General features: G+C 65.3%; 47 protein-coding genes and 1 pseudogene (1 of these 48 running past the window's edge). 18 read left to right on the forward strand and 30 right to left on the reverse strand.

The features are described from left to right. Positions 1-69 carry the 5' portion of a translation initiation factor IF-3 gene (gene infC, locus FJ471_RS02435; RefSeq protein ID WP_010912915.1) on the reverse strand. 468 nt of this gene lie to the left of the window's left edge, so the window shows 69 of its 537 coding nt (coding positions 1-69); the start codon lies at positions 67-69; the stop codon falls past the left edge of the window. Positions 70-284: 215 nt separating this feature from the next. Between infC and FJ471_RS02440 the strand changes: the two genes are divergently transcribed. The 4 genes from FJ471_RS02440 (at position 285) to FJ471_RS02455 (ending at position 3,675) form a co-directional block, all read left to right on the forward strand. Further along, positions 285-1,058, forward strand: coding sequence for an alpha/beta hydrolase (locus FJ471_RS02440; protein ID WP_140801576.1), 774 nt, complete (start codon positions 285-287; stop codon positions 1,056-1,058). Then, positions 1,058-2,200: a benzoate/H(+) symporter BenE family transporter gene (locus FJ471_RS02445; protein ID WP_140801577.1), complete on the forward strand. Its 1,143-nt coding sequence runs from the start codon at positions 1,058-1,060 to the stop codon at positions 2,198-2,200. The genes FJ471_RS02440 and FJ471_RS02445 overlap by 1 nt, the downstream gene beginning before the upstream one ends. Positions 2,201-2,316: 116 nt before the next feature. After that, positions 2,317-2,796, forward strand: coding sequence for a DUF2852 domain-containing protein (locus FJ471_RS02450; RefSeq protein ID WP_140801578.1), 480 nt, complete (start codon positions 2,317-2,319; stop codon positions 2,794-2,796). Positions 2,797-2,916: 120 nt separating this feature from the next. Next, positions 2,917-3,675: a M48 family metallopeptidase gene (locus FJ471_RS02455; protein ID WP_140801579.1), complete on the forward strand. Its 759-nt coding sequence runs from the start codon at positions 2,917-2,919 to the stop codon at positions 3,673-3,675. Positions 3,676-3,978: 303 nt separating this feature from the next. Here the strand turns inward: FJ471_RS02455 and FJ471_RS02460 are convergent, their stop codons facing one another. After that, complete coding sequence (locus FJ471_RS02460) at positions 3,979-4,194, reverse strand: hypothetical protein (protein WP_140801580.1); 216 nt, start codon at positions 4,192-4,194, stop codon at positions 3,979-3,981. Positions 4,195-4,304: 110 nt separating this feature from the next. Between FJ471_RS02460 and FJ471_RS02465 the strand changes: the two genes are divergently transcribed. From FJ471_RS02465 to FJ471_RS02485, 5 genes are all read left to right on the forward strand, one after another. Next, positions 4,305-4,964 carry a phosphoribosylanthranilate isomerase gene (locus FJ471_RS02465; protein ID WP_140801623.1) on the forward strand — a complete coding sequence of 220 codons (660 nt, stop codon included), beginning with the start codon at positions 4,305-4,307 and terminating at the stop codon, positions 4,962-4,964. Positions 4,965-5,053: 89 nt separating this feature from the next. Then, positions 5,054-6,304 (forward strand): tryptophan synthase subunit beta, encoded by a 1,251-nt coding sequence (gene trpB / locus FJ471_RS02470; RefSeq protein WP_140801581.1) that lies wholly within the window; start codon positions 5,054-5,056, stop codon positions 6,302-6,304. A 2-nt stretch (positions 6,305-6,306) separates the two neighbouring features. Further along, on the forward strand, positions 6,307-7,146 hold the full coding sequence (gene trpA / locus FJ471_RS02475; protein WP_140801582.1) for a tryptophan synthase subunit alpha: 840 nt from the start codon (positions 6,307-6,309) through the stop codon (positions 7,144-7,146). Between the two features lie 95 nt (positions 7,147-7,241). Then, positions 7,242-8,168, forward strand: a complete 927-nt coding sequence (accD, locus tag FJ471_RS02480; protein WP_140801583.1) for an acetyl-CoA carboxylase, carboxyltransferase subunit beta — start codon at positions 7,242-7,244, stop codon at positions 8,166-8,168. A 255-nt stretch (positions 8,169-8,423) separates the two neighbouring features. Beyond that, positions 8,424-9,749 (forward strand): folylpolyglutamate synthase/dihydrofolate synthase family protein, encoded by a 1,326-nt coding sequence (locus FJ471_RS02485; RefSeq protein ID WP_140801584.1) that lies wholly within the window; start codon positions 8,424-8,426, stop codon positions 9,747-9,749. A 6-nt stretch (positions 9,750-9,755) separates the two neighbouring features. On the opposite strand, the gene FJ471_RS02490 is transcribed toward FJ471_RS02485, so the two are convergent. Next, on the reverse strand, positions 9,756-10,421 hold the full coding sequence (locus tag FJ471_RS02490; protein ID WP_140801585.1) for a GntR family transcriptional regulator: 666 nt from the start codon (positions 10,419-10,421) through the stop codon (positions 9,756-9,758). A 328-nt stretch (positions 10,422-10,749) separates the two neighbouring features. Here FJ471_RS02490 and FJ471_RS02495 point away from each other — a divergent pair, with 328 nt between their 5' ends. From FJ471_RS02495 to FJ471_RS02510, 4 genes are all read left to right on the forward strand, one after another. After that, positions 10,750-12,024 (forward strand): aspartate aminotransferase family protein, encoded by a 1,275-nt coding sequence (locus FJ471_RS02495; RefSeq protein ID WP_181179103.1) that lies wholly within the window; start codon positions 10,750-10,752, stop codon positions 12,022-12,024. Between the two features lie 72 nt (positions 12,025-12,096). Next, positions 12,097-13,056 (forward strand): TRAP transporter substrate-binding protein, encoded by a 960-nt coding sequence (locus FJ471_RS02500; protein ID WP_181179105.1) that lies wholly within the window; start codon positions 12,097-12,099, stop codon positions 13,054-13,056. Between the two features lie 53 nt (positions 13,057-13,109). Continuing rightward, positions 13,110-13,640 carry a TRAP transporter small permease gene (locus FJ471_RS02505; protein ID WP_140801588.1) on the forward strand — a complete coding sequence of 177 codons (531 nt, stop codon included), beginning with the start codon at positions 13,110-13,112 and terminating at the stop codon, positions 13,638-13,640. Beyond that, positions 13,637-14,917 carry a TRAP transporter large permease gene (locus FJ471_RS02510; RefSeq protein WP_140801589.1) on the forward strand — a complete coding sequence of 427 codons (1,281 nt, stop codon included), beginning with the start codon at positions 13,637-13,639 and terminating at the stop codon, positions 14,915-14,917. Before FJ471_RS02505 ends, FJ471_RS02510 begins: the two co-directional genes overlap by 4 nt. A 14-nt stretch (positions 14,918-14,931) precedes the next feature. Here the strand turns inward: FJ471_RS02510 and FJ471_RS02515 are convergent, their stop codons facing one another. The 14 genes from FJ471_RS02515 to FJ471_RS02585 all read right to left on the reverse strand — a co-directional run bounded on the left by FJ471_RS02515 (position 14,932) and on the right by FJ471_RS02585 (position 33,762). Further along, on the reverse strand, positions 14,932-15,696 hold the full coding sequence (locus tag FJ471_RS02515) for a sulfite exporter TauE/SafE family protein (RefSeq protein WP_140801590.1): 765 nt from the start codon (positions 15,694-15,696) through the stop codon (positions 14,932-14,934). Positions 15,697-15,751: 55 nt separating this feature from the next. Continuing rightward, positions 15,752-16,033 carry a cupin domain-containing protein gene (locus FJ471_RS02520; protein ID WP_140801591.1) on the reverse strand — a complete coding sequence of 94 codons (282 nt, stop codon included), beginning with the start codon at positions 16,031-16,033 and terminating at the stop codon, positions 15,752-15,754. Positions 16,034-16,162: 129 nt separating this feature from the next. Next, on the reverse strand, positions 16,163-16,486 hold the full coding sequence (gene trxA, locus FJ471_RS02525; protein ID WP_112097238.1) for a thioredoxin: 324 nt from the start codon (positions 16,484-16,486) through the stop codon (positions 16,163-16,165). Positions 16,487-16,560: 74 nt separating this feature from the next. Next, positions 16,561-20,073, reverse strand: a complete 3,513-nt coding sequence (addA, locus tag FJ471_RS02530; protein ID WP_140801592.1) for a double-strand break repair helicase AddA — start codon at positions 20,071-20,073, stop codon at positions 16,561-16,563. Further along, on the reverse strand, positions 20,070-23,189 hold the full coding sequence (addB, locus tag FJ471_RS02535; protein WP_140801593.1) for a double-strand break repair protein AddB: 3,120 nt from the start codon (positions 23,187-23,189) through the stop codon (positions 20,070-20,072). Before addB ends, addA begins: the two co-directional genes overlap by 4 nt. Next, positions 23,186-23,923, reverse strand: coding sequence for a nucleotidyltransferase family protein (locus tag FJ471_RS02540; RefSeq protein WP_140801594.1), 738 nt, complete (start codon positions 23,921-23,923; stop codon positions 23,186-23,188). Before FJ471_RS02540 ends, addB begins: the two co-directional genes overlap by 4 nt. Next, on the reverse strand, positions 23,920-25,431 hold the full coding sequence (gene tsaE / locus FJ471_RS02545; protein ID WP_140801595.1) for a tRNA (adenosine(37)-N6)-threonylcarbamoyltransferase complex ATPase subunit type 1 TsaE: 1,512 nt from the start codon (positions 25,429-25,431) through the stop codon (positions 23,920-23,922). The genes FJ471_RS02540 and tsaE overlap by 4 nt, the downstream gene beginning before the upstream one ends. A gap of 10 nt (positions 25,432-25,441) precedes the next feature. Further along, a complete protein-coding gene (locus FJ471_RS02550; protein ID WP_140801596.1) occupies positions 25,442-28,021 on the reverse strand; it encodes a PAS domain-containing sensor histidine kinase in 2,580 nt (859 codons plus the stop codon). Between the two features lie 190 nt (positions 28,022-28,211). Beyond that, positions 28,212-29,612, reverse strand: coding sequence for an adenosylhomocysteinase (gene ahcY, locus FJ471_RS02555; RefSeq protein WP_140801597.1), 1,401 nt, complete (start codon positions 29,610-29,612; stop codon positions 28,212-28,214). A 167-nt stretch (positions 29,613-29,779) separates the two neighbouring features. Next, positions 29,780-30,076, reverse strand: coding sequence for an HPr family phosphocarrier protein (locus tag FJ471_RS02560; RefSeq protein WP_140801598.1), 297 nt, complete (start codon positions 30,074-30,076; stop codon positions 29,780-29,782). Then, positions 30,073-30,474 carry a PTS sugar transporter subunit IIA gene (locus FJ471_RS02565; protein ID WP_040986851.1) on the reverse strand — a complete coding sequence of 134 codons (402 nt, stop codon included), beginning with the start codon at positions 30,472-30,474 and terminating at the stop codon, positions 30,073-30,075. Before FJ471_RS02565 ends, FJ471_RS02560 begins: the two co-directional genes overlap by 4 nt. A gap of 164 nt (positions 30,475-30,638) precedes the next feature. Next, on the reverse strand, positions 30,639-31,100 hold the full coding sequence (locus tag FJ471_RS02575; RefSeq protein WP_140801599.1) for an HPr kinase/phosphorylase: 462 nt from the start codon (positions 31,098-31,100) through the stop codon (positions 30,639-30,641). 14 nt (positions 31,101-31,114) lie between these two features. Beyond that, entirely contained in the window at positions 31,115-32,899 is a 1,785-nt protein-coding gene (locus tag FJ471_RS02580) for a sensor histidine kinase (protein ID WP_140801600.1), read from the reverse strand. Between the two features lie 161 nt (positions 32,900-33,060). Then, entirely contained in the window at positions 33,061-33,762 is a 702-nt protein-coding gene (locus tag FJ471_RS02585; RefSeq protein ID WP_126063331.1) for a response regulator transcription factor, read from the reverse strand. A gap of 341 nt (positions 33,763-34,103) precedes the next feature. Between FJ471_RS02585 and FJ471_RS02590 the strand changes: the two genes are divergently transcribed. The 4 genes from FJ471_RS02590 to FJ471_RS02605 all read left to right on the forward strand — a co-directional run bounded on the left by FJ471_RS02590 (position 34,104) and on the right by FJ471_RS02605 (position 37,521). Beyond that, the gene (locus FJ471_RS02590; protein ID WP_140801601.1) at positions 34,104-35,714 is read left to right on the forward strand and encodes a phosphoenolpyruvate carboxykinase; all 1,611 of its coding nucleotides are present in this window, start codon (positions 34,104-34,106) and stop codon (positions 35,712-35,714) included. An 83-nt stretch (positions 35,715-35,797) separates the two neighbouring features. After that, positions 35,798-36,235 carry an alternative ribosome rescue aminoacyl-tRNA hydrolase ArfB gene (gene arfB, locus FJ471_RS02595; protein ID WP_140801602.1) on the forward strand — a complete coding sequence of 146 codons (438 nt, stop codon included), beginning with the start codon at positions 35,798-35,800 and terminating at the stop codon, positions 36,233-36,235. Positions 36,236-36,313: 78 nt separating this feature from the next. Next, the gene (lysM, locus tag FJ471_RS02600) at positions 36,314-36,790 is read left to right on the forward strand and encodes a peptidoglycan-binding protein LysM (protein ID WP_140801603.1); all 477 of its coding nucleotides are present in this window, start codon (positions 36,314-36,316) and stop codon (positions 36,788-36,790) included. Between the two features lie 113 nt (positions 36,791-36,903). After that, positions 36,904-37,521 (forward strand): alpha-ketoglutarate-dependent dioxygenase AlkB, encoded by a 618-nt coding sequence (locus FJ471_RS02605; protein WP_140801604.1) that lies wholly within the window; start codon positions 36,904-36,906, stop codon positions 37,519-37,521. On the opposite strand, the gene FJ471_RS02610 is transcribed toward FJ471_RS02605, so the two are convergent. The 13 genes from FJ471_RS02610 to hisB form a co-directional block, all read right to left on the reverse strand. Next, positions 37,484-39,046: a hypothetical protein gene (locus tag FJ471_RS02610; RefSeq protein ID WP_140801605.1), complete on the reverse strand. Its 1,563-nt coding sequence runs from the start codon at positions 39,044-39,046 to the stop codon at positions 37,484-37,486. The genes FJ471_RS02605 and FJ471_RS02610 overlap by 38 nt on opposite strands. Further along, entirely contained in the window at positions 39,043-39,474 is a 432-nt protein-coding gene (locus FJ471_RS02615) for a GtrA family protein (protein ID WP_140801606.1), read from the reverse strand. The genes FJ471_RS02610 and FJ471_RS02615 overlap by 4 nt, the downstream gene beginning before the upstream one ends. Continuing rightward, on the reverse strand, positions 39,452-40,144 hold the full coding sequence (locus tag FJ471_RS02620) for a class I SAM-dependent methyltransferase (RefSeq protein ID WP_140801607.1): 693 nt from the start codon (positions 40,142-40,144) through the stop codon (positions 39,452-39,454). Before FJ471_RS02620 ends, FJ471_RS02615 begins: the two co-directional genes overlap by 23 nt. Further along, positions 40,144-41,181, reverse strand: coding sequence for a glycosyltransferase family 2 protein (locus FJ471_RS02625; RefSeq protein ID WP_246684574.1), 1,038 nt, complete (start codon positions 41,179-41,181; stop codon positions 40,144-40,146). Before FJ471_RS02625 ends, FJ471_RS02620 begins: the two co-directional genes overlap by 1 nt. A gap of 176 nt (positions 41,182-41,357) precedes the next feature. After that, entirely contained in the window at positions 41,358-42,317 is a 960-nt protein-coding gene (gene coaA / locus FJ471_RS02630; protein WP_140801608.1) for a type I pantothenate kinase, read from the reverse strand. A gap of 37 nt (positions 42,318-42,354) precedes the next feature. Then, positions 42,355-42,678: a phosphoribosyl-ATP diphosphatase gene (locus FJ471_RS02635; protein ID WP_140801625.1), complete on the reverse strand. Its 324-nt coding sequence runs from the start codon at positions 42,676-42,678 to the stop codon at positions 42,355-42,357. Between the two features lie 9 nt (positions 42,679-42,687). Further along, on the reverse strand, positions 42,688-43,482 hold the full coding sequence (hisF, locus tag FJ471_RS02640; RefSeq protein ID WP_181179114.1) for an imidazole glycerol phosphate synthase subunit HisF: 795 nt from the start codon (positions 43,480-43,482) through the stop codon (positions 42,688-42,690). After that, the gene (locus tag FJ471_RS02645; RefSeq protein WP_140801610.1) at positions 43,479-44,318 is read right to left on the reverse strand and encodes an arginase family protein; all 840 of its coding nucleotides are present in this window, start codon (positions 44,316-44,318) and stop codon (positions 43,479-43,481) included. The genes hisF and FJ471_RS02645 overlap by 4 nt, the downstream gene beginning before the upstream one ends. After that, complete coding sequence (gene hisA / locus FJ471_RS02650; protein ID WP_140801611.1) at positions 44,318-45,061, reverse strand: 1-(5-phosphoribosyl)-5-[(5-phosphoribosylamino)methylideneamino]imidazole-4-carboxamide isomerase; 744 nt, start codon at positions 45,059-45,061, stop codon at positions 44,318-44,320. Before hisA ends, FJ471_RS02645 begins: the two co-directional genes overlap by 1 nt. 3 nt (positions 45,062-45,064) lie before the next feature. After that, entirely contained in the window at positions 45,065-45,355 is a 291-nt protein-coding gene (locus FJ471_RS02655; RefSeq protein ID WP_140801612.1) for a DUF1330 domain-containing protein, read from the reverse strand. 1 nt (position 45,356) lies between these two features. Further along, positions 45,357-46,007: an imidazole glycerol phosphate synthase subunit HisH gene (hisH, locus tag FJ471_RS02660; RefSeq protein WP_140801613.1), complete on the reverse strand. Its 651-nt coding sequence runs from the start codon at positions 46,005-46,007 to the stop codon at positions 45,357-45,359. Position 46,008: 1 nt separating this feature from the next. After that, positions 46,009-46,485 (reverse strand): DUF2628 domain-containing protein, encoded by a 477-nt coding sequence (locus FJ471_RS02665; protein ID WP_140801614.1) that lies wholly within the window; start codon positions 46,483-46,485, stop codon positions 46,009-46,011. 4 nt (positions 46,486-46,489) lie between these two features. Continuing rightward, entirely contained in the window at positions 46,490-47,086 is a 597-nt protein-coding gene (gene hisB / locus FJ471_RS02670; protein WP_140801615.1) for an imidazoleglycerol-phosphate dehydratase HisB, read from the reverse strand. 216 nt (positions 47,087-47,302) lie between these two features. On the opposite strand from hisB, the pseudogene FJ471_RS02675 reads away from it, so the two are divergent. After that, positions 47,303-47,483: pseudogene (locus FJ471_RS02675) on the forward strand (hypothetical protein); the annotation flags it as partial.

Below are 47,483 nucleotides of genomic sequence, written 5' to 3' on the forward strand. Positions count from 1 at the left end.
AACCCGGATGTCTCGGTTGGAGCGCGGCCCGTCCTTGGTGGGTGCCGCTGCTTTGAAAGGTCTGCGAATGGTCGTGGTCTCCTCGGCCGTTTCGTTCAGGGTTTCTGTAGAGTCAAAATAGGTGGACGCGCCTATGTGGTGAGCGCGGGGCGTGAGTCAATAGCATAGCCGCGTCGCAAAATCACCTGCCGCCTGGCAATTGTCTGCACCAAGCAAAGAAACGCCGCGAGCACTTTTCGTTGAACCCCGGCCTGTGCCAAAAGACCGGCCGAAAGGACAAGCTCATGGCCGCCAGCGCTCCGGTTTTCATCGATGTGGACGGATCGAGCATCGCCGTCAGGCAGGCGCCCGGCGCGGCGCCCGGCGTGGTCTGGCTTGGCGGCTACAAGTCCGACATGCTGGGCACGAAGGCCGAGACGCTTGCCGCCTGGGCCGCTCGCGAGGGCCACGCCTATCTGCGCCACGACTATTCCGGCCATGGCGAGTCGGGCGGCGAATTCGCCAACGGCACGATCTCCAGATGGCTGGCCGAGAGCCTCGCCGTCTTTCGCCGGTTCGGCCAGGGCAATCAGATACTGGTCGGCTCCTCGATGGGAGCGTGGATCGCGCTGCGCATGGCGCAGGAACTGCGCAAGGCGGGCGACGATCGCGTCGCCGGCCTGGTGCTGCTCGCCCCGGCGCCGGACTTCACCGTGGAATTGATCGAGCCGGTGCTGACCGACGCGCAGCGGCAGGATCTCAAGCAAAAAGGCTTCTTCGCCGAGCCGTCCGACTATTCGGACGAGCCTTATATCTACACGCGCGCGCTGATCGAGGACGGCCGGGCCAACCGGGTGATGACCGGGCCGATCGACACGCATTGTCCGGTGCATATCCTGCAGGGCCTGGCCGATCCGGACGTGCCGTCCGGCCATGCCTTGAAGCTCGCATCCATGCTGCCGGCCGACGATGTGACGCTGTCGCTGATCCCGGACGGCGACCATCGCCTGTCCCGTCCCGAGGATCTCGACCTGCTCGAGCGGGCCGTCGGCGACATGGTCAAGCGGGCGGCCGGGTAATGCGCATCTCCATCCCGATATCCGCCTTCGTCGCCGCGATCGTCGGCTTCGGCGGCACGCTGGCCCTCGTCATCGCCGCCGCCAACGCGGTCGGCGCCACCCAGATCGAGACCGCGAGCGGCGTCACGGCGATCTGCCTGGCCATGGTCGTCGAATGCCTGTGGCTCTCCTGGCGCACGAAGATGCCGGTCATCACCGCCTGGTCGACGCCTGGCCTGGCGCTGATCGCGGCTTCCAGCGGCTTCACGATGCCGGAGGCGGTCGGCGCCTTCATGGTCACCGGCGTCCTTTTGGTCGCCACCGGCCTGTTCGGGCCGCTGACCCGGCTGATCGCGAAGATCCCGGCCTCGGTCGCGTCCGGCATGCTGGCCGGCATCCTGGTCAGCTTCGCCGTCAATGCGGTGAAGGCCATTCCCGCCGACCCCTGGCTGATCCTGCCCTTGATCGCCACCTTCTTCGTCATCCGCCTGTTCAATCCGGCTTTATCGGTGCTGGTGGTGCTGATCGCCGGCGGCCTCGCCGCGGTCCTCACCGGCCGCGTCGGCAGCCTGCCGGCGCCGGAATTGTCGACATTGACGTTCATTGCGCCGCAATTCACCGCCTCGGCGACCATTGGCCTTGCCCTGCCCCTCTATCTGGTCACCATGGCCTCGCAGAACCTTTCCGGCCTCGCGGTGCTGCGCGCCGCGGGCTATCATCCGGAGCCAGGTCCGCTGATCGGCGTCACCGGTCTGTTTTCGCTGCTCTCGGCGCCGTTCGGCGCCGCCACCACCAATCTTGCGGCGATCTCGGCTGCAATCTGCACCGGCCCCGATGTCCATCCCGACCCGGCCGAGCGCTGGAAGACCGGGCCGTTCTACTCGCTCGCCTATCTCATCTTCGCGATCTTCGGCGCCTCGCTCGTGGCGATCTTCGCGGTCCTGCCGCAAAGCCTGATCGTGCTGGTCGCGGGGCTCGCCTTGACGGCGCCCCTGGCCAACGCGCTGTCGATCGCGCTGAAGGACGAGGCCGAACGCATGCCGGCCACCGTCACCTTCGCCGTCACGGCTTCGGGGCTCACGCTCTTCGGCGTCGGCGCGGCATTTTGGGGGCTGGTTGCCGGAATGGCAGTGCTTTTCTTGGAAAAACTCAAAAAGCGATAATCATTTCAGATGCTTCGCCGGTTTTGGCCGAACTTGCCTTGAATCGCCTATTTCGCCTTCCCATTTCGATTCCACGCAGCCGGTTTGGCTGTTTCCAACGGAAGGATTTGGAGAAAATGAACACAAGTGCATTGATCCGTCCGGCCTGGACGCCGGCCACCATCGCGCTGATGGTCATCGGCTTCATGGTGTTCTGGCCGCTCGGCTTCGCCATGCTCGCCTACATCATCTGGGGCGACCGGCTCGATGGCTTCAAGCGCGACGTCAACCGCGCCACGGACGGCATCTTCGCCGGCTGCCGTCGCGGCTCCGACAAGGCGGCCCGCTGGGGCCACGGCTCGGCCCGCACCGGCAACGTCGCCTTCGACGACTGGCGCGAGAAGGAGCTCGAGCGCCTGGCCGAGGAGCGTCGCAAGCTCGACGAGATGCTGAGCGAGTTCGACGATTACGCTCGCGAGCTGCGCCGCGCCAAGGACCAGGACGAGTTCGACCGCTTCATGGCGAACCGCAACAAGTCGACCGCGCCGACCACCACCGGCTCGACCGACAAGCCCGCTCCCAACCGCGGCAAGGGCACGAACCTGCTCGACGACTAAGATCCGGCGACCGGTCTTAGGATGATAAAACGGCGTCGCGCGAGCGGCGCCGTTTCTTTTTTGTTCTCTTTGTAGCTTCCCTCCACTGGCCGTTTTTTTCGAATCGCGTATCGTCCAGCCATGACCCTCGGCTTCTTTCGCAATCTGACCAAGCCAAAGCCCACGCCAGTGGTGGAGCGCGAACATTGCGTCGCCGGCCGCACGCTGCCGCTGAAAATCGTCGAAAGCGCCAGGGCCCGGCGGCTCACGCTGCGCATCGATTCCGGCGGCCAGGGCCTGCGCGTCACCGTGCCGCCCGGCCTGCGCCGCGGCGAGGTGGAGAAATTCCTCGACCGCCACCAGGACTGGCTGGAGCAGCGTCTGGCCAAGGTGCCGACGAGGCCGCAGGTGCGTCCCGGCATCAGGATCCCGATCCGCGGCGTGCCGCACCGCATCGTGCATGAGCCCTCCAAGCGCGGCACCGTCGCCGTCTCGCGCGACGAGCGCGGTCCGCTTCTGATCGTCCATGGCGAGCGCATCCATCTGCCGCGCCGCATCGCCGACCACCTCAAGCGCGAGGCCAAGAAGGAGATCGAGAAGCTGGTGGTCAAGCACACCGAGGCGATCGGCAAGCGCGCCAAGGCCATAAGGTACAAGGATACCTCCAGCCGCTGGGGGTCATGCACCTCGGAGGGCAATCTCTCCTTCTCCTGGCGCATCATGATGGCGCCGCCGGCGGTGATAAACTACCTGGTGGCGCATGAGGTGGCGCATCTCAAGGAGATGAACCACGGCCCGAAGTTTTGGAAACTGTGCGAGAAGCTTTGTCCCGACACCGACCGCTGCAAGGACTGGCTGAAGCGCAACGGCGGCGCGCTGCAGGCGATCGTGTTTGAGTAGAGGCGATGGTTGTGCGGGGCCACTGGCCCGCAAACGGTGGAGATTGGCCGAGCCACTCGAGCTTCGTCACTCTAGGGCGAAGCAAGGAGCGAAGCGACACGGCGCAGACCCTAGAATCCATGCCGTGACGTGCGAGCGCCGCAGCGATGCAAAAGACGCTATATCATTGAACGAAAAAGAGGATATCCTCCTACGTCGCGCCCTTCGACCGATGTAACGGCATGGATCCTAGGGTCTGCGCCGCTTCGCGTCGCTCCGCCCTAGGATGACGAAGTTACGGCTGGCGCCCTAGGAACCTCCTCCTCAATCATCATTCGCCGCGTTCAACTCCTCGGGCCGTAGCCCTTCCTCGGTATGCGGCCACGGCAGAAAGTTCCCGTCAAACGCATCGCTGCCGAAATACTCCAGCGCCCGATGCGCCTCGGCGCCGTTGAAGGCGGCCTTGTCCATCAGATGCGTGATCACCTCGCGCGCCTGCGCGATCTTCTGCCTGAGTTCGGCAACGGTCCGGTCGGCCATGCTTGTCGTGCTCCCGCCTGTGGTTCCTATATGAAGGTAGTGTTTTCCGCAGAGCCGGCAACAGCATGCTTTTTCTCGACTCTTTTCCCGTTTCGTGCCAATCCCGCGCCATGACGCTCGACATCAAGATCTGCGGATTGAAGACCGACGCCGCGATGGCCGCTGCCCTTGCCGGCGGCGCCAGCCATGTCGGATTTATTTTCTTCGCCAAGAGCCCGCGCTATGTCGAGCCCGCCGAGGCCGGGCGCCTGCGCGAAGCGGCGCGCGGCAAGGCCAAGGCGGTCGCCGTCACCGTCGATGCCGATGATGCGTTTCTGGACGAGATCGTCGCCAGGATGCAGCCGGACATGCTGCAGCTGCATGGTTCGGAGACGCCCGAGCGCGTGGCGGAGCTCAAGGCCCGTTACGGCCTCCCGGTCATGAAGGTGTTTTCCGTCAGCGAGGCTGCCGATATCGAGCGCATAAAGCCGTTCGTCGGCATCGCCGATCGTTTCATGTTCGACGCCAAGCCGCCGAAGGGATCGCAGCTTCCAGGCGGCAACGGCGTCGCCTTCGACTGGCGCATCCTTGCCGGCCTTGACGCCGGCGTCGATTACATGCTTTCCGGTGGGCTCAACGCCGCCAATATCGGTGATGCCCTGAGACTGGCCAATCCGCCCGGAATAGACGTTTCGTCGGCCGTGGAAAGCGCTCCGGGCGTCAAGGATCCGGCGCTGATCGAGCAGTTTTTCCGGGCCGTCAGGGCCGCGCGCGATGACCGCGCCGCCTGAGCAGGTTCAAACCCGAGCATGTCCCGGAAAAGTGGGAACCGGTTTTCCGACAAGGACATGCTCAGAAGCAAAGAGTCAGGAGATCGGCGATGAACAAGCCGGCAATGCCCAATTCCTTCCGCACCGGGCCCGACGAACAGGGCATGTTCGGCATTTTCGGCGGCCGCTTTGTCGCCGAGACGCTGATGCCGCTGATCCTCGATCTGGAAGACGAGTGGAACAAGGCCAAGAACGATCCCGAGTTCAAGGCCGAGCTGCAGAACCTGTCGACCCATTATGCCGGGCGGCCCTCAAAACTCTATTTCGCCGAGGGCCTGACGAAGCATCTTCGTGAGGTTTCCTCGGCGAAGGGCCTCGGGGGCGGCGCCAAGGTCTATTTCAAGCGCGAGGACCTCAACCACACCGGCTCGCACAAGATCAACAACTGCCTCGGCCAGATCCTGCTCGCCAAGCGCATGGGCAAGAAGCGCATCATCGCCGAGACCGGCGCCGGCCAGCATGGCGTGGCCTCTGCCACGGTCGCGGCGCGCTTCGGCTATCCCTGCGTTGTCTACATGGGCGCCACCGACGTTGCGCGCCAGAGCCCGAACGTGTTCCGCATGAAGCTGCTCGGCGCCGAGGTGCGGCCGGTCACCGCCGGCCACGGCACGCTGAAGGACGCCATGAACGAGGCGCTGCGTGACTGGGTCACCAATGTCGAGGATACCTATTACCTGATCGGCACCGCCGCCGGCCCGCATCCCTATCCGGAGCTGGTGCGCGACTTCCAATCGGTGATCGGCACGGAAGCCCGCGCCCAGATTTTGGAGCAGGAAGGCCGGCTGCCTGATGTCATCATCGCCGCCGTCGGCGGCGGCTCCAACGCCATCGGCCTCTTCCATCCCTTCCTCGACGACAAGGATGTGCGCATCATCGGCATCGAAGCCGGCGGGCGCGGCCTCGACGGCATCGAGCATTGCGCCTCGATGAGCGCCGGCAGGCCCGGCGTGCTGCACGGCAACCGCACCTATCTGCTGCAGAACTCGGACGGCCAGATCCTCGACGGTCATTCGATCTCGGCCGGCCTGGATTATCCCGGCGTCGGTCCCGAGCATTCCTGGCTGCGCGATTCCGGCCGCGTCCAATATGAGCCGATCCTCGACGACGAGGCGCTGGAAGCCTTCCAGCTCACCACCCGGGTCGAGGGCATCATCCCGGCGCTGGAATCGGCGCATGCCATCGCCCATGCGATGAAGATCGTGCCGAAGATGGACAAGGACCAGATCGTCATCGTCAATCTGTCCGGCCGCGGCGACAAGGACGTGCATACGGTGGCCAACATGCTGGGCATGGAGATCTGACAATGACCACCCGCATCGACCGCCGCATGGCGAAGCTCAAATCCGAGGGCCGCCCGGCTCTCGTCACCTACATCATGGGCGGCGATCCCGACTACGACACCGCCTTGGCTATCATGAAGGGGCTGCCCCTCGCGGGCTCGGACATCATCGAGCTTGGCATGCCCTTCTCCGATCCGATGGCCGACGGTCCGGCGATCCAGGCGGCGGGTCTTCGGGCGCTGAAGGGCGGCCAGACGCTGGCCAGGACGCTGAAGATGGCAGCGGAATTCCGCGCCGGCGATAATGACACGCCGATCGTGCTGATGGGCTACTACAATCCGATCTACATCTACGGCGTCGACCGCTTCCTGGTAGATGCCAAGGCGAGCGGCATCGACGGCCTGATCGTCGTCGACCTGCCGCCGGAGATGGATGAGGAGCTTTGCATTCCGGCGCTGAAGGCCGGCGTCAACTTCATCCGCCTGGCGACGCCGACCACCGACGACAAGCGCCTCCCCAAGGTTTTGGAAAACACCTCCGGCTTCGTCTACTACGTCTCGATGACCGGCATCACCGGCTCGGCGCTCGCCGACACCGCCAAGGTCTCGGCGGCGGTCACGCGCATCAAGGGCCACACCGCGCTGCCGGTTTGCGTCGGCTTCGGCGTCAAGACCGCCGAGCAGGCGCGTGTCATCGGCGCCTCGGCCGACGGCGTTGTCGTGGGCACGGCGATCGTCAACGCGATCGCCAACGTGCTGGGACCCAAGGGCGAGAAAACAGCCGATCCGGCGGAAGCCGTGGCCACCCTGGTCAGCGGTCTTGCCCAGGGCGTCCGCTCGGCCCGCCTCGCCGCCGCCGAATAGCCGCACTATTTGTTTCCTCAGCAGTTCGGGCCGGAAATCCGCCACAGATTTTTCCTGAATTGCTCGAAGTCTCTTCCAGGACAGGAGCCGAAGCCATGAACTGGATCACCAATTACGTCCGCCCGAAGATCAATTCGATGCTCGGCCGGCGCGCCGACATGCCGGAAAACCTCTGGATCAAGGATCCCGAGACCGGCGAGATGATCTTCCACAAGGATCTCGAATCCAACCAGTTCGTCATCCCGGCTTCCGGCCACCACATGAAGATCTCGGCCAAGGAGCGGCTGAAATACTTCTTCGACGACGGCAAATACGAGGTGCTGGAAAACCCCAAGGTCGTCCTGGACCCGCTGAAATTCCGCGACGAGAAGCGCTATACCGACCGCCTGAAGGAGGCGAAGGCCAAGACCAGCCTCGAGGATGCGATCCTCAACGGCGCCGGCACCATCGACGGGCTGCCGGTCATCGTCACCGTGCAGGACTTCGCCTTCATGGGCGGCTCGCTCGGCATGGCCGCCGGCGAGGCCATCGTGCATGCCTTTGAGGTCGCGCTGCAGCGCAAGCGGCCGCTGATCCTGTTCGCCGCCTCCGGCGGCGCCCGAATGCAGGAAGGCATCCTGTCGCTGATGCAGTTGCCGCGCACCACGGTCGGCGTCGACCGGCTGAAGGAAGCCGGCCTGCCCTATATCGTCGTGCTCACCAACCCGACCACCGGCGGCGTCACCGCCTCCTACGCCATGCTGGGCGATGTCCAGATCGCCGAGCCCGGCGCCCTGATCGGCTTTGCCGGCCCGCGCGTCATCGAGCAGACCATCCGCGAAAAACTGCCCGACGGTTTTCAGCGGGCCGAATATCTGATGGAGCACGGCATGGTCGACATGGTCGTGTCGCGGCTGGAGATGCGCCAGACCATCGCGCGGCTGTTGAAGATACTGCTCAAGATGCCGGAGGCCGAGAAGCCGCTGGAGCCGGAGATCCTGCCGCCGGCGGTGGTCAACGCCGAGGCGCGGCCGCAAGCCTGAGGCGAGATCGGCCCTGACGCGATATAGACCTGCGCGACATCCTTCGCCGCGAACCGCGATTTGCGTCGCCTGTTGCGTGCTGTAGCCTCTGATTTGCGCATGACCGTTCCGAGACCGATTCCCGGTCTCTGGGTTAGGCGCTAAAGCAATTCCAGGAAAAGTGTGAAACGGTTTTCCGTCCGGAATTGCGTAAACAAAAAAAGAGAGAGCGGTTCAGAATTTCCATGAAACGATGAACTGCTCTAGGATTCCGCCATGACAACGCTTTCCGCCGAACGCGAAATCGAACACCTGATGACGCTGCATCCGAAAGGCTTCGACCTTTCGCTGGACCGCGTCACGCGGCTTCTCGAACGCCTCGGCAATCCGCAGGACCGGTTGCCGCCAGTCATCCACATCGCCGGTACCAATGGCAAGGGCTCCTGCGCCGCCTTCTCGCGCGCGCTGCTGGAGGCGGCCGGCCACCTCGTCCATGTCCACACCTCGCCGCACTTGGTGAACTGGCACGAACGCTACCGGCTGGCGGCCGAAGGCGGCGGCAAGCTGGTGGAGGACGATGTTTTCGCTGAGGCCATCGCGCGTGTCGCGGAAGTCAATGGCGGCCAGAAGATCACCGTCTTCGAGATACTCACCGCCGTCACCTTCATCCTGTTTTCGGAGCACCCGGCGGAAGCGGCGATCATCGAGGTCGGCCTCGGCGGCCGCTTCGACGCCACCAACGTCATCAAGCGACCGGCCGTTTCGGTGATCATGCCGATCTCGATGGATCACGAAGCCTATCTCGGCGACCGCGTCGAGCTCATCGCCGCCGAAAAGGCCGGCATCATGAAGCGCGGCTGCCCGGTGGTGATCGGCGCCCAGGAAAGCGACACCGCGCTTCAGGTGCTGATCGAGACAGCCGAGCGGCTGGACTGCCCGACCGTGGTCTATGGCCAGGATTTCCTCGCTTTCGAGGAGAACGGCCGCATGGTCTATCAGGACGAGGACGGGCTGATGGACCTACCGTCGCCGCGCCTGCCCGGGCGCCATCAATACGCCAACGCCGCGGCGGCGATCGCCGCAGTCAAGGCTGCCGGCTTCGAGATCGGCCACCGCGCCGCCGAGCGGGCGATGACCCATGTCGCCTGGCCGGCACGAATGCAGAAGCTGACGCAGGGCAAGCTGGTCGACCTAGCGCCGAAGGGCGCCGAGATCTGGCTGGACGGCGGCCACAATCCCGGCGCCGGCATCGTCATCGCCGAGGCGCTCGCCGAGCAGGAGGAGAAGAATCCAAGGCCGCTGGTGCTGATCTCCGGCATGATCAACACCAAGGACCAGACCGGCTATTTCAGCGCCTTCAAGGGTTTGGCCCGCCATGTCTACACCGTGCCGGTGACCAACAGCGAAGCCGGCGTGCCGAATGACGAGCTGGCATTGCGTGCCGAAGAGGCCGGCCTGTCGGCCGAGCCGGTCAGCTCCGTCGCCAGCGCGCTGATGCTGTTGCGCGACTCCTGGGACGGCCCGGCGCCGCGCATCCTGATCGGCGGCTCGCTCTATTTCGCCGGCGCCGTGCTGGCCGAGAACGGCACGCCGCCGACCTGAGGGGACTCAGCGGCTCGCCGAGGCCATGCTCGACACAAGTTCCTCGGCGTCGGCATCGGCATGGCGGATGGCCAGCTGGAATGCCGTGTCGGCGTCGCCGCCGACGATCGCGGCGACCAGGGGTTCGTGCAGGGTCGGTATGTCGTGGAGATTGTTGTAGAACCGATCCGTCAGCCGCAGGAACATCCGCGTCTGGCCTTCGAGCCGTTCGTAGATCTCCATCAGCCGCCGGTGTCCGGAAATACCGATGACCGTCCGGTGGAATTCGAAATCCAGCTCCATCAGCTTCCTGCGGTTGCCGTTCGAGGCGGCGGTCTTCATGGCCGCCACGATGTCGGTCAGTTGCTTGCGACCGGCCTCGTCTATGCGTTTCGCGGCCAACCGCGCGCCGAGCGCCTCCAGCGAGTCCCGCAGCATCGAGATTTCGTAGACGTCGGGCTTTTCCACGGTGATGACGAAATTGCCGCGGCGCGGCCGATAGACGATCAGCCCTTGCGCCTGCAGATATTTGAGGGCGCCACGGATCGTGCCCTGGCTGACGTTGAAGCGCGCCGCAAGGTCGAGTTCGATGAGCCGGGTGCCGGGCTCGATCTCGCCATCGACGATGGCTGCCCTCAGCGCCTTGCCGATCTCGCTTTCCAGGGACGGGTGGTTGTCGCCCGAGATTCTCATGGTCTGGAGTTTTCCTGTCCTGTGCTTTCGAGCCGCTTCAAATCGTTCCTCTTGTCCAATACGGACCGGCGATGGCCACCCGCCTGCCACGGCGATGGCCACCGGCTGCCGCTGCGCGCTTCCTGGGCCGGCGGCTTCCTCTCGGGCAAGGGATTCAACCCCACGGCGAATTCTCTAGCAGATCGAATGGCGCAGGTCATGACTCTTATCATTTATCGATAATCGATATTGACAGCTTTACCGACTTTCGCGATTGTCGCCCGACGTCAGACGGGCCGGGGTAATGTCACCAATCTTTTCGAGAGACTATGCGGCGGAGCTACCGAAGGTGGCTCACGGCAGCGGCGTCTATGTCTACGACACCGACGGCAAGGCCTATCTCGACGGCATGGGCAGCGCCGGCGTCGTCGGCATCGGCCATGGCCGGACCGAGATCTATCGCGCCCTGGCCGACGCCGGCAACAAGGTGACATTCGCCTACACGGCCACCTTCACCCACCCGTGGCAGGAACAGCTCGCCAGTTCGATCCTGTCGGTGGCGCCGAAGGGAATGGCATCGGTCTATTTCGTGTCCGGCGGCTCGGAAGCCAACGAGACCGCGTTGAAGCTGGCGCGGCAATACCACTTGGAGCGCGGCGACACGCAGCGCCACAAGATCATTTCGCGCTGGCAGAGCTACCATGGCGTCACCATCGCCACCCTCTCGCTGTCGGGGCGCACGAGCTGGCGCACGCCCTATTCGCCCTATCTGCTGCCGGTGGTGCATATTTCGCCGCCTTACGAATATCGCTGCGCCTATTGCCGCGACAATGGCGGCTGCACGCTGGATTGCGCCGACGAGCTGGAGCGCGCCATCAACCTTGAAGGCCCTGAGACGGTCGCGGCGTTCTTTGCCGAAACCATCGTCGGCACCACGGCTTCGGGCCTCGTGCCGCATAAGGATTACTACAAAAGGGTGCGCGAGGTCTGCGACCGCTACGGCATCCTGTTCGTAGCCGACGAAGTGCTCGCCGGCTATGGCCGCACCGGCGTTCCCTTCGCCATTGCCGACTGGGACGTCACCCCCGACATGATCACCTGCGGCAAGGCGATCGGCAGCGGCTACGCGCCGCTGGGCGCGGTGCTGGTCAACGACCGCATCACCGACTTCTTCCGCGACAACCGCAAGCGCTTCGTCCACGGCTTCACCTATAGCGGCCATCCGGCGTCCTGCTTCATCGGCCAGCAGGTCTTCGACATCATGTCGAGGGAAGGCCTGTTCGAACGGCCGGGCCAGATCGGACAATATCTTGCAAGCCGCCTGAGGCAGCTTCAGCAGCGCCATGCCTGTATCGGCGACGTGCGCGGCAGGGGGCTCTATGCCGGGGTGGAATTCGTCGCCGACCGCGCCACGCGCCAGCCTTTCCCGGTGGAAAAGGCGTTCACCTCGCGCTTGGTGGCCGGCATGCGCGAGCGCGGCGTGATCGTTGGCGGCGGCGTGCCGGGCGCCAATTTCGGCCAGGGCGGCGATCATATCCAGATCACGCCGCCATATATCGTCACGGAGGAAGAGATCGACGTCATCGTCGATACGCTCGAAGAGGTCATCACCGAGATCGTTTGAAGGTCACCAGCCGGAATGCCGTGGGAGGCAGGCCGAACTCGAAACCAACCACAAAGAAGAAGGGGAATTGCAATGCTCAAATCCATACTGGCGGCCGCCTGCATCGCGGCGCTGACCACCGTTTCCGCCCAGGCGGGCGTCACCATCAGGATCGGCGGCGCCGGTTCGCCCGACAGCCCCGACACCAAGGCCATGGAGGTGTTCAAGCAGAAGATGGAGGCGGAGCTGGGCAGCGACGTCTCGATCCAGCTTTTCCCGAGCTCGCAGCTCGGCACCGTCGACGAAATGGTCGAGCAGGTGAAAGGCGGCGTGCTGGAATGCATGTATGAAAGTGTCGGCGACCTCGGCTCCTTCCACCCGGCGGCCAATATCGAGGGCGTGGCCTATCTCTATCGCGACGAGGATCATTTCTTCCGCATCTGGCGCGGTCCGGTCGGCAAGGAGATCCTCGACGCCATCGCCAAGGATGCGGGCTTCCGCGTGCTTGGACCGGCCTTCCACGGCTTCCGCCAGTTCCTGCTGACCAAGCCGGCCGAAAGCCTGGCTGACCTGCAGGGCCGCAAGATCCGCGCGCCCGGCATTCCGGCCTACATTGCTTCCATCCAGGCGCTTGGGGCCAACCCCGCGACGGTGCCTTTCGAGGAAGTCTACACCGCTATCCAGCAAGGTGTCGTCGATGGCGTCGAGCAGCCCCTAGTGGCGATCAAGGACCAGCGCTTCTACGAAGTGGCCAAGCATCTGCTGATGACCAATCACATGGCGGAAACGATGGGCTTCATGTGCGGCGAACCGTGGTACCAGGGCCTCGACAAGCGGGTGCAGGACGCTTTCGCCAAGAGCGCCGACGCCAGCGCCGACTGGTATCGGGAATACACCGATTCCTCGCAGGCCAAGGTGCTGGAAGAGCTCGTCGCCCAGGGTGTCGTCGTCCATAAGCCCAACCTCGACGAATTCATCGCCAAGGCCGCGGCGGACTCGAAATACGACGCCGCCTTGCAGCCCTACATCGACAAGATCCGGGCGGTTAAGTAGCAACTGGCGCGCCCGCCCTTGCCTGGGCGGGCGGTTCCAGTCGGAGATGCTCCATGGCAAACCTGCTCGCATCCGTGGGTAACGGGTTGCGCCGCGTGCTTGGCTTCCTCGTCGGCGCGGCGCTGCTCGCGATCGTGCTTCTCGTCTGCATCCAGGTGTTCAGCCGCTATTTCATCGGCGCGCCGACGCCGGAGCTGGCCGAGATCTCGCGCATCCTGTTCATCTGGATGACGTTCCTTGGCGCCGCGCTGCTGGTGAGCCAGCGCCAGCTCATCGTGATTGACCTTTTGCATGACCGGCTGAGCAGCGGCATCTTTACCAGGCTGAAGGTTCTCGTGGACATCGCGACCGCGGTGTTTCTCGTTTCCCTAGCCGTCTACGCACGCCATCTGATGATCGTGGTCGGGCAGAAGATCGCGCCGGCGACGGGCATCAGCTTCGACTGGTTCTACGGCGCGTTGCTGGCCTTTTCGGTCCTCGGCCTGTTCTTCATCCTGGAGCGGCTGTTCGGCGCAAGCCGCGCCGGACAGGAAACGGTTCCGGCTGCCGAAAAGCCCGTCGCGCATGAAGGGGCCCGGTCATGATGATGCTGCTTGTGCTGTCGGTCGTGTTCCTGGTGCTCGCCTTGCTGGCGGTTCCCGTCGCCATCGCGCTCGGGCTTTCGGCCCTGCTGGTGATCGCCATCTGGGGCATGCCGGGCTTCATCCTCGCGCAGAAGATGGTCAACGGCATCGATTCCTTCCCGCTGCTTGCCGTGCCCTTTTTCATCCTGGCCGCCTCGGTGATGAACAGTGGCGGCATCACCACGCGCGTCGTCGACCTGTTCTCCTCCGCGCTCGGCCGCATTCGCGGCAGCTCGGGCGTCGTCAATATCGGCACCAACGTCTTTCTGGCCGGCATATCCGGTTCGGCTGTCGCCGACGCCTCGGCAAGCGGCGCGTTGCTGATCCCCGAAATGCGCAAGGACGGCTATTCCGGCGGCTTCGCGGCGGCGCTGACGGCCGGGGCCGCGGTGATCGGCCCGATCATCCCGCCCAGCATCCCGCTGGTGATCTATGGCGTCATCGCCCAGGTCTCCATCACCAAGCTTTTCGTCGGCGCCTACGTCCCCGGCATCCTCATTGCTTTGGCGCTGATCGCCTATGTGACCTCCTATGCCCGTAGGCACCAGCTTCGGGCGCGCGGACGGCCGTCATGGGGCACGATCGGCAAGCAGTTCAGGGGCAGCGCCTGGGCGCTGTCGATGCCGCTGCTCCTGGTCGTCGGCGCCAAGGGCGGTCTTTTCACGGTGACCGAGCTCGGCGCGGTGCTGGTGCTCTATGCCATCTTCATCGGCTGGGTCATCCATCGCGAGTTCAGCTGGCGGCAGTTTCCGAACCTGCTGACCGATGCGGGCCTGCAGACCGCCAACATCATGCTTGTCGTCGCGGTCTCGTCATTCATCGCCTACCTCGTCGTCGTCCACGGCATTCCGGCGGACATACAAAGCCTGCTCCACAATGCCGACCTGTCGCCGTGGGAGTTCCTGCTGCTGGTCAACGTGGTCTTCCTGGTGGCCGGGATGTTTCTGGATTCGACGCCGGCGACCATCATCCTCGTGCCGATCTTCCTGCCCGCGGCCAAGAGCTTCGGCGTCGATCCGACGCATTTCGGCCTGGTGATCGTGCTGAACCTGATGGTCGGCCTGATCCACCCGCCTCTGGGTCTCAACCTTCTCATCACCCAGTCGATCGCCAAGGTGCCGATGCGCGAGGTGATCTGGGCCAGCCTGCCGATCGTCGCGATCATCCTGGCCGTGCTGCTGATCATTACCTTCGTGCCGCAGACCGTGCTCTGGCTGCCGGGCGTGATGGGCCTGTAGCGCTTCGTTGTGGCTTACGCGGCCAGATGCATGGTGGCGGGCAATGCCAGCGACAGGCCGGACAGGAAAAGCAGCACAAAGACGATTTTTCGCATCGCCCGCGGCGACAGCGATGGCGGCCAGCGGCGCGCCGCGTAAGTCATCGCCATCACCGCCGGCACGGCCAGGATGAGCGCGACAGGCGACATGGTCGGCAGGTTGCCGCTTGCAACGACCATCGCAATCCGCACCACCTGCGCGGCGCCGAAGGCGGCGACCAGCGTTTCGCGAATGCGTTCATGCGGGAAGGGCTGCCGGAAGAGATGATAGACAAGCGGCGGGCCGCCGGTCGCGAACAGTCCGCTCATCAGGCCCGAGACGACGCCGAAGCCGACAAAGCTTGCGTCTGACGACCGTTTTGCCAAACCGGCAGGCCTGATAGCCAGTTGCAGGCTGGACAGCATGATGACCAGGCCAAGCCCGATTTTCAGCAGGTCGGCCCGTGCGTCCGCCAGCCATTCCAACAGGGCATAACCCACGAACAACGAAGGCAGGCTTGCGATCAGGATCAGCCGCAGCTCGCGACGCGCAACCTCGCGCCAGCCGCCCTGGATCAGCATTTGCGTGGCGTTGACCAGGGTGAGCATACCCACCATCGCGGCGGCGTCGGGCAGCGGCAACAGGCCGACAAGCGCGATCGCGCCCATCATCACCAGGCCGAAGGCGAAACCGGTCAGCGTCTGGACATAGGCGCCGACCGCCGCAAAGCCGGCAAACGCCACGAGAGGTGCTACACCCATGGCGTCCCGTACGACGCCGGGATGAGACGGCGCAAGCCGGCGATCACGGCTGGTCCTACTTCAGCTCGATCTCGATGAAGGCATATTCGCCGTCATTGGCGTTGATGACGTCGTGCTCGACGCCCTCGCGGCGGAAATAGGGCGCGCCTTTCTTCATCTCGGCGAAGGATTCGCCGTCACTGGTCACCAGCTTCACCTTGCCGTCCATCAGCGGCACGACGACATAATCGTGGCCGTGACGGTGCCAGCCGGTGTTGGCGCCCGGCGCGAAACGGTACTCGGTGACGATGACGCGCTCATTGTCGACGTGAACTGTGGCCTTGGCTGTCCCGGTCATGGCGCTCTCCTTTTTCTGAAGCAGAGAGTATGACGTGCCTACGTGCGAGGGCCAGAGCGCGTCGAGCCATGACGCCAAAGAAAAGCCCGGCGCGACGGCCGGGCTTTTTCTTCGACTATTTGGATTGGCTCAGGCGAGGCTGCCGTTGATCCAGTGCGACAGCGCGGTCTTCGGCGCGGCGCCCACCTTCATGTCGGCCACTTCACCGCCCTTGAAGATCATCAAGGTCGGGATCGAGCGCACGCCGAACTGCGCGGCAAGCTCGGGATTCTCGTCGATGTTGAGCTTGGCGATCTTGACCTTGCCGCCGAGTTCGGTGGCGATCTCTTCCAACGACGGGCCGATCATCTTGCAAGGGCCGCACCATTCGGCCCAAAAATCCACCACGACCGGCTCCTTGGCGTTGAGCACATCGGCCTGGAAATTGCCCTTGTCGACCTTGACGGTGGCCATGCTGAAATCCTTTCGAAAACTCGGGTTGCACCAAATGTGGTGGTTGTGGCGGCGATGTTCAAGCAGTTCTTGTGTCACGCTCCTGTGAGTCGGGCAAGGGCGTCGTCCATGACTGGGGCGGGCAGCTCGATCAGCCGCGGCGCCTCGGTGAACAGCAGCGCGGCTGTCACCTCGCGCCCCGGATAGAGCGGCTTAAGCAGCGCGCGGTAGAGCGCAAGCTGCAGCACATAGGCAGGCGGAACCTCCGCCAGGTTTTTGGGGGGCGGCCGATTGGTCTTGTAGTCGACGATCGAAACCTTCTCCGGCGTGACCGCCAGCCGGTCGATCTTGCCGGAAATCGAGCGCAGCTTGCCCTTCACCTCGAGGCTGCCCATCACCGCGACTTCCGCGCGCGAGGACGGCGAGAACAACGGGCCGAAGCGGTTGTCGGACAGGATCGACAGCACAGCCTCAAGCGCCTTGTCGCGCTCGCTATCAGGCCAGTCCGCGCCGGCGCGCGCCAGGTAACGCTCGGCCGCGCCCCGCCTCTCCGCCTCCGCGATGCCGGGCAACATCTGCAGCAATTTGTGCAGGGCAAGGCCGCGCACGACCGCAAAGCCGGGTTCGGCTGCGGCGTCGAGCACCGGCGAGCGCGTGTCGGGGGCGGCGTCCTTTGCCTCGTCGATCAGCGCCGAGGCGCCGGAAGGCGAAAGCGGCCGCGGCAGCTCCTCATAGGGCGGCAGCGGCCGGAACAGGGTGTCAGGCAGCGGCGCTGTGTGCTCGAACGGCCTTGCTTCGTCGACGCCGGTCAGCGCCACTGGCGGCAATTTGGTCATGTGGAACCGGTGCACGGCCACCTCGGCCGTCGCCGGATGCCGCCGCTCGGAACTCTCGGGCGCCCCCAACAGCGCCCGGCTGACGATCGAATGCCAGGTGCCGGGGCTGGGCTGGCGCTTGCCGTGATAGCCGCAGACGATCAGCCGGTCCTCGGCACGCGTCATGCCGACATAGAGCAGCCGCCGGTATTCGTCGTCCGCCAGTTCGCGCGCCCGGATCGAAGCCGCCTTCGAGACGCTGTTGGCGACATCACTGGCCGAGCGCCACAGATAGCCCTTGCCCCTCCACTGCGTCCCCGAACTCTCGAACGGCATCAGCCGCGGCAGATGCTGGTCGCTGAACGGCGCCGAGCCGCCATCGACCAGGAAGACGACCGGGGCTTCGAGGCCCTTGGCGGCGTGCACGGTCATGACGCGGACCTCGTCGCGCGTCTGGTCCATCTCGCGTTTGATCTCGGGACCGGCATTCTCCAGCGTCGACAGGAAGGATTCCAGGCCCGGCAGGCCGGTCCGTTCCTCGGCCAGGCAAAAACTCAGGAACTCGTCGAGGATGTCGCCGGCCTCGGGTCCCAGCCGCGCCGTCATCTTGCGGCGCAGCCCATCACGCGCCAGCACGGCGGCGTAGAATTCGAACACCGGCTTGAAGGCCACTTCGGTTGTCCAGCCATCGAGCCGGCTAACGACAGCGGCGAGGGAAACATCTTCGGCAGCATGTTGCCTGAGCGAGGCGATCAGCGACTGGCCCTTCGGCCTTTGGCCGGCAAGCGCCAGCAAGGTCTCCTCGGAGACCTCGAAGATCGGGCTGCGCAGCACCGCGGCCAACGAAAGATCGTCCTCCGGCTGGATCAGGAAATGCCCGAGCGCGATCAGGTCCTGCACCGCGATATGGCCGGGCAGGCTCAGCCTGTCCGCGCCGGCCACCGGGATCTGCCGGTTCTTCAGGCTGCGCGACAGCGCATGGACGAAGCGATCGCGCTTGCGCACCAGGACGAGGATGTCGCCGGCGGTCAGCTTCCTGCCCTTGCCTTCGATGACCTCGCCGTGCTTGAGCCAGGTCTGGATGGTCGTGGCCACATGCTCGGCCACGCGCACGGCGGGCGCGCTGGCATGGTTGACCGGCAAGGTCCAGTCGTCGGGCTCCTCGACCATCTCGGCGCCGATCGAGGGCCATACCTCGACATAGCCCGGCGCGTCATTGCGGATCGCCTTGTGGCTGAGCGGATCGGGATCGTGGCTGATGCCGCGCCTGACACCCGGCTCGGCGAAGACGCGGTCGACCGCGGCCAGCACGTCGTCGCTCGACCGGAACGACCAGGTGAGCTTCAGATTGGCGAAGGCGGCTTCGGCGTCGCGCACGCGCCCGGCGAACAACAGCCGGCTTTCGGCAAAGGAATCCGGTGCGGCGCCCTGGAAGGAATAAATCGACTGCTTCTCATCACCCACGGCAAAGATCGTGCGCGTCACCGCCTCGCGCTGGCCGAGCCCGGCAAAGAACTCTTCCGTCAGCTTCTTCACCACCTCCCATTGGTCCGGGCTGGTGTCCTGCGCCTCGTCGAGCAGGATATGGTCGATGCCCTGGTCGAGCTTGAACTGCACCCATGGCCCGGCATCGGGCCGCGACAAGAGGCTGACGGTGCGGGTGATGAGGTCGTTGAAGTCGAGGAAGCCCCGCCCGCGCTTCAACTGCTCGTAACGCGTAATCAGCCAGCCGGCGACGGTCAGCGCCGCCGCTGTCCCTTCGACCATGCGGAACAGCGCCAGCCGGTCGGTCACGTCGAGGATCGCCTTGGCCGCCGCAAGGTAGCGTTCCGGCAGATCCGGCAGCCGGTCGACCAGCGCCTTCTTGAAGATCTTGGGCGGCTCATAGGGGTCGCCATCGGCCTTAAGGAAGGCCTTTGCCAAGAGCCGCAGCCGGCGGATCGGGTCGGCTTCGGCGAATGCGCCTCGTGCGTAAGGGACGACGTTGTTCAGCACCTGCCGCGCGTCGGCGGCTTCGGCGGCCTGCGCGAATTCGGCGAACTGGCCGGGGTCGAAGCCGGGCAGCGGCCAGAGCGACGCGGCGATGCCCTCGCCCGTCTGTCCCGGCCTGAAGCCGAATTCGGCGAACAGCGGCCGGAAGTCCCGCTCCTTGCCGAGCTTGGCGATGAAGTCGCGCAGCTCGTCGCGCTTGCCGACGATCTCGCCAAGCAGCGAATCGAGACCGAACTCGCCGCCGCGCTCCAGCACGGTGGCGAAGGCTTCCGCCAGCCCTGCGGCGCCGGCGCCTGCGCCCGAGATCATGTCGCGGCGGGCATCGCCGAACAGCGAGGCCTCCATCTGCGGATCGAGCATCTCGAAATGAGCCGGGATGTTGGCTTCGAGCGGGAACTGGTGCAGCACGGATTCGCAGAAGGCGTGGATGGTCTGGATCTTCAGCCCGCCCGGCGTCTCGAGCGCCTCGGCGAACAATCGGCGCGCGCGCCGCATCATGTCGCGGTCGGCGCCGCGGCCGTCCAGCGCCGCGATCCTGACCGCCAGCTCCGCATCGGGCAGCGCCGTCCATTCCGACAGCGTCGAGAACACACGGTTCGACATGTTGGCGGCGGCAGCGCGCGTGTAGGTCAGGCACAGGATCTTCGACGGATCGGTGCCGTTGAGCAAGAGCCTAATCACGCGCTGCGCCAGCACATGCGTCTTGCCCGAGCCGGCATTGGCCGACACCCAGGCGGAATAGGCCGGATCGGAAGCGCGCGACTGGCTGGCGGCGGTATCGGAGGGGATCGGATATTTCATCCTTCCGCCTCGTCCTCGCTGGCGCCGCCAGCCGACCATTCGAGCACGCGCGCCAGATGGTCGTAGTCGCCGTCGGCTTCGCCCTCGCGGAAGGGCAGGGCGCGCGACAGATAGCCGGTGGTCGGGTCGGCATAGTGGAAGAGCAGCCGCTCCAGCCGCGCCCAGGCTTCCTCGGAGAGATCATTGGCGGTGCGGGGCTTGCGGTTGTATTCGAGGATCGATTCCTCGAATACCTCGCCGTTCGGTTTCAGCCGCACGAAGGCAAGCTGCGAGGGCTCGCGGATGCCGAGTTCCTTGAAGGCGCCGCGCCTGAGCAAGGCGCCCTCCAAAGCCAATTGCGGCGACAAGAGCGTGTGCGCCTGCGCTTTAGAGGGAGAGGAGCCGGTCTTGTAGTCGAGGATATCGGCCATGCCGCCGGCAAGCAGGTCGACGCGGTCGGCATAGCCGGAGAGCGTCACGCCGGTACGGCCGACCACCGTCTTCTCGGCGCGCTCCTCGGCATAGCGCCTCGCGACCGCATCGGCGCGGGTATGCTCCCATTCGATGATGTTTTCGGCGAGCTTTTCGAAACGCGGCCACCAGATAGCCTCGATATCCGGCGGAAGCTTTGCCTCGGCAAAGCAGACACGGCCGGCTTCGATGAGATTTGCCAGCGCGTTTGGCGCCCTTGGATTCTCCACCCGCCGCGAAAACAGGTGCAGGATCTCGTGGAACAGCGTGCCGCGCTCGGCCGCACCTGGATCGCGGATCAATGGCTCCAGTGGCGAGAGCCCGAGGATGCGCCGCGCGTAGACCGCGTAGGGGTCGCGGCGCAAAGTCTCGATCTCGGTGACCGAGAAATGCTGCGGCCGCATGCTGAGCGGCGGCTTGGGCTGCGGGCGTGGGGCAAAATCCTTCTTCTCGCCGGCATCGAGCGCGCGCGCCCAGGCAAGCAGCGCGTCGCCGCGTCCGCGCAGTGCTGCCACCGGCTCCTTGCCGATGAAGGTCAGCATGCGCTGCAGCCAGCGCGACGGAACCGCCGGCGCGTCGCCGGAGCGGGCCGACCGGGTCAGCACCACTTCGCCGGCGCCCATCGCCATCTGGAAATCATGCGCGGCAAGGCCGATGCGCCGTTCCGGCGGTTCGAGGTCGATGCCGGTCTTCATCAGCCGCGACATGAAGCGGTCGCTCTCGGGCTTGCGCGGCCAGACCCCTTCATTGAGCCCGCCGATGACCAGCGTGTCGACATCTTGCAACCGGGCTTCCAGGGCGCCCCAGATGGCGATGTTGCGGTCGGTGCCCTGCGCCGGCTTCACCGTCTCCGGCGCGATCAGCGCCTCCATCACGTCGGGCCATTCCGAAGCGGCGAAGGTGAAGGACGAGGTCGCCGCCACCAGCCCGCGCAGCAGCTCGGCCAGCTTTTCGCCGGCGTCGCCGGCATAGAGGTCGGCCAGATTGCCATCGGCTGCGCGGCCCAGCTCCTCCAGCGCGACAACGCTGGCGCGCGTCAGCGTCGCGATGTCGGCGTCTTTCTCGTCGCGCATCGTGGTGAGCGGCAAGAGCGCGTCTGTAAGGCGGCTAAGCATAGCTCGCGCCTGCTCGATGCCGCGGACCGACAGGCGTGAAAACCAGAAAGGCTGCCTCGTGTCGCCGCTCAGCTCCGCAAGCCGTGTCTCGAAAAGCGCGCCGAGCGATGCGACGTCGGGCCGGCCCGTGCCGCCGCGCAGCGCCACCAGTTCGACCAGTTCGGCGGCCTTGCGCACGCTCTGGCGCTCAAGGCCGAGCCCGAGCATCGGATGCTTGAGCAGGGCGAGCAGGCCGACCGGATCGCCGGGCCGGAATGCCGCGCTCAGCGCGAGCCTGAGCAGGCTGGCGGCCGGCGTGTTGATGAGCGGCGCGCCGCCGGAATCGTCGGCGACGACGCCGAAGCGCAGAAGCTCGGCCGACACGCGCCGCGCCAGCGCCCGGTCGCCGGTGACGAGCGCCGCGCGCTTGCCAGGGATCTCCACGGCGCGCTTCAACGCGATGGCGATTGCCGCCGCCTCGTCGCGCTCGTTCGCCGCCTCCACCAGCGTCACGCCGGCAAGCGCCTGTTCGATGTCATCTGCCGTGAAACGCGGCCGCGTCTCGGTCCAGTATTCGGTGGTTTCGGCCGGCCGCAGCGCTTCGCCGAGAAGGGCCGCGCGCAACGAAAGCGGCGGCGGCGCGGCGACGATATCCTCGACATCGTGGCGCAAAATGCCAATGCCGCCGATCAGCTTGGCGAGGCCGTATTGTGGATGGCCGAGTGTTGCCGGACGCGCGCCGGGCGCCGTGATCGCTGCGAATGATGCGTCGTCCAGCTCGCGATCGAGCCCGGGCAGGACGACGGCGCCGTTGGGCAGACCGGCGATCATTGCAAGCAGTTCCGCCGTGGCGGGGATGGAGCCGGTCGAACCGGCGGCGATCACCGGCCCGGCGGGCGGATTGCGCTTCAGCCGCGCCGCTTCCAGCCGGATCAGCGCGCTGCGATGCGCGGCCGGATTGGAGCGGTTGCGCTCCTTGAGCAATTCCGGCCAGTTGCCGGTGACGATGCCGAGGAAATCGAGCGTCACCTGCCACCATCCGGCGAGGTTACCGGGGACCAGCGTCGCCAGCTTCGCCCAATCCGTGCCCTCGGTCTCGATCTCGTCCATCAGCCGCGCGAGGTCGCGCGCTAGCCAGATGGCGTCGGCGGCCGAGGTCGGCACGACGAACTCCTCGTTGAACCGCTCCCTGACATGCGCCGGCAGGCTTTCCTTCCACGCGCGCACCAGCGGCGCCAGCAAGAGCAGCCGTTCCTGCGCGGCTATCGGCGGCGCAAGCTCGATGGCAGGTGCTGCCTCCGCGTCGAAGGCCGCCTCGTCCTCGTCGAACTCGCCGAGCGGCCGCACCGTCGGCAGGATCGCCGATCGTTGACCGAGCATGTCGACGAAAGCGCCGCGCAGCGCCCGCGCCGCGCGGCGTGTCGGCACATAGATGGTGGCGTCGGCAAGCGCCAGCGGGTCGCCGTCGAAGCGGAAGCCGGGGATCAGCCGGCCGTCGAGCAAAGCCTCCGCCAGCGTCGGCAGGAACGGCGCTCCGGGTGGGATGGAAAAGACGCGGCGCGAGCCGCTCATATCGCTTTCGCGAGGGCGCCGGCGACCGCCGCTTCGGCCGCCGGAATGGCGTCAGGCGTGCCGACGGTGATCCAGCGTCCGTTCATCTTCATGCCGAACAGGCGTCCGGCGGCGATCGCCCGGTCGAAATAGAGATTGAGCGAATGCGAGCCGGTGGGAGCATCCTTGAAGATACGCGGATGGATGATCGCGGCGCCGGCATAGATGAGCCCCGTCGGATCACCCTTCGAGCGCGTAAGCGCGCCGTCCGGCGCCACCAGGAAATCGGTGCCGACGCAATGCCCGGTCGCCGAGTCGAGATCGGTAAGCATCAGCAGAATATCCATCCTGGCGGCGTCCCATGCAAGGGCAAGGCGCTCGATGCTGGGCTGACCGCTGTCGATCCAGAAGGTATCGGCGTTGATGATGTAGAAGGGCTCGTTGCCAAGCAGGGGCAGCGCCTTGACGATGCCGCCCGCCGATTCCAGCAGCGCCTCGCGTTCGTCGGAGATGACGATCTGCGGCGCCCTGCGGCCGGCGACATGGGCGACGATCTGCTCGGGCAGGTAGTGCACGTTGACGATCGCCCTGGCGATGCCGGCGGCTTCCAGGCTGTCCAGTCCCCAGTCGAGCAAGGTCTTGCCGGCGATCTTCACCAGCGGCTTGGGCATCGTATCGGTGATCGGCCGCATGCGCTTGCCGAGCCCGGCCGCCAGCACCATCGCGGTCGTCGGCGTCGTGGTGGGAGGCTTCATGGGACCCGTTCCTCGAGCAGGCCGTGGGCCATGTAGAAATCTTTCAAATCGGCCAATGCCGGATGCGCCAGCGCCCGCCTCAGATAGTCGCGGATGCGCGGCAGGTGTTTCAGATAGTAAGGCTTGCCGTCGCGCTTTTCGAGCCGCACGAAGATGCCGAGGATCTTCGAATTGCGCTGCGCCGCCATGATCGCGTAGGCCTCGGCGAAACTGGCCTCGTCGAAGGTGCCGGCGGCGCGCCGCGCCGCGACATAGGCCGCCACCGTCCGCCGCTCGATCTCGGGCGAGACGGTGACGCGCGCATCCATGGCCAAAGAGGCGACATCATAGGCGGCAGGCCCGATCAGCGCGTCCTGGACGTCGACGATGCCGAGCCGGTCGAGACCGGACCGCTCCGCGCGCCAGATGATGTTGGGCGAATGGAAGTCGCGCAGCATCAGCGTGTATTCGCGGCCCGCGAGGCGGTCGAGAAGGGCGTTCCATACCTGGTGATAGCCTGCCCGCAACGCGTCGTTTGCCGGCTCGCCGGTGATCCAGGGCACATACCAGTCGACCAGCAGGTCGGCCTCGATCAGCATGGCGTCGCGATCGAAAGGCGGCACCTCGTGGACCACGCCCGGCGCCGCTTCCATGTGCGCGGGCCAGACCTTGCCATGGATCATGGCCAGCAGTTCCGCCGCTGCCTCGTAGCGTCCGGCGATGGGCCGGCCGTCGTGACCAAGAAAACCTTCCGAGCCGAGATGTTCGATGAGCAGAAAGCCCTGGTCGAGGTCCTGGGCATGGATTACCGGTACGCTGACGCCGTTCGCAAGCAGCGCCCGGTCGATGGCGAGGAAGGCGGCGACGGATTGGGCCGTATGGGCGATCACCGCATAGGGCTTGCCGTCGCGCACCGGCGGCCCGAGCACCAGGCGTGGCGAATTCATCAGCACGCGCGGCGCCTGGCCGGGCAATGAGACGATTTCATAAGAGCGGGCGGAGGCATCGCCGACGAAATGGCGGCGGCTGGCTTCGTCCCATCCGGCCGCGGCCAGGAAATCGCGCATCGCCAGCGACCGCGCCACGCGTTCGAGGACCGGTCCCTGTCCGGACAATCTCGCCACGCGGCTTTCGCCATGTTCGGCCAGATCGACCCACAGCGCGTTTTCCGGCAAGCGCTCCGCGGCCCGTTCAGGCCATTCGATGAGCGCCGCGCCTTGGCTGAGGGCATCGTCGAGGCCGAGCTCGTCGAGCTCGTCCGGTGAGGAGAGGCGGTAGAGGTCGAAATGATGCACCGGAACGCGCGTCTCGTAGCTCTGCACCAGCGTGAAGGTCGGGCTAGGCACTTCGAGGCCGGTGTCGTCGGCAAGCGCCCGGATCAGCGCGCGGGCCAGCGTCGACTTGCCGGCGCCGAGATCGCCTCTCAGCGCGATCGCGTCGCCGGCGCGCAAAGCCATGGCGAGGTCCTCGCCAAGCCTTGCCGTTGCCGCCTCGTCGGCGAGAAAACGCTCCAGCACCATCCCCGTCATATAGGCCGCGCTACTCGGCCGCGTCGCGGATGCCCGCCGGCGTATCCGGAATACCCGAAGGCTTGTCCGGGAAGGTGCAGATCACCGTGGTGCCCTTGTCCTGGCCGGTCTCGATGCGCACGGTTCCGCCATGCAGTTCGACGAAGCTCTTGACGATCGAGAGCCCGAGCCCCGCGCCGCGCCGCCGCCCGCCATTGGCGCGCGGCTCGAAGCGGCGGAAGACTGAGTCCAGCACGTCTGGTGGCATGCCGGGGCCGTCGTCATGCACCGAGAATTCGACGCTGTCGGCCAGCCGGCGGCAGGTGAGCCGGATCGTGCTCGCCTCCGGCGCATAGTTCGCGGCGTTGCTGAGCAGGTTGTAGAGGATCTGGCGGATGCGGGTCTCGTCGCCGTGGAAGCTCGCCGGCGCCTCCGCCGCATCGATCTCGAGCTTGATTCGGTGCTCGTCCAGCCGGTCGGCGACCAGTTCGGCGGCCGCGGCGATGGTCCGGTCGATGTTCATCTCGGAGATGTCGAGCTGCATGATGCCGGCATCGACGGTCGCCAGGTCGAGGATATCGTTGACGATGGTGAGCAGCACCGATGACGACGAGCCGACATGCTCGACATATTCGCGCTGCTTCGGCGTCAGCGGCCCGGTCGCGGGCAGCGACAGAAGCTCGGTGAAGCCGATGATGTTGGTCAGCGGCGAGCGCAGCTCATAGGACACGTGCTGCACGAATTCGTTCTTCAGCTGGTCGGATTTCTCCAGCGCCTCGTTCCTGTCCTTCAACGCCCGTTCGACATTGACGGTGTCGGTGACGTCGACGAAGGTGATCATCACCTGGCCGTTGGGCAGGTGGATCACCGCGTAGCTCAGCACCGTGCCGTCGACGAGCTCGACCTGGCCGCGGCGGTCGCGGCGCTCGTCGTCGAAGCCGGTGACCGCGGCGACGAAGCCGCCCCACGGGCTGTTCGCGGCACGCTGGTTGCACAGGTCGCGGATCGCCGAAACATGGACGTTCGGCTTGACCGCTTCGACCGCCAGCCCCCACAGCGCGACGAAGGCGGGATTGGACAGGCGCAGCCGCCCGTCCGGACCGAACACGGCCACCCCCTCCGCCAGATTGTCCAGCGTCTCGCCCTGCACCCGCACGGCGGTCTGGTAGCGGCTTTCGAGGTCCATCTTCTCGGTCAGGTTCTCGAACACCCAGGTGACGCCGCCCTTCGGCTGCGGATTCGCCACCACGCGGATCGTCTTGCCGTCCGGCAGGTGCCACCAGTGTTCCTGCGGTTCGACGGCGCGATAGGCGCTGAGCAGGGTTTCCTTCCAGCGCCGCCATTCCGGCTGCTCGGCGATCTTGCCTTCCGAGCGCAGCCTGTCGAGCAGCAGCGTGTTGGAGGGGGCGCTGAGCAGGAAGCCCGAGTCGAGCCCCCACAGCTTCTGGAAGGCCTGATTGAAGAAGCGCAGCTTTTCCTCGGTGTCGAAGATCGCCACGGCGGTGTTCAATTGGTCGAGCGTGTCGGCATGGCTGCGCACGGTACGTTCATATTCGGCGCGGATCGCCTCGGCGGCGCTGGTGTCGCAGGCAAGCCCCGCCGAACCGTCGGCGCCGGCGAAGTCGGTGACCGCGAACATGCGGCGATCGCCTTCGATCACGGTGGAAAGCGTCTGTTCGAACACCGGGCGCGACTTATGCTGCTCGGCGATCTGCTCGCGAGCCTGACCGCCAAGGAATTCCTTCGCGTCGCGCACGGCGGTGGCCGCGCTTTCCGCCTCTACCGCCTCTGCATAGGCGCGGTTGACCCATTGCAATCGACCGTCCGCGGCGCGCAGCCACGTCGGCATCTTCAACACGTCGAGCAGACCGACCAGGGTGTCGTAGTCGGTGCTGAGCCGCTGGTTCTCGATCTTCAGCCTGGCCTGGCTGCGCAGCGTCTCCGACAGCGACACGAAGCGCACCAAGACATGCGCCGCGCTCTTGCGGCCATGCACTTCCAGCGGCACGCCGGCCTGCGTTTCGATGACCAGGTCGAAGGCCTTCGCCTGTTCGCGCAGCGCGGCAACCGCGTGCTCCAGCGCCGCCGCCGAGCGCGGCATCAGCCAGCGGCCGAAGGCGAGGAAGGCGGACCTGTCGTCGGGCGCGCCGCTTTCCAGCGGCAGGCTGCCGATGAGCTCGGGCTTCTTGTTGTCCGTGGTCCAGACCACCAGGCGTTGGTCGCGCAGGTTGAGCAGCGCCTCGGAACGCTGCAGCGCAGCGTTGACGTCGGCGATGCGGGCCCTGAGCTGGACATTCTGCGAGGCGGTGCGGGTGCGCTCGCGGATCAGGAAGATGGCCGAGACGAGCGCGGCGCCCATGACGCCGACGAACATGGCGAGCTGCATGACCTCGACGGTGCTGACGGGCGCTGCGGCCTTTCCCGGAATGCCCGTCTCGGCGTGGGCGGCAAACGCCAGCAGCGGGCCGGCAAGCGCCGAGGTGGCAAGAAGCGAGGCCAGCCGCAAGCCGGCACGCAAACCGCCGCCGCTCACGGCGGGGCCGGCCTCGTTCGAATCCTCATGGCCGCCGGAAACGGCCTTTCCCGCGCGTGGCGGGTAATCCCCCGGCATGTCTTGGTCCTCTTCGCCGCTTGAATGCAAGACCGCCCTGAATGCGTCCCCGGCCCAACATGTCCCCGGACCGCGAATCACAACAATAACGCTTGCCGGAATCGGCGTGAAGAATCATTGGCGCAAAAAATAAAGCCGGGCGGAAAGTCAACCACCCGGCTTCAATATCTGGTAGATAATTTCACTTTGGTTAATAGCGGTAGTGTTCCGGCTTGTACGGACCCTGCGTCGTCACACCGATATAGGCGGCCTGTTCGCCGGACAGCTCCGTGAGCTTGGCGCCGAGCTTGTCGAGATGCAGCCGCGCCACCTTCTCGTCGAGGTGCTTGGGCAGCACATAGACCTGGTTCTGATACTGGCCGTGCTTGGTGAAAAGCTCGATCTGCGCCAGCACCTGGTTGGTGAACGAGGCCGACATGACGAAGCTCGGATGCCCGGTGGCGTTGCCGAGGTTGAGCAGGCGGCCCTCCGACAGGAGGATCATCCGCTTGCCGTCCGGGAAGGTGATCAGGTCGACCTGCGGCTTGACGTTGGTCCATTTCAGGTTGCGCAGCGAGGCCACCTGGATCTCGTTGTCGAAGTGGCCGATATTGCCGACGATCACCATGTCCTTCATCGACCGCATATGGTCGAGCGTGACGACATCCTTGTTGCCGGTGGTGGTGATGACGATGTCGGCGTTGGGGGCGGCGTCTTCGAGCGTCACCACCTCATAGCCGTCCATCGCCGCCTGCAGCGCGCAGATCGGGTCGACCTCGGTGACCTTGACGCGGGCGCCGGCGCCGCGCAGCGAGGCCGACGAGCCCTTGCCGACGTCGCCATAGCCGCAGACCACCGCGACCTTGCCGGCCATCATCGTGTCGGTGCCGCGGCGGATGCCGTCGACCAGCGATTCCTTGCAGCCGTACTTGTTGTCGAATTTCGACTTGGTGACGGAATCGTTGACGTTGATCGCCGGGAAAGGCAGCAGGCCCTTCTTCTGCAACTGGTAGAGGCGGTTGACGCCGGTGGTGGTCTCCTCGGTCACGCCGCGGATCGCTTCGCGCTGCTTGGTGAAGAAGCCGGGCGAGGCCTTCAGGCGCTTCTTGATCTGGGCGAACAGGATCTCTTCCTCCTCGCTGCCGGGATTGGACAGAACGTCCTCGCCGGCCTCGGCGCGCGCGCCGAGCAGGATGTACATGGTGGCGTCGCCGCCATCGTCCAAGATCATGTTGGAGGTGCCGCCGTCGGTCCACTGGAAGATGCGGTCGGTGTAGGTCCAGTAGTCCTCGAGCGTCTCGCCCTTGATGGCGAACACCGGGATGCCGGCCTCGGCGATCGCCGCGGCCGCGTGGTCCTGCGTCGAGAAGATGTTGCAGGAGGCCCAGCGGATGTCGGCGCCCAGTACCTTCAGCGTTTCGATCAGCACTGCCGTCTGGATCGTCATATGCAGCGAGCCGGTGATGCGCGCGCCCTTGAGCGGCTGCTTGGCGCCGAACTCCTCGCGGCAGGCCATCAGGCCCGGCATTTCGGTTTCGGCGATCTCGATCTCCTTGCGGCCCCAGCCGGCAAGCGAGATGTCGGCGACCACATAGTCCTTGCTACCCGTCATGGCAGTGCTCCGGTGTGATTTTTTCTCAAAGGCGCGCCGACGCCGGGAGGCGCATGAGAGGGCGCGATTGCCGGCCTGACTAGCAGATCGGCCGCCGCACGACAATGGGACATAAAGAAATCTTTATGCGCGCATGTCTTGGAAGCGCGAAGATGTGAAGCCGGGGACTAGATTTCCTCGCCGAAACGCGAGGCGACCAGCTGCTCCAGCGCGTCCATGGCCGGCACGGCTTCCGGACCGCTGGCGATGACACGGATCGAATAGCCCGGGCTCGCCGCCAGCATCATCAGGCCCATGATCGAGGTGCCGCCGACCTTCACGCCGTCCTTCTCGACATGGATGGTGGCGTCGAAGCCGCTGGCGACCTGGACGAACTTGGCGGAAGCGCGGGCATGCAGGCCGCGCTGATTGATGATCGGGAATTCCCGCACCACCTCATTCGTCGCCGATGCCGGTGCGTTCATTTGCTGCTCAGGAGCTGGCTGGCGACGTTGATGTATTTGCGGCCCGCCGCCTGCGCCTCGTCGAGCGCGGCGGTCATGTTGTCGCCTTTGCGGATCGACGAGAGCTTGATCAGCATCGGCAGGTTCATGCCGGCGATGACCTCGGTGCGGCCGGATTCCATCACCGAGATGGCGAGGTTGGAGGGCGTGCCGCCGAACATGTCGGTGAGCACGATGACGCCGGCGCCGGTGTCGACGCGCGCCACGGCGTCGACAATGTCGGCCCGGCGCTGCTCCATGTCGTCGTCTGCGCCGATCGCCACGGTTTCGAAATTGTCTTGCGGCCCGACGACATGCTCGACTGCATGCCGGAACTCGGTGGCGAGTTGACCGTGCGTCACGAGCACGAGTCCGATCATTCTCTGGTGGCTCCCGTCATCGCCGCTTCACAGGCGTATCTTATGTTCGCCAGCCATTCCAGGCGGCGGGAGCGCTATCTTGTCGACGCACGGCCGGTTGACAAGCCCAAAATTGCGGCAGCTCGGGCCATTTTGACGCATCGCAGCAAAAAACCCGGGCCGGATCACGAAAAAGGCTGGATCGACAATCGCGCCATCAGCATGGGCAGCGCGGCCGCGACATTCTGCCTGGCGACGTCGATGCGGGGCAGCCGGCATCCGTCGATCGTCTCCGTGGTCTCGTCCTGCAGACGCGCCATGTCGGCCGGTTCGACAAGCCGCACCACGAGGTCGATCACGGCGGCCGGCTCGAAAGCCAGCGGTCGCGGTCCGATGCCATGCACCTCGGCGAGGCCGGCGATGCTTGCCGGCGCGCGGCACAGCAGCCGGCCGCCACGCGCGTCCGAAAACAACTGGTCGTCTCCGACCAGCCGGGAAAACGTCCCGCGGGTTCGGCAATGATCGAGGAGCGCCAGGGCCAGCGTCGTCTTGCCGGCGCCCGACGGCCCGGTGATCAGCACGCCGCGCTCGCCGATCAGGATGGCCGTCCCATGGATGTTGCGGAGCTTAGCGGCGGCGGCTGGCATGGTCGGTTCGGCGATCAGCCTTCCGCGGGCAGCGTCACCACGAAGCGCGCGCCCTTGATCTCGCCGGGCTTGGTGCCGGGAATGTTCTCGGCCGTCAGCGTGCCGCCATGCGCCTCGACGATCTGGCGGCTGATCGACAGCCCGAGGCCGGAGTTCTGGCCGAACGCCTCGCCGGCCGGCCGGTCGGTGTAGAAGCGCTCGAAGATGCGGTCGATCTTCTCGGCCCGGATACCCGGGCCGTTATCGTCGACGGTGATGATGTTGAACTTGCCCGCGCGGGCCAATGAGATCGCTATATGGCCATGCTCGTCGGGCACGAAGGAGCGCGCGTTCTCGATCAGGTTGGTGATGACCTGGCCGATCCTGAGGTCATGGCCGGCAACGACATAACCCTTGGCGCCGGCCGGCAGCTTGGCGACCTTGAGCTCGATCTCGACCGCCTTCTTGTTGCGCGTCGTCTCGCGCGAGACCGCGACGAGGTCGGTGACGAACTTCTTCAGGTCGACGGTCGCCGCATCCTCGCGCGCGAGCTCGGCGTCGAGCCGCGATGCGTCGGAGATGTCGGTGATCAGGCGGTCGAGCCGCCTCACATCGTGCTGGATGATCTCCATCAGACGCGCGCGCGACGTATCGTTTTTCGCCAAGGGCAGCGTCTCGACCGCGCTGCGCAGCGACGTCAGCGGGTTCTTCAACTCGTGCGAGACGTCCGCCGCGAAGCTCTCGATCGCCTCGATTCTTGCGTACAGCGCATTCGTCATGTCGCGCACGGCAATGGACAAATTGCCGATCTCGTCCTGCCGGTCGGAGAAATCCGGGATTTCCTCGCGGTTCTTGACGCCGCGCCGCACCCGGACCGCGGCGGCGGAGAGCCGGCGCAGCGGATTGGCGATGGTGGACGCCAGAAGCATCGACAGGATCGCGGTGACGAGGGCCGCCACCCCGAATACGCGCAGGATCGCCTTGCGCTCGGCCGCGACGATCTTGTCGATGTCGCCGCCTTCGGTGGACAGCATCAGCACGCCGAGCACGGCGCGAAAACGCTGGATCGGCACCGCGACGGAGACGATCTGCTCGCCCTGCTCGCTCACCCGCACGATGGTCGAGGGGCTGCCGGTCAGCGCCTTGACCACTTCCGGAAAGGCCGCGCCATTGCCGCCGGGCTGCTCGTGATAGACCGGCAGGTCCTTGTTGCGGAAGAAGTCGAAGATGAATTTCTCGACCCGTTCCAAGAGGTCCGGCTGCTCGTCCTCGACCGGCGGCAGATCGTAGCGCAGGATCTGGCCGCGCGAATAGAGATGCCGCGAATCGAGCAGCAGGTTGGCGTCGCGGTCATAGATGCGGGCGCGTGTGCGCGTCGGCGAGATCAGACGCCTGAGCACCGGCGCGACGCGTTCCGGATTGATCGGGAAGTCGAGATTGTCGAGCTGGTCCGAACCCGGTCCAAGGCTCTCGCCGGCCTGCAACTCCAGCAGCTTTTCCGGGTCGATGCTGATCGAATCGGTCTCGACGGTCGCCGAAGCCGCGATCGCGCCGGCGATGATCTCGCCCTGCGTCATCAGGCTTTCGACGCGCGCGTCGATCAGCCCGTCGCGGAAAGTGTTGAGATAAAGGATGCCGGTGACCAGCACGGCAAGGCCGGCCAGGTTCAGGAACAGGATGCGCCGCGTCAGGCTGGAGAAGATGTGATGGCCGAGGAACCGGCGCATCGGCACCGTGAATTTCGACACGAAGGCGGGCACGATCCGCGATGGGCGCCTTGCCGCGCCCGCCCGTCTGCCTCGCTCTACTTCCACTGCCATCGAATAGCAGGCCCTGCCTGGTTGGTGAGTAGTAGGTAGTGAGTAGGCAGTAGGCAGCAGGGAAAAGAGAAAGGTTGGCTTGCCGCGGCTATGCACCAGGCCGCTCGCTCCATTCAAACCGGCTACTGACTACTCCCTACTGACTATTCCATACTGCCTGTTCATGCCTCGCGGAACCGGTATCCGACTCCGTAAAGGGTTTCGATCATCTCGAAATCGTCGTCGACGGCCTTGAACTTCTTGCGCAGCCGCTTGATGTGGCTGTCGATGGTGCGGTCGTCGACATAGACCTGTTCATCATAGGCCGAATCCATCAGCGCATCACGGCTTTTTACCACGCCGGGGCGTTGCGCCAGCGAATGCAGGATGAGGAACTCGGTCACCGTCAGCGTCACCGGCTCGCCCTTCCAGGTGCAGGTGTGCCGCTCCTGGTCCATCACCAACTGGCCGCGTTCGAGCGAGCGGGCCTGCTGGGTGGGCGCCTTGGCCGCCGCCTCGCGGGCGCTGGTGCGGCGCAGCACCGCGCGCACGCGCTCGACAAGCAGGCGTTGCGAGAACGGTTTGCGGATGAAGTCGTCGGCGCCCATCTTGAGGCCGAACAACTCGTCGATCTCGTCGTCCTTAGACGTCAGGAAGATGACCGGCAGGTCCGACTTCTGGCGCATGCGGCGCAACAGCTCCATGCCGTCCATGCGCGGCATCTTGATGTCGAGGATGGCGAGGTTCGGCGGCCGCGCCGCCAGGCCTTCCAGCGCCGACGCGCCGTCGGTGTAGGTTTCAACCCGATAGCCCTCGGACTCGAGCGCGATCGACACCGAGGTCAGAATGTTGCGGTCGTCGTCGACAAGCGCGATTGTTGCCATTTCAAGCGGCTCCCTCATGAGCTGTCCCTTCTGTCGTCGAGAAGGGGCTTTTGCAGGACAAATTGGGTACAAAATGTGGCACGGGCCCTGTCCGAAGTCACGGGCGGCCTGCCGCTACACACCATCGCACCCATATTGGGATTGGACGACTGAAGCCTGCCAATCCTTTGGGCAACCTCTGTGATTTTTTGCACATATAAACGATTTAAACAACTTTCAAATTTTTTAAATCGATTAATGATTTGATATCATTCGGCTTTTCTGGTTCTGAACCTGGCGGCCCCAGCGCGGGCTCCGGGAAACCACCCGTCACATGCGGCCAAATCCAGAGAGGAAATTTGATGTCGGAAGCCGGCAAACGCAACCCCGACTGCGCCATCGACGCGATCGGCCTGAAGACCGCGGGCATGGTGCGCTATAATTTCGGCGCGGCCGAACTCTATGAGGAAGCGATCCGGCGCGGCGAGGCGAGGTTGACCGCGCAGGGCGCGCTGGTTGCCGAGACCGGCCAGCACACCGGGCGTTCGCCGAAGGACAAATTCGTCGTGCGCGACGACAGCACCGGCCCGCATGTCTGGTGGGATAACAACAAGGCGATCTCGCCAGCGCAGTTCGAGGCGCTTTATGCGGATTTCCGCGCCCATGCGACCGACAAGGACCTGTACGTCCAGGACCTCGTCGGCGGCGCCGACGCCGAATTGAAGCTGCCGACCCGGGTCATCACCGAATTCGCCTGGCATTCGCTGTTCATCCGCAATCTTTTGATTCGCCCCGAAGCCGCCGAGCTCGAGCGTTTCGTGCCGCGGATGACGATTATCGACCTGCCCTCCTTCCGCGCCGATCCGGCGCGTCACGGCACCCGCACCGAAACGGTGATCGCGGTCGACCTCACCCGCAAGGTCGTGCTCATCGGCGGCACCTCCTATGCCGGCGAGATGAAGAAGTCGGTGTTCACCATGCTGAACTACCTGCTGCCGGCAAAGGGCGTCATGCCGATGCACTGCTCTGCCAATGAAGGTCCTGACGGCGACGCGGCCGTCTTCTTCGGCCTGTCCGGCACCGGCAAGACGACGCTTTCCGCGGATCCGTCGCGCACGCTGATCGGCGACGACGAGCATGGCTGGGGCCCGCACGGCATCTTCAATTTCGAGGGCGGCTGCTACGCCAAGACGATCAGGCTGTCGGCCGAGGCCGAGCCGGAGATCTTCGCCACCACGCAGCGCTTCGGCACGGTGCTGGAGAACGTGGTGCTCGACGCCGGCCGGGTTCCGGATTTCAACGATGGCAGCCTCACCGAAAACACGCGCTGCGCCTATCCGCTGGACTTCATCCCCAACGCCTCGAAGAGCGGCCGCGCCAGCCATCCGAAGAACATCATCATGCTGACCGCCGACGCCTTCGGCGTCATGCCGCCGATCGCCAGGTTGACGCCGGCGCAGGCGATGTACCACTTCCTGTCGGGCTACACCGCCAAGGTTGCCGGCACGGAAAAGGGCGTCACCGAGCCGGAGGCGACGTTCTCGACCTGCTTCGGCGCCCCGTTCATGCCGCGCCATCCGTCCGAATACGGCAATCTGCTGCGCGAGCTGATCGCCAGCCATGGCGTCGACTGCTGGCTGGTCAACACCGGCTGGACCGGCGGCGCCTATGGCACCGGCCGCCGCATGCCGATCAAGGTGACGCGCGCCTTGCTGGGCGCCGCGCTCGACGGCTCGCTGAAGTCGGCCGAGTTCCGCACCGACGCCAATTTCGGCTTTGAAGTGCCGGTGGCGGTTCCGGGTGTCGAGAGCGCCATCCTCGACCCGCGCTCGACCTGGGCGGACAAGGCTGGTTACGACCGCCAGGCCGCGAAGCTGGTCAACATGTTCGCGACCAATTTCGAGAAGTTCGAACGCCACGTCGACGCCACCATCCTCGGCGCCGCGCCACGGCTGCAGGAAGCGGCTGAATAATCGCTGCCGCCAGCGTCTTCACCTCCAGGGCCCGGCTCATGCCGGGCTTTTCTTTTTGCGGCCGCCGCGTCATGAGTGCATGCATGGCGAGCGACGACGACATCATCATATCAGGCGAAGCGGTCATTCGTGCGGGCGACCTGCATGAGGATTTCATCCGCTCGTCCGGCCCGGGCGGTCAGAACGTCAACAAGGTGGCGACCGCAGTGCAGTTGCGCTTCGACGCGGCGAACGCTTCCGGCCTGTCGGAGCGGGTCCGCGCCCGCGCGATCAAGCTTGCCGGCCAGCGCGCCACCAAGGACGGCGTCATCGTCATCGAGGCAGGCCGCTTCCGCACCCAGGAGCAGAACCGCGCCGATGCGCGGGCGCGGCTGACGGCCCTGGTCGCCAAGGCGGCCGAGCCGCCGCCGCCGCCGCGCAAGAAGACCAGGCCGTCCAAGGGTGCCGTGGAGCGGCGCCTGAAGAGCAAGGCAGGCCGGTCGACGGTGAAAAAGCTGCGCGGCCGCGTCGATAACGATTAAGCACGGTTGAATCGGCTGCTTCCAATTCTGGGTTGCAGATGGCAAGCTCAGATTGCTGCAACAGCGAGGAGACCAGCCATGGGTATTTTCGATTTCGTCAAAGGCGTCGGCAAGAAGCTCGGCATCGGCGGCGACGACGAGGCATCGCCAAACGCGGATACGTTGAAGAAGGAGCTCGATTCGCACAAGCTGGGCACGGACGGCGTCCAGGTTGCCATTCAAGGCGACACCGCGGTTTTGAAGGGCACGGTCAAGGATCAGTCGGTCTTCGAGAAGGCGGTGATCGCGGTGGGCAACACGCTCGGCGTGTCCAAGGTGCAGGCGGACGAGCTGAAGGTCGCGCCTGAGGCCGGCACGGCGGCGCCGGCCAAGGAACCGACGCTCTACACCGTCCAGAAGGGCGACAATCTCTGGAAGATCGCCGAAAAATCTTATGGCAAGGGGAAGGGCGCGAAGAACAACATCATCTTCGAGGCCAACAAGCCGATGCTGACGCATCCCGACAAGATCTATCCCGGCCAGGTGCTGCGCATACCGGATATCGACCAGGCCTGACGCCGGCACATCGCAGGGGTTGAGGCAAACGGCGGCTTTCGGGTCGCCGTTTTCTTTTGCCGGTGGCATGCTTGGGCCAGTCGACTGCATCGATAAGCCAACCGGGATCGACCATGCTCGTTTTGCCGAAAGGCGTCCGCCATATGCCGGGCTACCTCGCGCGCCCCGCCCAGGAGGCGCTGGTCGAGGAGATCAGGCGCGTCGTGCAGGCGGCGCCCCTCTACGTGCCGGCGATGCCGCGCACCGGCAAGGAGATGAGCGTGCGCATGACCAATTGCGGCGCGCTTGGCTGGGTGACCGACAAGGATCGCGGCTATCGCTACCAGCCCATGCATCCGGTGACGGGCGAACCCTGGCCGCCTATCCCCGAGGCTTTGCTGCAATTGTGGCGCGAGGTCTCGGCCTATCCGCATCCGCCCGAGGCATGCCTGGTCAACTTCTATTCGGCGGATGCCAAGATGGGCTTGCATCAGGATCGCGACGAGCAGGATTTCGCCGCGCCCGTGGTGTCGGTCTCGCTGGGCGACGACTGCCTGTTCCGGGTCGGCCAGAGCACGCGGGAGGGCGGCACGAAGTCATTCAGGCTGAAGAGCGGCGACGTCGTCGTGCTGGGCGGCGAAGGACGCCTCGCCTTCCACGGCGTCGACCGCATCTATTCCGCGACGTCGGCCCTCTTGAAGAATGGCGGCCGCATCAATCTGACGTTGCGGCGGGTGACGGCGCCTGGCTGACGCGAGCGTCGCGAAGCAGCACCCGCACGGTCTCGTCCTCGGCGATCGGCCGGTAGTCCTGCGTGAAACGGACATAGTCCTGATGGCGCGACAGCTCCTCGGCCAAGACACTGTCGTTTTTCTGAATGATGAGCATCATCGGTCGTTTCGTCTCGAGCTCGGCAAGCTTGCCGTCGATGTAGCGGTCGGCGATCTCACGATAGTGGTAGGCCGCCTCTTTGTTGCCGTCCCGGGTCGCGACTGCCGAAAGATACAGCGCCGATTCGCTCAGCCAGTCGCTGCAATAGCGCGAAATCCATGTTCCGCCGAGGAGGCGGGTGAGCGGATGGCCCGCCGCGATATCGGAGCCGACCAGCGCGACCGTCGGCTGATGCGCCGCGGCTTCAAGCCTGGCGACAAGCTCGGCGTTCGGTTTCTGCGTTTTCATGAACGGGATGGCGGCCGCCGCTACGATGGCGGCAAGCAGCAGCTTCCGGCCCAGCTCCATTGTTTTGCCCGGTGATGAAGGATCGATTTGCGCCGTTCTCAAAAGCAGCGCCGCCAACACCAGGCTGAAGGCCGGAAATGCGTGATAAGGCCAGCCCTTGGCCTGGTAGATCAAAGCCACCGTTGCCGCGAGGGAGGCCAGCGTGAACACGCTGACCAGCGGCGACAGCGGCAAGCCCGGCCGAAGGAAATGCAACATCAGGAGCGCGATAAGATAGACCGGCCCATAGGCGATCAGCAGCCCCGGCATGTTTCCCATCCGCATGTAGGTGTCGGCCAGCGTCGGGTAGATGACGCTGAGGAATTCCGGATAAAGAAGCATCACGGCAGCGGCATAGGCGACGCAGACCAGGCCGATCACCCAGTATTCGATCGCCAGCAACGGCCATATCGACCGACGGCGCCAGGCCGCGTAAAGCGCCGGAGCGATGACGACCAGCGCGTAATAGGGCTTCACCAGCACCAGTACGCCGGCGCAAAGCCCGGCCAGCATCGCCGTCCAACGGCCGGGCATGCGGGCTTGCGGCGGCTCCGCGCGCCAGGCCGTCAGCACGAGCAAGGGCAGGAGCAGCGCAACCCCCAGATGCTCGCGCTGGGTGAAGGCATTGCCGGGCAGGATGACGAGCAGCGCCAGGAACAGGGGCAGCATCGAAAACAGCGTGCGGTTCTCGGCAAAGCCCGCGCGCTTCGCAATCAGCGCCGCAAAGCCCAGCCCCAGCAGGCAGATCGCGTAGACATAGACATAGACCACGATTTCCGGCGCCAGGTTGAGCGCGTGCGCCAGCGCCACCGGCGGCATGAACAGCCATGCCGTGAAAGGCGGATTGGTCTCGATGAGATCGACATAGAGGCGGTCTCCACCAAGGATCCGCTCGCACATCGTGATGATCCAGCTGGTGTCGGGTACGACACCCCACCGGGTCTGCCAGGGGACGGCCGCGACGAGGACTGCCGCGAGCAGGCACATTGTCCACTGGCGGCTCTGCGACAGCGCCCCGAGGGTCGATCCCGGCGCGAGGCGGTCCTGCAACGCATTCATTCGGCGGCACTCCCCGGCTCGGCGAGAGCCTTTCCGAAAACCCAGTGGCGAAGCACCACAAAATTGACGAGCGGAACGAGCAGGCAGGTCAGCGCGATGGGAATCTGCGCCGGCAGGCCGAGCCCGTCCGACAGCGCCGCAGGCAGCGCGAAGGACGTCGCCAGGCCGATCAGCGTGAGCACCGCGAAGCGCGGCGCCTCGAAACGGTGCGCCCCGCTGGAAACGAATGTGAAGTACTTGTGCCCGGCATAGGAGAAGATTGCGGCGAGCGCGTAAGCGAGCACCGAGCCCAGGGCCGGCTTCATCGGCGTGGCCGCTGAGAACGCGGCCGCAAGCAGGGCATAGAGCAGCGTCGCGCCAATGCCGGTCGCCAGAAACCGGAGCAGTCGACGGCTTGCCAGCAGGTCAGACACGGCCGCTGCAGACATACTGCGCTCCGAGCGGCAGGCGCGAGAACCAGCCTTCGGCCCTGCGTGCCATCGCGTTGGCGAAGGGCAGCAGCAGGAAATGCCTTCCTTCGATTTCGCGGAGCCCGGCGGCCGTCAGCAATCGGCCGGCTTTGTGCCTGCTGATCAGCACGGCGTCCTCGTCGAAGGGGCAACGAAGCACGGCCAGCCGGGTCAACGGGTTGAAAGGATTGTGCTCGATCACGCAGACGGCACCGCCGGGGCGCACGACACGCCGCATTTCGGCGAAGAAGCCGGCCCATTGCTCCGGCGGCACATGGTGGGCGACGCAAACGGCGAAGGCCAGATCGAAGGCGCCGTCAGGGTAGGGCAAGGCCGGACCGCGATAGTCCTTGTAGGCGACCCAGGGGTTTTCCTCACGCGCCCGGGCCACCGATTCCGCCGATATGTCGCAGCCGTCCAGGTTCGAGAAGAGCGGCCTCACATAGGGATGCAGCGCGCCGACCCCGCAACCGACGTCGAGCGCCCGGACGCCGGCCGGATGCGCGGCAAGGCCGCGCTCGGCGATAAGCCGGGCCAGCGGTTCGACTTTGGCCTCGAGGAAGAAATCGTGCTTCAGTCCGGAGAAGCTGATCGAATCGTCGACGGTCCTGTTGTAGGTGGACCGGTATTGGTCGAAGAGCGCCGCCATCAGCCGAACCTTCTGTCGAGCGTCGACGGTGAGGCCCCCGACCGGTTGCGGTTTTCGGCGGCCATGTTCACGGCTTCCTCAAAGCCGGTCAGGCGGTCGATGACATAGAGCGGGCGGCGCTTCACTTCGGCGTGGATGCCGCCGACATAGAGGCCGATAATGCCGGTCATGAACAGGTTGATGCCCGACAGGAAGGAGATGATCACGACCGTCGAAGTCCAGCCATGGACGACGCCGCTGGCAAACAGCCAGGAGAACAGGGCGTAGACGCCAAGCAGGGCGGCAAAGCCGGAAATGGCGAGACCCGCCCACAGCGCCAGCCGCAAAGGCTTGTCGGAAAAGCTGATGACGCCATGCACCGCCAGCCGCACCATCTTCCAGAACGGATATTTGGTTTCGCCGGCCGCCCGCTCGGGTCGTTCGAACGACACCGCCGTCTGCTTGAAACCCATCCAGCCGAACATGCCGCGCACGAAGCGGTCGCGCTCGGGCATCTGCTTGAACGTGTCCAGGGCCTTCCTTCCCACGAGCCGGAAATCGCCGACGTCGCGCGGGATGGTCACCGAGGTCATCTGCTCGAGGGCGCGGTAGAAGAGGCTGGCGCTCGCGCGCTTGAACAGCGTTTCCCCCTCGCGTTTGGTGCGGCGGGCATAGACGATCTCGTAGCCTTCCTTCCATTTGGCGACGAGGTCGAGCACCACTTCGGGCGGGTCCTGCAAGTCCGCATCCATGACGACCACGGCATCGCCGGCAGCCGCGTCCATGCCGGCGGTGATCGCGATCTGGTGGCCGAAATTGCGCGACAGTTCGATCAGCCGGAAGCGTGGATCCGAGGCGGCCATGCCGCGCAGGAAGATGACGCTTGTGTCCCGGCTGCCATCGTCGACGAAGATCGCCTCGCCGCTGGCGTCGAGCTTGTCGAGCAAGGCGGTGATCCGCCGGACAAGCAGCGGCAGCACCGCCTCCTCGTTGAAGATCGGAATGACCAGTGAATAGACCGGGGTCTTAAGGCCCGCGGCATTGCCCGCATTGATCACCGGTTGCCTCCCGACACCCGCCAGTGCATGTCGCCCAAAGCGCGTAGCGGTTTTGGGAAAACGACATGCATGAAAGCAAAGATCTGAAGCGCGTCGTCTGCACCGTTTCAGCGCGGCGCGCTTTAGAGTTTGGCTGGCAACGCTAGTTGGGATTGCCTAAGGCGTCGTTAAGGGGGTCACAATTTCCTTAACGCCACTTCCTCGATGAGGTGGTTGGCGCCCTTGCGCAGGATGAGGTCGGCCCTTGCCCTGGTCGGCAGGATGTTCTCGCGCAGGTTCTTCAGGTTGATGTTGGCCCAGAGCCCCTCGGCGATAGCGCGCGCGGCATCCTGCGACAGCTGCGAATAGCGGTGGAAGAACGAGTCCGGATTGCGGAAGGCGGTTTCGCGCAGCCGCATGAAACGCTGGATGTACCATTGATGGATCAGCTTCTCGTCGGCGTCGATATAGATGGCGAAATCGAAGAAGTCGGACAGGAACGGCACGATCTTGCCGTCCTTCGGCAGCTTGCCCGGCTGCAGGACGTTGATGCCCTCGAAGATCAATATGTCGGGACGGTCGATGGTGACGAACTCGCCCGGAATGACGTCATAGGTCAGGTGCGAGTAGACCGGCGCGATGACGCTGCTTTGCGCCGACTTGATGCCGGACAGGAACCTGAGCAGCGCGCCGACGTCGTAGCTCTCGGGGAAGCCCTTGCGCTCCATGAGGTTCTCGCGGCGCAGGATCTCGTTGGGCAAGAGGAAGCCGTCGGTGGTGATGAGGTCGACCTTCGGGCTCGACGGCCAGCGCGCCAGAAGCTCCTTCAGCACGCGCGCCGTGGTCGACTTGCCGACCGCGACCGAGCCCGCGATGCCGATGATGAAGGGTGTCTTGACGACGTCCTGCGCCTTGAAGAAGGCCTGGCGTTGCCGAAACAGCAGCTGGCTCGCCTCGACATGCGCCGAAAGCAGCCGCGAAAGCGAGAGGTAGATGCGCTTGACCTCTTCGAGGTCGACCGGGTCGTTGAGCGAGCGCAGCCGGTCGATCTCGTCCTCGGTGAGCGTCAGCGGCGTGTCGGCGCGGAACTGCGACCATTGCTCGGCGGAGAAGAAGCGATAGGGGGAATATTTCTCGGTCGGAGCAAGTTGGTCCATCGGGTTTCCTGCCCTCCTCGCCGTCAGCCCCGGGCCGTCAACCCCGGGGGCGGGACGCCTTCTCGGCGATGCCCGAGCGGCCGGTGCGGCCTTCGAGCTCCTTCAGCACGTCGTCAAGCGGAATGCCCGCTATGCCCAGGACGACCAGCCAATGATACAGAAGATCGGCACTTTCCGAAACGAGCGCCTGCTTGTCGCCGCGGATGGCGGCGATCACCGTTTCCACAGCCTCCTCGCCGAGCTTCTGCGCCGCCTTGTCGATGCCCTTGGCGAACAGTTTCGCCGTCCACGAGTCCGCGTCGCCGGAATGGGCGCGTTGGTGGATGATCATTTCCAGGTCGGCGAGCGAAAAGTCTGCCATAACAGTCATTTATGCCCCACAGGTAGCCGAGTCCAGCCGCATAGGCAGGCCGGCATTGGCCATGTGCGCCTTGGCCTCGGCGATCGTGTAGGTGCCGAAATGGAAGATCGAGGCGGCAAGCACGGCGCCCGCATGGCCGTCGCGGATGCCTTCGACCAGATGATCGAGCGTTCCGACGCCGCCGGAAGCGATCACCGGCGCGCGCACGGCGTCGGCGATCGCGCGTGTCAGCGCAATGTCATAGCCTGCCTTGGTGCCGTCGCGGTCCATCGAGGTCAAAAGGATCTCGCCGGCGCCGCGCTCGACCATCTTTCTGGCGAAGTCGACGGCGTCGATGCCGGTCTTCTCGCGCCCGCCATGGGTGAAGATTTCCCAGCGGTCGGCCTCGCCTTGCGCCGACACCTTCTTGGCGTCGATCGCCACGACGATGCACTGGTTGCCGAACTTGTCGGCGGCTTCCGCCACGAAATCAGGGTTCTTCACCGCCGCCGTGTTGATCGACACCTTGTCGGCGCCGGCGAGCAGCAGCTTGCGGATGTCGGCCACCTGGCGCACGCCGCCGCCGACGGTGAGCGGCATGAAACATTGCTCGGCCGTCCTGGCGACCACGTCGAAGATCGTCTCGCGGTTGTCGGACGATGCGGTGATGTCGAGGAAGCAGAGCTCGTCGGCGCCGGCGGCGTCATATGCCTTGGCGGCCTCGACCGGATCGCCGGCATCGATGAGGTCGACGAAATTGACGCCCTTGACGACGCGGCCGTTCTTGACGTCGAGGCACGGAATGACGCGGGCCTTGAGCATCACTTGCCTTCCAGGGTCGAGAGCAGGTCGACCACCAGCTCGCCGACCAGCGGCGGCACGTCGCCCTTGGGGTCGAAGGCCGGATCGTAGGCCGAGATGGTGAGCCCAGCAATCGAAAGCGGCCCGGCGAGGCCGCACATCGCGCTGCGCACCTGCTCCGGCGCCGGACCGCCGGGCGTGGTGTAGCGGTTGGCCTGCAGCTTATCCGGGTCGTGCACGTCGAGATCGACATGCATATGCACCTGGTTCGCGCCGTCGGCCTTCAGCCGCTGCGCAGCAGCCTTCCAGTCCGGGCATTCGGTCCGGATGATCGGCAGCGTCTCCAGCAGGTCCTTTTCGGCGGCGTCGAGGTCGCGCGCATTGACCAGGACGCAACGCGACGGATCGACCGGCTTGAAGCCCGGTATCTGCGCCGCCATCGCTCGCCAGCACAGGCCGAGCGTGGTGGCCAGCGCCATGCCGTCGAGAAAGCCCGTCGTGCTGGTTTCCGGCGTGTTGAGGTCGCCATGCTGGTCGGCCCAGATGATGGCGTCCGCGCCGGCGCCGGCCACGGCGCCGGCGGCGGTCAGGCAGTTGCCGGCCAGCACGATCGGAAACCGCTTCTTGTCCATCGCGATGCGGACCTCGCCCGAAACGGCGTTGCAGACGGCGAATCCGGTGCCGATCTCGCGCTCTTCTTCGTCCTCGACCACCTTGCCGATGTCATGCACCTCGACGTCGTGGCCGGCGAGCTTCAGCGCCTCGGCCAGTCCGCCCGAAATCAGCGCGTCAGGGCCCTGGCCGCAGCCGCCGTGGAAATGACCGCTGTCATAGGATGCCAGGATGATGGAAATGTTCACTATTCTGCCTCCGCCCGCTCGCCGCGCAGGATCGCCAGCGCCTCGGCCGGGTCGATACGTCCGTCATATAGGGCGCGGCCGGAGATCGCGCCTTCGAGTTTTTGCGCATCGGGCATGGTCATGCGCACGATGTCGGCGATCGAGCCGAGGCCGCCGGACGCGATCACCGGGATGGACACCGCCTCGGCGAGGCTGATCGTCGAATCCCAGTTGATGCCGGAAAGCACGCCGTCGCGGTCGATGTCGGTGTAGATGATGGCGGCGACGCCCGCGCCCTCGAATTTCCTGGCCAGCTCGATCACGCCGAGCTCGGAGGCCTCGGCCCAGCCTTCCACCGCCACCTTGCCGCCCTTGGCGTCGATGCCGACGGCGACCTTGCCCGGGAACGCCTTGCAGGCTTGCTTGACCAGCTCCGGCTCGCGCACCGCGATCGTGCCCAGGATGACGCGGGCGAGGCCGCGATCCAGCCAGTCCTCGATCTGCGGCAAGGTGCGGATGCCGCCGCCGAGCTGCACCGGGTTCTTCGTCGCCTTCAGGATGGCGCCGACCGCCGCCGAATTGACGCTCTGGCCCTTGAAGGCGCCGTTCAAATCGACGACATGCAGCCACTCGAAGCCCTGATCCTCGAAGGCCTTGGCCTGGGCAGCCGGATCGTCGTTATAGATGGTAGCGGTGGCCATGTCGCCGTGCTTCAGGCGCACGCATTGGCCGTCCTTGAGGTCTATCGCCGGAAACAGGATCATGGGTCAGGGGCCCTCGACGATGACGAAATGGCCGGTCGAAGCGGCGAGCCGGAACTTCGAGGCCTCCTGATACTCCGGCGATTGGTAGCAGGCTACCGCCGTGTCGTAGGAATCGAACTCCACCACCACGTGGCGATTTCCCGTCGGCGCTTCGGGGTTTTCATAGCGGCCCGCCCGAACGATGAACTTCGCCCCATATTTGGCGAACGCCCTGGCGTTGGCTTCGATGTATTTTTTATAGATTTCCGGGTCGCGCACGTCGATCAGCGCGATCCAATAGCCCTTCTTGCTCATGTTAGGGCCTCCATTTCAGGAAGTTGGTGATCAAAGCCAGGCCGAGCGCCTGGCTCTTTTCGGGATGGAACTGCGTGCCGGCGAGGTTGTCGCGGGCAACCGCGGCCGTGACCGGCCCGCCATAGTCCGCTGTCGCCAGAACCTCGGCCGGGTTCTTCGCCTCAAGATGATAGGAATGGACGAAATAGGCGTGCAGCCCCTTCGGGCCGGTCTCGATGCCGGAAAACAGCGGATGCGGGCGGGCAAGCTCGATCGTGTTCCAGCCGATCTGCGGGATCTTCAGCGCCGGGTCGGAGGGCGTGATCTCCTTGACGTCGCCGGCGATCCAGCCGAGGCCCTTGGTGACGGTTTTCTCCAACCCGCGTTCCGACATTAGCTGCATGCCGACGCAGATGCCGAGGAACGGCCGTCCCTTGCGAAGGGCCGCCTCTTCCACCGCCTCCCACATGCCGGCAACGGCACGAAGTCCGGCGGCGCAATCGGCATAGGCGCCGACGCCCGGCAGCACGATGCGGTCGGCGGAACGCACCCGCTCGGCGTCGGCCGTCAGATCGATCGTCGCGGCAAGGCCCGCCTCATGCGCGGCGCGCTCGAAGGACTTGGTGGCCGAGCGCAGATTGCCCGAGCCGTAGTCGATGATGGCTACCCGCATGTCAGGGCCTTCCAGGCGTGTGGGTCAAGCCCAGCGCCATGCCGGTCTGCGGCGGACGGGCCTGCGACGCATCCGGCACGATGCGCGGCATGGCGGGTTCCTCCTCGCCATCGTCGCCGGTCTCCAGCGCGTAGCGCGTCTCGGCATCGCCGAGATTGCCGGCCTCGACCACGCCCCATTCGCGCCAGCCGCGCCGGCGCAGCGAAGCGATGCGCAGGCCCTGGCCTTCGAACCCGACATAGAGCGAGACCAGCAGCGACAGCAGCGATCCGGCCCCTTCGAGCCCGAGCCTCTCGCCGGCCACCGACAGGAGCGCCATGACGATGAAGGTCAAGGCCGCCTCGATCCACAGCCGGTGCCAGGCGAGCCAGAGCGGCGCGACCAGAAAACCCAGCCAGGTGAAGCTGTCGCGCACGAAAATTGCGTCCCCGGCCCTGTTGCCGCCGACCGGCGGCTCCATCACGACATAGATCGCCATAGGGTTATCCTTTCAGGGATCCCTTGGTGGAAGGCACCGCGTCGGGCTGGCGCGGATCGGGCTCCAGCGCCGCGCGCAGCGCCCGCGCCACCGCCTTGAAGCAGGTTTCGGCGATATGATGGTTGTTGGCGCCGTAATGATTGTTCACATGCAGCGTGATGCCGGCATTCTGCGCCAGCGCCTGGAAGAACTCGCGCACCAGCTCGGTGTCGAACGTACCGATCTTCGGCGCCGAGAAGGCGACGTTCCAGACCAGGAAGGGCCGGCCGGAGACGTCTATCGCGGCCCTGGTCAGCGTCTCATCCATGGCAAGGTCGATCGAGGCATAGCGCATGATGCCGCGCCGTTCGCCCAGCGCCTTGCTCAGCGCCTGGCCGATCGCGATGCCGGTGTCCTCGACCGTGTGGTGGTCGTCGATATGCAGGTCGCCCTTGGCCTTGATCGTCATGTCGATCAGCGAATGCCGCGACAGCTGGTCGAGCATATGATCGAAGAAGCCGACGCCGGTCGAAATGTCGGACTTTCCCTTGCCGTCGACATGGAGGGAGACCGAAATCTCGGTTTCCTTGGTCTTGCGGCTGACTTCGGCGGAACGCGTCATCGCTCTGTCCTTGTTGCCCGTTCGGAGGGCCCGGGGCTTGAAAACGAGAGCCTTCTATCAGCATGATCCGGCGATTGCCAGTTGCCATTCCGGTCGCTGTCGACCCAGGCCAGGACCGGTTTGCAATCGTTGGCCTCATGCATACATATGGCCGATAAAACTTACTCGTACCGCGCCAATCGCCTTTCTAGAGGGATAGCGCGAATCGGAGCTAAAATGTCGAATGAACTCACCATGCACGCCACGACCATCGTCAGCGTGCGCAAGGGCAACAAGGTCGTGATCGCCGGCGATGGCCAGGTCAGCCTTGGCCAGACGATCATGAAGGGCAACGCCCGCAAGGCGATGCAGATCGCGTCCGACATCTGCGTCTACACCAACAACAATTTCGTCGTCG

It is taken from the genome of Mesorhizobium sp. B2-7-1, assembly GCF_006440735.1.
Lineage (GTDB): Bacteria > Pseudomonadota > Alphaproteobacteria > Rhizobiales > Rhizobiaceae > Mesorhizobium.

Bases quoted from the DNA above. Each gene is read 5' to 3' on its own strand.
- FJ471_RS02510 (WP_140801589.1), top strand. From the start codon at position 13,637: ATGATGATGCTGCTTGTGCTGTCGGTCGTGTTCCTGGTGCTCGCCTTG.
- accD (WP_140801583.1), top strand. From the start codon at position 7,242: ATGAACTGGATCACCAATTACGTCCGCCCGAAGATCAATTCGATGCTC.
- trpB (WP_140801581.1), top strand. From the start codon at position 5,054: ATGAACAAGCCGGCAATGCCCAATTCCTTCCGCACCGGGCCCGACGAA.
- FJ471_RS02460 (WP_140801580.1), bottom strand. From the start codon at position 4,194: ATGGCCGACCGGACCGTTGCCGAACTCAGGCAGAAGATCGCGCAGGCG.
- FJ471_RS02580 (WP_140801600.1), bottom strand. From the start codon at position 32,899: ATGGCAGTGGAAGTAGAGCGAGGCAGACGGGCGGGCGCGGCAAGGCGC.
- FJ471_RS02615 (WP_140801606.1), bottom strand. From the start codon at position 39,474: ATGTCTGCAGCGGCCGTGTCTGACCTGCTGGCAAGCCGTCGACTGCTC.
- FJ471_RS02485 (WP_140801584.1), top strand. From the start codon at position 8,424: ATGACAACGCTTTCCGCCGAACGCGAAATCGAACACCTGATGACGCTG.
- FJ471_RS02490 (WP_140801585.1), bottom strand. From the start codon at position 10,421: ATGAGAATCTCGGGCGACAACCACCCGTCCCTGGAAAGCGAGATCGGC.
- FJ471_RS02655 (WP_140801612.1), bottom strand. From the start codon at position 45,355: ATGAGCAAGAAGGGCTATTGGATCGCGCTGATCGACGTGCGCGACCCG.
- FJ471_RS02445 (WP_140801577.1), top strand. From the start codon at position 1,058: ATGCGCATCTCCATCCCGATATCCGCCTTCGTCGCCGCGATCGTCGGC.
- FJ471_RS02540 (WP_140801594.1), bottom strand. From the start codon at position 23,923: ATGAAGCCTCCCACCACGACGCCGACGACCGCGATGGTGCTGGCGGCC.
- addB (WP_140801593.1), bottom strand. From the start codon at position 23,189: ATGAGCGGCTCGCGCCGCGTCTTTTCCATCCCACCCGGAGCGCCGTTC.
- hisH (WP_140801613.1), bottom strand. From the start codon at position 46,007: ATGCGGGTAGCCATCATCGACTACGGCTCGGGCAATCTGCGCTCGGCC.
- FJ471_RS02590 (WP_140801601.1), top strand. From the start codon at position 34,104: ATGTCGGAAGCCGGCAAACGCAACCCCGACTGCGCCATCGACGCGATC.
- ahcY (WP_140801597.1), bottom strand. From the start codon at position 29,612: ATGACGGGTAGCAAGGACTATGTGGTCGCCGACATCTCGCTTGCCGGC.
- FJ471_RS02665 (WP_140801614.1), bottom strand. From the start codon at position 46,485: ATGGCGATCTATGTCGTGATGGAGCCGCCGGTCGGCGGCAACAGGGCC.
- coaA (WP_140801608.1), bottom strand. From the start codon at position 42,317: ATGGACCAACTTGCTCCGACCGAGAAATATTCCCCCTATCGCTTCTTC.
- FJ471_RS02440 (WP_140801576.1), top strand. From the start codon at position 285: ATGGCCGCCAGCGCTCCGGTTTTCATCGATGTGGACGGATCGAGCATC.
- FJ471_RS02465 (WP_140801623.1), top strand. From the start codon at position 4,305: ATGACGCTCGACATCAAGATCTGCGGATTGAAGACCGACGCCGCGATG.
- FJ471_RS02635 (WP_140801625.1), bottom strand. From the start codon at position 42,678: ATGGCAGACTTTTCGCTCGCCGACCTGGAAATGATCATCCACCAACGC.
- FJ471_RS02605 (WP_140801604.1), top strand. From the start codon at position 36,904: ATGCTCGTTTTGCCGAAAGGCGTCCGCCATATGCCGGGCTACCTCGCG.
- FJ471_RS02515 (WP_140801590.1), bottom strand. From the start codon at position 15,696: ATGGGTGTAGCACCTCTCGTGGCGTTTGCCGGCTTTGCGGCGGTCGGC.
- FJ471_RS02610 (WP_140801605.1), bottom strand. From the start codon at position 39,046: ATGAATGCGTTGCAGGACCGCCTCGCGCCGGGATCGACCCTCGGGGCG.
- lysM (WP_140801603.1), top strand. From the start codon at position 36,314: ATGGGTATTTTCGATTTCGTCAAAGGCGTCGGCAAGAAGCTCGGCATC.
- FJ471_RS02565 (WP_040986851.1), bottom strand. From the start codon at position 30,474: ATGATCGGACTCGTGCTCGTGACGCACGGTCAACTCGCCACCGAGTTC.
- FJ471_RS02585 (WP_126063331.1), bottom strand. From the start codon at position 33,762: ATGGCAACAATCGCGCTTGTCGACGACGACCGCAACATTCTGACCTCG.
- addA (WP_140801592.1), bottom strand. From the start codon at position 20,073: ATGAAATATCCGATCCCCTCCGATACCGCCGCCAGCCAGTCGCGCGCT.
- FJ471_RS02500 (WP_181179105.1), top strand. From the start codon at position 12,097: ATGCTCAAATCCATACTGGCGGCCGCCTGCATCGCGGCGCTGACCACC.
- FJ471_RS02505 (WP_140801588.1), top strand. From the start codon at position 13,110: ATGGCAAACCTGCTCGCATCCGTGGGTAACGGGTTGCGCCGCGTGCTT.
- hisA (WP_140801611.1), bottom strand. From the start codon at position 45,061: ATGATCCTGTTTCCGGCGATAGACCTCAAGGACGGCCAATGCGTGCGC.
- tsaE (WP_140801595.1), bottom strand. From the start codon at position 25,431: ATGACGGGGATGGTGCTGGAGCGTTTTCTCGCCGACGAGGCGGCAACG.
- FJ471_RS02560 (WP_140801598.1), bottom strand. From the start codon at position 30,076: ATGAACGCACCGGCATCGGCGACGAATGAGGTGGTGCGGGAATTCCCG.
- FJ471_RS02620 (WP_140801607.1), bottom strand. From the start codon at position 40,144: ATGGCGGCGCTCTTCGACCAATACCGGTCCACCTACAACAGGACCGTC.
- hisB (WP_140801615.1), bottom strand. From the start codon at position 47,086: ATGACGCGTTCCGCCGAAGTCAGCCGCAAGACCAAGGAAACCGAGATT.
- FJ471_RS02520 (WP_140801591.1), bottom strand. From the start codon at position 16,033: ATGACCGGGACAGCCAAGGCCACAGTTCACGTCGACAATGAGCGCGTC.
- FJ471_RS02455 (WP_140801579.1), top strand. From the start codon at position 2,917: ATGACCCTCGGCTTCTTTCGCAATCTGACCAAGCCAAAGCCCACGCCA.
- FJ471_RS02575 (WP_140801599.1), bottom strand. From the start codon at position 31,100: ATGCCAGCCGCCGCCGCTAAGCTCCGCAACATCCATGGGACGGCCATC.
- arfB (WP_140801602.1), top strand. From the start codon at position 35,798: ATGGCGAGCGACGACGACATCATCATATCAGGCGAAGCGGTCATTCGT.
- trxA (WP_112097238.1), bottom strand. From the start codon at position 16,486: ATGGCCACCGTCAAGGTCGACAAGGGCAATTTCCAGGCCGATGTGCTC.
- trpA (WP_140801582.1), top strand. From the start codon at position 6,307: ATGACCACCCGCATCGACCGCCGCATGGCGAAGCTCAAATCCGAGGGC.
- FJ471_RS02550 (WP_140801596.1), bottom strand. From the start codon at position 28,021: ATGCCGGGGGATTACCCGCCACGCGCGGGAAAGGCCGTTTCCGGCGGC.
- FJ471_RS02450 (WP_140801578.1), top strand. From the start codon at position 2,317: ATGAACACAAGTGCATTGATCCGTCCGGCCTGGACGCCGGCCACCATC.